Origin of the sequence: Aminobacter aganoensis (assembly GCF_014206975.1) — a bacterium.
Taxonomy (GTDB): Bacteria; Pseudomonadota; Alphaproteobacteria; order Rhizobiales; family Rhizobiaceae; genus Aminobacter; species Aminobacter aganoensis.
Genome location: NZ_JACHOU010000012.1, coordinates 57,672 through 114,025, shown reverse-complemented (window position 1 = coordinate 114,025; position 56,354 = coordinate 57,672). Strand labels below are relative to the sequence as shown.

52 protein-coding genes (2 of these 52 cut by a window edge) are annotated in these 56,354 nt (G+C 63.7%); 15 read left to right on the top strand and 37 right to left on the bottom strand.

Annotated elements, in window-relative coordinates:
* The 3 genes in view from cydB to GGR00_RS20040 are tightly spaced (at most 22 nt apart) and all read left to right on the top strand, a layout consistent with a single transcriptional unit that may run on beyond the window.
* On the top strand, positions 1 to 851 hold the 3' portion of the coding sequence (gene cydB, locus GGR00_RS20050) for a cytochrome d ubiquinol oxidase subunit II (RefSeq protein ID WP_184700587.1). Its footprint begins 157 nt before the window's first position; only the last 851 of its 1,008 coding nucleotides appear in the window; its start codon lies beyond the left edge, outside the window; its stop codon occupies positions 849 to 851.
* Positions 851 to 994: a DUF2474 domain-containing protein gene (locus GGR00_RS20045; RefSeq protein ID WP_184700585.1), complete on the top strand. Its 144-nt coding sequence runs from the start codon at positions 851 to 853 to the stop codon at positions 992 to 994. Before cydB ends, GGR00_RS20045 begins: the two co-directional genes overlap by 1 nt.
* Before the next feature lie 22 nt (positions 995 to 1,016).
* The gene (locus GGR00_RS20040; protein WP_184700583.1) at positions 1,017 to 1,958 is read left to right on the top strand and encodes a hypothetical protein; all 942 of its coding nucleotides are present in this window, start codon (positions 1,017 to 1,019) and stop codon (positions 1,956 to 1,958) included.
* Here GGR00_RS20040 and GGR00_RS20035 read toward each other — a convergent pair.
* Positions 1,925 to 3,313 carry an aminotransferase-like domain-containing protein gene (locus tag GGR00_RS20035; RefSeq protein ID WP_184700581.1) on the bottom strand — a complete coding sequence of 463 codons (1,389 nt, stop codon included), beginning with the start codon at positions 3,311 to 3,313 and terminating at the stop codon, positions 1,925 to 1,927. The genes GGR00_RS20040 and GGR00_RS20035 overlap by 34 nt on opposite strands.
* A gap of 342 nt (positions 3,314 to 3,655) precedes the next feature.
* Here GGR00_RS20035 and GGR00_RS20030 point away from each other — a divergent pair, with 342 nt between their 5' ends.
* From GGR00_RS20030 to GGR00_RS20010, 5 genes are all read left to right on the top strand, one after another.
* A complete protein-coding gene (locus GGR00_RS20030; protein WP_184700579.1) occupies positions 3,656 to 4,345 on the top strand; it encodes an alpha/beta hydrolase in 690 nt (229 codons plus the stop codon).
* 158 nt (positions 4,346 to 4,503) lie between these two features.
* Complete coding sequence (ftsZ, locus tag GGR00_RS20025; RefSeq protein WP_184700577.1) at positions 4,504 to 5,538, top strand: cell division protein FtsZ; 1,035 nt, start codon at positions 4,504 to 4,506, stop codon at positions 5,536 to 5,538.
* A 294-nt stretch (positions 5,539 to 5,832) separates the two neighbouring features.
* Entirely contained in the window at positions 5,833 to 6,744 is a 912-nt protein-coding gene (locus GGR00_RS20020) for a LysR substrate-binding domain-containing protein (protein WP_184700575.1), read from the top strand.
* 99 nt (positions 6,745 to 6,843) lie between these two features.
* Positions 6,844 to 7,401 (top strand): L-2-amino-thiazoline-4-carboxylic acid hydrolase, encoded by a 558-nt coding sequence (locus tag GGR00_RS20015; protein WP_184700573.1) that lies wholly within the window; start codon positions 6,844 to 6,846, stop codon positions 7,399 to 7,401.
* A gap of 104 nt (positions 7,402 to 7,505) precedes the next feature.
* Positions 7,506 to 8,750, top strand: a complete 1,245-nt coding sequence (locus GGR00_RS20010) for a Zn-dependent hydrolase (protein ID WP_343065599.1) — start codon at positions 7,506 to 7,508, stop codon at positions 8,748 to 8,750.
* Positions 8,751 to 8,816: 66 nt separating this feature from the next.
* Here the strand turns inward: GGR00_RS20010 and GGR00_RS20005 are convergent, their stop codons facing one another.
* The 5 genes from GGR00_RS20005 to GGR00_RS19985 all read right to left on the bottom strand — a co-directional run bounded on the left by GGR00_RS20005 (position 8,817) and on the right by GGR00_RS19985 (position 14,693).
* Positions 8,817 to 9,635: an ABC transporter permease gene (locus tag GGR00_RS20005; RefSeq protein ID WP_184700571.1), complete on the bottom strand. Its 819-nt coding sequence runs from the start codon at positions 9,633 to 9,635 to the stop codon at positions 8,817 to 8,819.
* Between the two features lie 4 nt (positions 9,636 to 9,639).
* Positions 9,640 to 10,440 carry an ABC transporter ATP-binding protein gene (locus tag GGR00_RS20000; RefSeq protein ID WP_184700570.1) on the bottom strand — a complete coding sequence of 267 codons (801 nt, stop codon included), beginning with the start codon at positions 10,438 to 10,440 and terminating at the stop codon, positions 9,640 to 9,642.
* A gap of 79 nt (positions 10,441 to 10,519) precedes the next feature.
* A complete protein-coding gene (locus GGR00_RS19995) occupies positions 10,520 to 11,578 on the bottom strand; it encodes an ABC transporter substrate-binding protein (RefSeq protein WP_184700569.1) in 1,059 nt (352 codons plus the stop codon).
* Between the two features lie 167 nt (positions 11,579 to 11,745).
* On the bottom strand, positions 11,746 to 13,251 hold the full coding sequence (locus GGR00_RS19990) for an amidohydrolase family protein (RefSeq protein WP_184700568.1): 1,506 nt from the start codon (positions 13,249 to 13,251) through the stop codon (positions 11,746 to 11,748).
* 68 nt (positions 13,252 to 13,319) lie between these two features.
* Entirely contained in the window at positions 13,320 to 14,693 is a 1,374-nt protein-coding gene (locus tag GGR00_RS19985; protein ID WP_184700567.1) for an amidohydrolase family protein, read from the bottom strand.
* Between the two features lie 341 nt (positions 14,694 to 15,034).
* Between GGR00_RS19985 and GGR00_RS19980 the strand changes: the two genes are divergently transcribed.
* Complete coding sequence (locus GGR00_RS19980) at positions 15,035 to 15,763, top strand: AraC family transcriptional regulator (protein ID WP_184700566.1); 729 nt, start codon at positions 15,035 to 15,037, stop codon at positions 15,761 to 15,763.
* Positions 15,764 to 15,844: 81 nt separating this feature from the next.
* Here the strand turns inward: GGR00_RS19980 and GGR00_RS19975 are convergent, their stop codons facing one another.
* From GGR00_RS19975 to uxuA, 7 genes are all read right to left on the bottom strand, one after another.
* Positions 15,845 to 16,588: an amino acid ABC transporter ATP-binding protein gene (locus GGR00_RS19975; protein ID WP_184700565.1), complete on the bottom strand. Its 744-nt coding sequence runs from the start codon at positions 16,586 to 16,588 to the stop codon at positions 15,845 to 15,847.
* On the bottom strand, positions 16,585 to 17,700 hold the full coding sequence (locus GGR00_RS19970; RefSeq protein ID WP_184700564.1) for an amino acid ABC transporter permease: 1,116 nt from the start codon (positions 17,698 to 17,700) through the stop codon (positions 16,585 to 16,587). Before GGR00_RS19970 ends, GGR00_RS19975 begins: the two co-directional genes overlap by 4 nt.
* Before the next feature lie 3 nt (positions 17,701 to 17,703).
* Positions 17,704 to 18,927, bottom strand: coding sequence for an amino acid ABC transporter permease (locus GGR00_RS19965; RefSeq protein ID WP_210315085.1), 1,224 nt, complete (start codon positions 18,925 to 18,927; stop codon positions 17,704 to 17,706).
* A gap of 8 nt (positions 18,928 to 18,935) precedes the next feature.
* Entirely contained in the window at positions 18,936 to 19,961 is a 1,026-nt protein-coding gene (locus tag GGR00_RS19960) for an amino acid ABC transporter substrate-binding protein (RefSeq protein WP_184700563.1), read from the bottom strand.
* A gap of 69 nt (positions 19,962 to 20,030) precedes the next feature.
* Entirely contained in the window at positions 20,031 to 21,212 is a 1,182-nt protein-coding gene (gene metC / locus GGR00_RS19955) for a cystathionine beta-lyase (RefSeq protein WP_184700562.1), read from the bottom strand.
* 132 nt (positions 21,213 to 21,344) lie between these two features.
* Entirely contained in the window at positions 21,345 to 21,593 is a 249-nt protein-coding gene (locus GGR00_RS19950) for a heavy-metal-associated domain-containing protein (RefSeq protein WP_184700561.1), read from the bottom strand.
* A 134-nt stretch (positions 21,594 to 21,727) separates the two neighbouring features.
* Positions 21,728 to 22,891 carry a mannonate dehydratase gene (gene uxuA / locus GGR00_RS19945; protein WP_184700560.1) on the bottom strand — a complete coding sequence of 388 codons (1,164 nt, stop codon included), beginning with the start codon at positions 22,889 to 22,891 and terminating at the stop codon, positions 21,728 to 21,730.
* Positions 22,892 to 22,917: 26 nt separating this feature from the next.
* Here uxuA and GGR00_RS19940 point away from each other — a divergent pair, with 26 nt between their 5' ends.
* Positions 22,918 to 24,627: a PucR family transcriptional regulator gene (locus GGR00_RS19940; RefSeq protein WP_184700559.1), complete on the top strand. Its 1,710-nt coding sequence runs from the start codon at positions 22,918 to 22,920 to the stop codon at positions 24,625 to 24,627.
* A gap of 35 nt (positions 24,628 to 24,662) precedes the next feature.
* Here GGR00_RS19940 and GGR00_RS19935 read toward each other — a convergent pair whose 3' ends face one another.
* The 20 genes from GGR00_RS19935 to GGR00_RS19840 all read right to left on the bottom strand — a co-directional run bounded on the left by GGR00_RS19935 (position 24,663) and on the right by GGR00_RS19840 (position 45,334).
* Positions 24,663 to 25,415: a fumarylacetoacetate hydrolase family protein gene (locus tag GGR00_RS19935; protein ID WP_184700558.1), complete on the bottom strand. Its 753-nt coding sequence runs from the start codon at positions 25,413 to 25,415 to the stop codon at positions 24,663 to 24,665.
* A gap of 17 nt (positions 25,416 to 25,432) precedes the next feature.
* Positions 25,433 to 26,245, bottom strand: a complete 813-nt coding sequence (locus GGR00_RS19930; protein ID WP_184700557.1) for a sugar phosphate isomerase/epimerase family protein — start codon at positions 26,243 to 26,245, stop codon at positions 25,433 to 25,435.
* Positions 26,242 to 27,450, bottom strand: a complete 1,209-nt coding sequence (locus GGR00_RS19925) for a UxaA family hydrolase (protein WP_184700556.1) — start codon at positions 27,448 to 27,450, stop codon at positions 26,242 to 26,244. Before GGR00_RS19925 ends, GGR00_RS19930 begins: the two co-directional genes overlap by 4 nt.
* A gap of 19 nt (positions 27,451 to 27,469) precedes the next feature.
* On the bottom strand, positions 27,470 to 27,757 hold the full coding sequence (locus tag GGR00_RS19920; RefSeq protein ID WP_184700555.1) for a UxaA family hydrolase: 288 nt from the start codon (positions 27,755 to 27,757) through the stop codon (positions 27,470 to 27,472).
* Between the two features lies 1 nt (position 27,758).
* The gene (locus tag GGR00_RS19915) at positions 27,759 to 29,387 is read right to left on the bottom strand and encodes a dipeptide ABC transporter ATP-binding protein (RefSeq protein WP_184700554.1); all 1,629 of its coding nucleotides are present in this window, start codon (positions 29,385 to 29,387) and stop codon (positions 27,759 to 27,761) included.
* 5 nt (positions 29,388 to 29,392) lie between these two features.
* Positions 29,393 to 30,205: an ABC transporter permease gene (locus tag GGR00_RS19910; protein WP_184700654.1), complete on the bottom strand. Its 813-nt coding sequence runs from the start codon at positions 30,203 to 30,205 to the stop codon at positions 29,393 to 29,395.
* Between the two features lie 23 nt (positions 30,206 to 30,228).
* Positions 30,229 to 31,179 carry an ABC transporter permease gene (locus tag GGR00_RS19905; RefSeq protein ID WP_246441499.1) on the bottom strand — a complete coding sequence of 317 codons (951 nt, stop codon included), beginning with the start codon at positions 31,177 to 31,179 and terminating at the stop codon, positions 30,229 to 30,231.
* 97 nt (positions 31,180 to 31,276) lie between these two features.
* Complete coding sequence (locus GGR00_RS19900; RefSeq protein ID WP_184700552.1) at positions 31,277 to 32,848, bottom strand: ABC transporter substrate-binding protein; 1,572 nt, start codon at positions 32,846 to 32,848, stop codon at positions 31,277 to 31,279.
* A 98-nt stretch (positions 32,849 to 32,946) separates the two neighbouring features.
* Positions 32,947 to 34,161 carry a M20/M25/M40 family metallo-hydrolase gene (locus GGR00_RS19895; RefSeq protein ID WP_184700551.1) on the bottom strand — a complete coding sequence of 405 codons (1,215 nt, stop codon included), beginning with the start codon at positions 34,159 to 34,161 and terminating at the stop codon, positions 32,947 to 32,949.
* A 399-nt stretch (positions 34,162 to 34,560) separates the two neighbouring features.
* A complete protein-coding gene (locus GGR00_RS19890) occupies positions 34,561 to 35,406 on the bottom strand; it encodes an aspartate dehydrogenase (RefSeq protein ID WP_343065598.1) in 846 nt (281 codons plus the stop codon).
* Positions 35,407 to 35,464: 58 nt separating this feature from the next.
* A complete protein-coding gene (locus GGR00_RS19885) occupies positions 35,465 to 36,166 on the bottom strand; it encodes an ATP-binding cassette domain-containing protein (protein WP_184700549.1) in 702 nt (233 codons plus the stop codon).
* Entirely contained in the window at positions 36,160 to 36,918 is a 759-nt protein-coding gene (locus GGR00_RS19880) for an ABC transporter ATP-binding protein (RefSeq protein WP_184700548.1), read from the bottom strand. Before GGR00_RS19880 ends, GGR00_RS19885 begins: the two co-directional genes overlap by 7 nt.
* On the bottom strand, positions 36,915 to 37,898 hold the full coding sequence (locus tag GGR00_RS19875) for a branched-chain amino acid ABC transporter permease (protein ID WP_184700547.1): 984 nt from the start codon (positions 37,896 to 37,898) through the stop codon (positions 36,915 to 36,917). The genes GGR00_RS19880 and GGR00_RS19875 overlap by 4 nt, the downstream gene beginning before the upstream one ends.
* A 19-nt stretch (positions 37,899 to 37,917) precedes the next feature.
* A complete protein-coding gene (locus GGR00_RS19870) occupies positions 37,918 to 38,832 on the bottom strand; it encodes a branched-chain amino acid ABC transporter permease (protein ID WP_184700546.1) in 915 nt (304 codons plus the stop codon).
* A 74-nt stretch (positions 38,833 to 38,906) separates the two neighbouring features.
* Positions 38,907 to 40,076: an ABC transporter substrate-binding protein gene (locus tag GGR00_RS19865; RefSeq protein WP_184700545.1), complete on the bottom strand. Its 1,170-nt coding sequence runs from the start codon at positions 40,074 to 40,076 to the stop codon at positions 38,907 to 38,909.
* Positions 40,077 to 40,078: 2 nt separating this feature from the next.
* Complete coding sequence (locus GGR00_RS19860; RefSeq protein ID WP_184700544.1) at positions 40,079 to 41,065, bottom strand: MBL fold metallo-hydrolase; 987 nt, start codon at positions 41,063 to 41,065, stop codon at positions 40,079 to 40,081.
* Positions 41,066 to 41,078: 13 nt separating this feature from the next.
* On the bottom strand, positions 41,079 to 42,248 hold the full coding sequence (locus GGR00_RS19855) for an ABC transporter substrate-binding protein (RefSeq protein ID WP_184700543.1): 1,170 nt from the start codon (positions 42,246 to 42,248) through the stop codon (positions 41,079 to 41,081).
* A 63-nt stretch (positions 42,249 to 42,311) separates the two neighbouring features.
* Positions 42,312 to 42,857, bottom strand: a complete 546-nt coding sequence (locus GGR00_RS19850; RefSeq protein ID WP_184700542.1) for a 3-hydroxyanthranilate 3,4-dioxygenase — start codon at positions 42,855 to 42,857, stop codon at positions 42,312 to 42,314.
* 46 nt (positions 42,858 to 42,903) lie between these two features.
* Positions 42,904 to 43,863 carry a dihydrodipicolinate synthase family protein gene (locus GGR00_RS19845; protein ID WP_184700541.1) on the bottom strand — a complete coding sequence of 320 codons (960 nt, stop codon included), beginning with the start codon at positions 43,861 to 43,863 and terminating at the stop codon, positions 42,904 to 42,906.
* Positions 43,864 to 43,900: 37 nt separating this feature from the next.
* Positions 43,901 to 45,334, bottom strand: coding sequence for an NAD-dependent succinate-semialdehyde dehydrogenase (locus GGR00_RS19840; RefSeq protein WP_184700540.1), 1,434 nt, complete (start codon positions 45,332 to 45,334; stop codon positions 43,901 to 43,903).
* A 207-nt stretch (positions 45,335 to 45,541) separates the two neighbouring features.
* Between GGR00_RS19840 and GGR00_RS19835 the strand changes: the two genes are divergently transcribed.
* Positions 45,542 to 46,453, top strand: coding sequence for a LysR substrate-binding domain-containing protein (locus GGR00_RS19835; protein ID WP_184700539.1), 912 nt, complete (start codon positions 45,542 to 45,544; stop codon positions 46,451 to 46,453).
* A 3-nt stretch (positions 46,454 to 46,456) separates the two neighbouring features.
* Here the strand turns inward: GGR00_RS19835 and GGR00_RS19830 are convergent, their stop codons facing one another.
* The 3 genes from GGR00_RS19830 to GGR00_RS19820 are packed head-to-tail and all read right to left on the bottom strand — an operon-like array spanning position 46,457 to position 49,333.
* The gene (locus GGR00_RS19830) at positions 46,457 to 47,326 is read right to left on the bottom strand and encodes an alpha/beta hydrolase (RefSeq protein WP_184700538.1); all 870 of its coding nucleotides are present in this window, start codon (positions 47,324 to 47,326) and stop codon (positions 46,457 to 46,459) included.
* A gap of 14 nt (positions 47,327 to 47,340) precedes the next feature.
* The gene (locus GGR00_RS19825; protein WP_184700537.1) at positions 47,341 to 48,129 is read right to left on the bottom strand and encodes an alpha/beta fold hydrolase; all 789 of its coding nucleotides are present in this window, start codon (positions 48,127 to 48,129) and stop codon (positions 47,341 to 47,343) included.
* 46 nt (positions 48,130 to 48,175) lie between these two features.
* Positions 48,176 to 49,333 carry an FAD-dependent oxidoreductase gene (locus GGR00_RS19820; protein WP_184700536.1) on the bottom strand — a complete coding sequence of 386 codons (1,158 nt, stop codon included), beginning with the start codon at positions 49,331 to 49,333 and terminating at the stop codon, positions 48,176 to 48,178.
* Between the two features lie 214 nt (positions 49,334 to 49,547).
* Here GGR00_RS19820 and GGR00_RS19815 point away from each other — a divergent pair, with 214 nt between their 5' ends.
* A complete protein-coding gene (locus GGR00_RS19815) occupies positions 49,548 to 50,474 on the top strand; it encodes a LysR family transcriptional regulator (RefSeq protein ID WP_184700535.1) in 927 nt (308 codons plus the stop codon).
* A 315-nt stretch (positions 50,475 to 50,789) separates the two neighbouring features.
* Positions 50,790 to 51,962, top strand: a complete 1,173-nt coding sequence (locus GGR00_RS19810; RefSeq protein ID WP_184700534.1) for an ABC transporter substrate-binding protein — start codon at positions 50,790 to 50,792, stop codon at positions 51,960 to 51,962.
* A gap of 315 nt (positions 51,963 to 52,277) precedes the next feature.
* On the opposite strand, the gene GGR00_RS19805 is transcribed toward GGR00_RS19810, so the two are convergent.
* On the bottom strand, positions 52,278 to 53,627 hold the full coding sequence (locus GGR00_RS19805) for an ammonium transporter family protein (protein WP_184700533.1): 1,350 nt from the start codon (positions 53,625 to 53,627) through the stop codon (positions 52,278 to 52,280).
* A 792-nt stretch (positions 53,628 to 54,419) separates the two neighbouring features.
* Here GGR00_RS19805 and GGR00_RS19800 point away from each other — a divergent pair.
* The gene (locus tag GGR00_RS19800; RefSeq protein WP_184700532.1) at positions 54,420 to 55,472 is read left to right on the top strand and encodes a helix-turn-helix transcriptional regulator; all 1,053 of its coding nucleotides are present in this window, start codon (positions 54,420 to 54,422) and stop codon (positions 55,470 to 55,472) included.
* A 218-nt stretch (positions 55,473 to 55,690) separates the two neighbouring features.
* Positions 55,691 to 56,354: the 5' portion of an aromatic ring-hydroxylating oxygenase subunit alpha gene (locus GGR00_RS19795; protein ID WP_184700531.1), read on the top strand. It continues 479 nt past the right edge of the window; only the first 664 of its 1,143 coding nucleotides appear in the window; it begins with the start codon at positions 55,691 to 55,693; its stop codon lies off the right edge, out of view.

Genomic DNA, 56,354 nt, shown 5'->3' with positions numbered 1-56,354 from the left:
TGTGGGACGGCAACGAGACCTGGCTGGTGCTCGGCGGTGCGGCGATGATGGCGGTGTTCCCGCTCGCCTATGCCGTCATCCTCAGCGCGCTCTATTTGCCGCTGGTGCTGATGCTGCTGGGGCTGATCTGGCGCGGCGTCGCGTTCGAGTTCCGCTTCAAGGCCGACGAGCATCACAAGCCGTTCTGGGACCGGGCCTTCGCCGGCGGCTCCTATGTCGCCACCTTCTTCCAGGGCGTTTCGCTGGGCGCGTTCCTCAATGGGTTCCCGATCGAGAACGGCTCCTATGTCGGCGGCGCGCTCGACTGGATCACGCCGTTCAGCCTGTTCACCGGGCTCGGGCTGATCGTCGCCTATGCGTTGCTCGGCAGTACCTGGCTGATCATCAAGACGGAAGGCGCTCTTTATGACCGCATGGTGGCCCTGGCGCGGCCGATCACGCTGACGCTGCTGGCCGTCATCGGCATCGTCAGCCTGTGGACGCCGTTTGCCCATCCCGACATCACCGAGCGCTGGTTCAGCTTCCCCAACATCGTCTTCTTTTCGCCGGTGCCGGTCCTCGTGCTGGTCAGCAGCTGGCTGATCCTGCGCAGCCTGAACGGTGCCCCGCATGTTGCGCCGTTCCTGCTGGCGCTGTTTGTCCTGTTCCTTGGCTATAGCGGCCTTGGCATCAGTCTGTGGCCGAACATCATCCCGCCAGACATCACCATCCGCGAGGCGGCGGCACCGCCGCAGAGCATGGGCTTCACGCTGGTCGGGGCGCTGTTCATCATTCCCTTCATCCTCGCCTACACCGCGTGGTCCTATTATGTGTTCCGAGGCAAGGTGAAGGCCGGAGAGGGTTATCACTGATGGCCGCGCCGACCGAAGCGCCGGTTTCCTGGCCGAAGCGGATCGGCTGGCTGGTGCTGATCTGGGTGGCCAGCGTGCTGGGCCTCGGCATCGTGGCCTATCTGTTCCGCTTCGTGATGGGCCTCGCCGGCCTGACCGTCTGACTTCGATAACGGATCCAAGATCATGTACACCGACGTCGCCCAGGCGCTCGACCAGCGCGATCTCCACGACCGGATCTATGCCGGCGACGTGCTGCGTTTCGGCCATCTCAAGCCGATGCGCCAGCTTGTCGACTTCACGCGCGCGCTGCTCGAGGATGCGTTCGCGCCCTTCAATCCGGTCGAGATTCACAAGCATCTGACGCATCAGCAGCAGACGGAAAGCTTTGCCCAACGCCAGCGCGACTTTTCCCGCGCACCAGAGGTCAAGCGCCTGTGGCGCGACCTGTTCGAGGCAGCCGGCCTCGATGCCGGCGGGCTTGCGCGCGACAGCCTGTATCTGCGCTTCCAGCCGCACCAGGACCCTGGCACCGTCGTGCCCCGCGCCCGCACCACGGCGACCATCGCCTTCCACCGCGATACCTGGGGCTCCAACCTCTATGCGCAGGCCAATTGGTGGGCGCCGATCTACGACATCGACGCCGGGCGCACCTTCGCCATCTACCCTTCGCTGTGGCAGCGCGCGGTGGCCAACACCAGTGCCGAGTTCGATCTCGCGGCCTTGCTGGACCGCTCAAAGGCCGGCGGCCGCAACGCCAACGACGCCGACGCGGCGATCCCGCATTTGACCGAACAGCTGGAAGTCACCGACGCGACGCCGGTCGTCCTGGCGCCGGGTGAGGTCATTGCCTTCTCCAGCGCGCACGCCCATGCCGGCGTGCCCAATTCGACGGGCGTGACGCGCATCTCGCTCGAGACCCGCACGCTCTGGATCGACGACGTCCGCAGCGGGCGCGGCGCGCCGAATGTCGACGGCCATGCGCGCTGGATGTCCCCAGGCATGTTCCGGCGGGTGAGCGACGAGGTCCCGCTCAACGAGATTCTCGGCATGGGCCGGGTCGAGCCGTTCACCGGCCCCTTCCCCGCCCGCGGTCACACCACCATGGACGACATGGCCGACTGCTGAGCCAGAAGGGCGGCGACGATATCGAGGCTGGCAGCAAGCGCGGCATGGCTGGGTGCCGCGCCCAGTCCCAGCCGCACCGCTTCGGGCGCGGGCTCCGTGGTCGCAAAGGCATCGCTGGTGACCACGCCGATGCCGGCCGAACGCAGGCGCGCGGCAAAGTCGCCGCGGTTCCAGTGGCCGGGAAGCTTCAGCCAGACGTGGAAACCTTCGGGGTCGGCCTGGACCAGTTTCGCCGGGAGTATCTTCGAAACGATGGCCTGGCGCTGGTGTGCTTCGCTACGGATTGCCGCGAGCACAGAGTGGGCTATGCCGTTTTCGACCCAGCGCGTGGCGACGGCCGACGTCAGCGGCGATGCCATGCCGGCTGTCGCGCGGACGGCGCTGGCGAGGTGGGCGACCGTCCGCCCTTGCGGGACGACCACGTAGGCCACGCGCAGAGCCGGCGCCACGCATTTGGCCAGGCCGGCAACATGATAGGTGATGTCGGGCGCGAGTGCCGCGAAGGCGGCCACCGGCCGAGCCGGCAAGGCGCCATAGGCGTCGTCTTCGACAATCAGGACATTGTGCTGGCGAGCGATCGAAACGATGCGTTCGCGCCTGGCCAGCGACAGCGTCGCCGTCGTCGGGTTGTGCAGCGTCGGCGTGCAGTACAGAAGTTTGGGCGCGTGTTCGCGGCAGGCCTCTTCGAACGCCTCAGGGATGAGGCCCTGGGCGTCCATCGCGATGCCGGCGACGCGGATGCGCAAGTGCTGGGCCACGGCAAGCAGGCCCGGATAGGTCAGCGCCTCGGCGCAGACGGTCTCTCCCGGCGCGGCCAGCGCGCCGAGGAGCGCAAGCAAAGCCCCTTGCGCGCCCGGGGTGACCAGCAGCCGGCCGGCGTCGATCTCGCCGAGCCGTGGGGCCAGCCACGCGGCTCCCGCCGCGCGGTCGCGCGATGTGCCGCCAGCTTCCTGGTAGCGCATCAGCAGGTCCAGTCCGTGGCTCGACTGCAGTTGTGCAATGCCTTCCCACATTGCTGTCGCAAGTTCCGGGTCGTCGAAGCGCGGCGGCAGGTTCATGCTCATGTCGATGAGCCCCGTCACCCCCGATCCCGAGGCGACGGGGCGCCGTACCGTGACATAGGTGCCCTGCCCGACACGGCCTTCGACCAGTCCGCGCTTGCGGGCCTCGGCATAGGCGCGGCTGACGGTGGTGAAGTCGATGCCCAACTGGTCGGCAAGCGTTCGCTGCGGCGGCAGCCTGAAACCGTCCGGCAGCCTGCCCGACGCAATGTCCACCGAGAGCGCATCGGCGATCGCCAGGTAGAGTGGGCCCGCAGCCTTGGAGATGGAGGGGGACCAGTTGGTTGTCGTCATGACTCTGCAGGCTCCAACAGCGTTTTCCATATATATGCACAATGTATGGGGATAGCCACCCATCATTGCCAGCCGGCGTGTCGCCGACCTCTGCGCTAAGGCCTCTGCGTGACCCGCATCACATTTGCTTGCGGTGGCCGACAATGAATCGACGCCGGGAGCGCTCAGGACTAGGCTCGCCCGCGCATAGACGTCACCGGGCAACGCCGATTGCCTGCTGCTACTGATCCTGAAGGCGAAGCTGCCGGCCCTTGCGGTGTCGGTGCGGCCGTCCAGATTTCAAAAGGCGACCTGCCACCGGACGCAAGACGGCTCGAATTCAATCAACGAAGGAGACTGGTTATGCCATCGGTCAAGAATATCGTTCTGGTCCACGGCGCATGGGGCGATGCCTCGCACTGGCGCCATGTCATTCCGCCGCTCCATGCCAAGGGCTACAAGCTGGCGGCGGTGCAGAACCCGCTGACTTCGCTCGCAGACGATATCGAACGCACAACCAAGCTCGCCGCCGCGCAGGACGGGCCGACACTTCTGGTCGGCCATTCCTATGGCGGTGCGGTGATCACCGGTGCCGGTCACGCGCCAAACGTCGTCGGGCTGGTCTACATCGCTGCCTTCGCGCCCGAAGAAGGCGACAGTCTCGGCAGCATTTTCGCCCGGCGTGAGCCGCCCTCGGGTGCGGCCAGCATCCGTCCCGACAAGGATGGCTTCCTCTGGCTCGCCCAGGACACGTTCCGCCAGAGTTTTGGCCAGGACCTCGGCGAGCCCGAGGCGCTGGTCATGGCGGTGGCGCAGAAGCCGATTGCGGCGCGTTGCTTCGAGGACAAGTCGGGGCCGGCGGCATGGCACACCAAGCCGAGCTGGTACCAGGTGTCGAGCCGCGACAACATGATCCCGCCCGAAACCGAGCAATGGATGGCCGAGCGCATCAAGCCGCGCAAGACCATCACGCTTGACGCCAGCCACGCCTCGCTGGCCTCGCATCCGCTCGAAATCGTCACGTTGATCGACGAAGCCGCCAAGTCATTCTGATGCCGGGTCCGCGCGGCGGCACATTGCCGCCGTGCGGACTTGCTCTGCTTCGGTCGGCTAAAAGCCGCAATCCACAAGCTATCCTTGCAGCCTATGAATCTATCTGATTCCCTAAGGCTGTCCGATTCGGGCAGGGGCGCTGCGCAGGAAACGGCATCATGAGCACTTCCAAGAAATCTGAAATCTCAGAGATGAGGCCGAAGCTGACTGTCATCGGAGTCGGTGGCGGCGGCGGCAATGCCGTCAACAACATGATCGCCGAGGGCCTCGAGGGCACCGAGTTCATCGTTGCCAACACCGATGCCCAGGCGCTCACGATGTCGAAGGCGCCGCGGTTAGTCCAGCTTGGAGCTCTGGTGACCGAAGGGCTCGGCGCCGGATCCTTGCCCGAGGTCGGGCAGGCTGCGGCCGAGGAATCGATCGACGAGATCATGGATCAGCTTTCCGGCACGCATATGTGCTTCGTCACCGCCGGAATGGGCGGCGGCACGGGAACGGGTGCGGCTCCTGTGATCGCCAAAGCCGCGCGCGATGCCGGCATCCTGACGGTGGCGATCGTCACCAAGCCCTTCACCTTCGAGGGCAAGCGCCGCATGCAGATGGCCGACCGCGGCATCGAGCTTTTGCGCCAGGCCGCCGACACCGTCATCGTCATTCCGAACCAGAACCTGTTCCGCATCGCGACCGAAAAGACGACCTTCGAGGATGCCTTCGGCATGGCCGACAAGGTGCTCTATTCCGGCGTCAGCTGCATAACTAACCTCATCGTCAAGGAAGGCCTGATCAATCTCGACTTCGCCGACGTGAAGACGGTGATGCGCGACATGGGCCGGGCGATGATGGGTACCGGCGTCGGCACCGGCGAGAACCGTGCCAGCAAGGCGGCGGAAGCCTCGATCGCCAACCCGCTGATCGACGAGAATTCGATCAAGGGCGCGCGCGGCGTGCTGATCTCGATTTCGGGCGGCATGGACATGACGCTGTTCGAGGTCGACGAGGCCGCGACCCGCATCCGCGAGGAAGTCGGCGACGAAGCCGACATCATCGTCGGCGCCATCTTCGACAATTCGCTCGAAGGGCAGTTCAAGGTGTCGGTCGTCGCCACCGGCCTCGAGGCCGCCGCCAACCAGGGCGAGCCGGTCGTCAACATGCGCGGACAGCCTGCACCAGGATCGATGCAGCCGCTCCACTAAGCGGGTCGCGCCCGCGGCTTTTGGCTTGGCTGGGTGCGAGCGGGAGGTCGCGTCAGGCTTGCCCCCTTGGGGAGCCTGCTCGCAAAGCCTGCGCGACGACAGTGCCCGCGCAGTCGGCAGTTCGACTCATCGTATCTTCGGCGTGGGTGCGTCCACTTGCCGATGTTGCTTCGGCAAGTGGGAGCCTGTCTCCCCTATCAGACCTTCTGAAAGCCGGATTTCGATCCAGAGACGAGTTGCACTGCTCTTTCGTATGTCAGAAATTGGCGACGATGTGCCTCGTGGCGGAAATCGATGAAGCTGGCTCATGAATCGGATCTGTTGCCGCTGAACGCCGCCAAGGCGTTCGAAGCCTTTGCCCGCCGGGGCAGCGTGACGGCGGCGGCCGACGAACTTGGCTTGACAGCTTCGGCCGTCAGCCATCGCCTGGCGCAGTTGGAAGAATTCGTCGGCACCAAACTGACCGAACGACACGGACGCGGGCTGGCGCTGACGGCCGACGGCCGGGAGTATCTGGAATCGATCCTGCCGGCTTTCTTCCTGTTGCGCACGGCCACCAGCCAACTGCGCTTCAGGGCCAGTGCACACGAGATCTCGATCAGCGCCATTCCGCTGTTTGCCGTAAGCTGGCTGATCCCCCGTCTTCCCGGCTTCAGCCGCCAGAACCGCGATGTCGACGTCCGCGTGACCTATGCCCAGAACCGCAACTATTCGAGCGATGCTGCCGACATCTCGGTGCGTTTCGGCGCAGGCGCCTGGCTGGGCTACAAAAGCGAGCTCTTTCTCAGTGGCGCCGTGGTGCCGGTAGCGAGCCCTGCTCTGCTGCAGGACCGCAAGCGATTGCCGGACGAGGAAGCGCTAGCCGTATTGCCGTTGGTCCATGACGAAAGCCGCGACCATTGGCTGAACTGGTTTCGCGCTGCCGGCATGCGGGCGGGTGACCGCCATCTGTCCGGCCCGCTGTTCGAGGACGGGATGCTGGCCCGCGCCGCTGCCGTTGCTGGCCTAGGTGCTGCCCTGTGCCGCCTGCCGCTCATCGAAGACGACATCGCGAACGGCAGGCTGGTGGTGCTTTCCGAGCGCTCTCTGGACGACGGCCGGAACTATTATCTCTGCACCCGGACTGACCGGGAGCTGCCGCAGGTCTCCCGCCGCTTCGTCGCCTGGATGCGGACCGAGCGCGACCGAGGCCAGACACAACTGTGAAATGAGCTCAGCAGTTGAAGGATCTGTGATGGTCGTAGGCTGGCGCTATCTCTAGGCTCGTTCTGAGACGCTCATATGGGCGCAAGCGAAGAGGCTCGCATGACCGACAAGCAATCCACAACGCCCGAACGGGATCCGCTCGATCCCCAGTCGAACGTGCAGGCAGCCATCGATGGCCTGGGCATCCTGGCCCGCCGCTGCATCGAGGCAGAGATCATCAAGCCGATCTATGAGGAGATGGTGGCGCGCTTCGGTCGCGAGGCGGCGCGCGAAACGCTGCGCACGGCAATCACCAATGCGGCGATCGAAGCCGGCAAGAAGTTTGCCGCAGCCGAGAAAGGGCCGGTCGATCTCAAGTCGTTCGCAGCGCTGCAGCCGAAATGGCGCCAGGACGATGCGCTGCATTTCGAAGTGCTGACAGAAACGACCGACCAGTTCGACTACAATGTCACCCGCTGCCGCTATGCCGAGATGTATCACTCGATGGGCCTGGGCGAGATCGGCACGCTTTTGTCGTGCCAGCGCGACGGCACCTTCTGCCAGGGCTACGATCCACGCATTTCGATGACGCGCACCCGCACCATCATGGAAGGCGGTGGCAGCTGTGACTTCCGCTATCGGATGAACGGCAGCGACGATGCGGCTAAGCGCAGCTAGGCCGCCCTTTCTCTAGCTTGAGTTTCGAAGGGTCGATGCGGCGCGCCCGCCACGGCAAGGCTGTTGCGCGTGACAAACGAGGAGTTGGAAAGTTGGAAAAGCCGGTGATCCGCACGAACGCCAGGATCGACCAGGACAGGCTCTGGTATTCTCTGATCGAAATGGCCAAGGTCGGACCCGGCATTGCCGGCGGCAACAACAGGCAGGCGCTGACCGACGAAGATGCCGCGGGCCGCGGCCTGTTCAAGACATGGTGCGACAAGGCCGGCCTCGATATGGGTGTCGACGATATGGGCTCGATGTTTGCCCGCCGCGAGGGCACCGACCCCGACGTGCTGCCCGTCTACATCGGCAGTCACCTTGATACCCAGCCGACTGGTGGCAAGTTCGACGGTGTGCTGGGAGTGCTCGGCGGCCTGGAGGTCGTGCGCACGATGAATGATTTGGGGATCCAGACCAGGCACCCCATCGTCGTTACCAACTGGACGAACGAGGAAGGCTGCCGCTTTGCCCCTGCCATGGTCGCTTCGGGCGTCTTCGCCGGGACTGTCGACAAGGACTGGGCCTATGCCCGCGAGGATGCCAAGGGCAAGCGCTTCGGCGACGAACTCGAGCGCATTGGCTGGAAGGGCAAGGAGAAGGCCGGCGCTCGCAAGATGAAGGCGTATTTCGAACTGCACATCGAGCAGGGGCCGATCCTTGAGGACGAAGGCATCGACATCGGCGTGGTCACCCACGGCCAGGGCCTGAAGTGGCTGCAGGTGACGCTGACCGGCAAAGAAGCGCATTCGGGCGGCACGCCGATGCACAAGCGCCGCAATGCCGCCCTCGGCATGGCCCGGGTGATCGAGTTGGTCCAGGACGTGGCGATGGACTACCAGCCCGATGCGGTGGGCAATGTCGGCCATATCGACGTTCATCCCAATTCGCGCAGCACCGTTCCCGGTCGTACGGTTTTGACAATCGACATCCGCTCGCCGGAAAAGGACGTGCTCGATGCAATGGACCAGCGCATTCGCGACGGCATCGCCCTGATCGCGGAGGCGCTCGACATTGCGCACGAGGTCGAGCAGGTCGGCCACTTCGACCCTGTCGCCTTCGACAGCGCTTGCGTAGGGATGGTGCGCAACGCGGCCGAGGGGCTCGGCTACAGCCATCGTGACATCGTCTCGGGTGCCGGGCACGACGCCTGCTGGATCAACCGCGTGGCGCCGACTGCGATGATCTTCTGCCCCTGCGTCGATGGCTTGTCGCATCACGAGGCAGAGGAGATCGATCCGCAGTGGGCAGCCGCCGGCTGCGACGTGCTTTTGCACGCCGTGCTTGAGGCGGCTGTCGTTATTGCCTGACTTCTCCCGGTCAGGACGCGCTCAAATGGCGCGGAACCGAACTTCTCTCCTAAAGCGACCGCTCTCCTATGTCCGCCAGCGACCAATCATCCGGTCGATGCGCTCCTGCCCCTTGGTCAGCAGGCCGCCGAGGACGGCGAGCAGCAAGAGGATGGCGAACACCTGCCCGGTTTCGAGGATCTGGCCGGACAGTTGCAGCCGGGCGCCGAGGCCATATTTGGCGGTCAGCATCTCGGCGGCTACGACCATGATGATGGCGATGCCGAGCGCGAGCTTGAGACCGCTGAAGATGCTCGGAACCGCCGCCGGGAAGACCACCTTCCATTTGATCTGACGCTCGCTGGCGCCAAGGTCGCGGGCCGCGAGGATGAGCCCCTGATCGCATTGGCGGACACCCAGGATGGTGTTGATGACCACCGGGAAGAAGCAGCCGAGTGCCGCCAGTACGATCTGGAACAGGTCGCCCGACCCGAACCAGATGATCAGCAGCGGGACCAGCGAGATCTTCGGGATCGGATACAACACGGCGATGAAGATGTCGCAGATGGCGTAGAGCTTGCGTGACGTGCCCATCAGGATGCCGAGCACGATGCCGACGAACGCCGCCAGGAAGAAGCCGCCGAAGATCCGGTACAGGGTGACGCCGAGGTCCTGGAGGATGCCGCCCTCGGTGAAGAGCAAATAGAGGTTCTGCGCGATCACCGTCGGGCGCGGCAGGTAGAGTTCGGGAATCTCGGCGATCCTGAGCCCGACCTCCCAGACGACCAGGAAGACGATCATGGCGATTGGTCCGTAGAAAGGCACATAGTCGCGCTTGGGCGTGCGCCTGATCATCGCCGGTGCTATTCCGCCGACGGGTTGCGCGGTGGTTTCGTTCGTCGACATTGGCCTACCCCATCATTGACTTGACGACTTCGTCGCGCAGCACGTCGTAGATCTCCGTGAACAGCGCGCTGAAGCGTGGATCGTTCTGCACCTCGATGGCGCGCGGTCGCGGCAGCGGGATGTCGCGCGTGGCGGCCACCCTGCCCGGCCGCGCCGTCATGACGATCACATGGTCCGAAAGGAACACCGCCTCCTCGATCGAATGGGTGACCAGGATGACGGTCTTGCCAGCCGTTTCGACGAGTCCGGCAAGCTGCTCCTGCATGTAGACGCGTGTCTGGGCGTCCAGCGCGCCAAAGGGCTCGTCGAGCAACAGGATGTCGGGAGACATCACCAGTCCGCGCGCCAGGCCGACGCGCTGGCGCATGCCGCCGGAAAGCTGGCTGGGGAAGTGTCCCTCGAAACCACCCAGTTCAACGGCCTTGATCGCCTCATGCGCCTTGGCGTAGCGCTCTTCCTTCGAAACGCTCGCCAGCTCCAGGCCGAAGGCGACATTGTCGAGAACTGTGCGCCAGGGCAGCAGGTTGAAGGACTGCCAGACGGTGGCCATCCTGGCCGGCGCGCCGTCCACAATGGCGCCGCTGCCGTTGGTGTAGCGAAAGCGGATCGCCCCTTGCGTGGACTCGATCAGGCCGCGCAGGATGAGCAGCAAGGTCGACTTGCCGCAACCACTGGGACCGACGATGGCGGTGACTTTTCCCGCCGGAAACGCGCAGCTCACATTGTCGATGGCGAGCGTCGGAGGTCGATTCTTGCTTGTCCATTGATGGCTGATCTGATCGGCCAGGACTTCGTACAACTGCATGCGGGTATTGCCTTTTGCATGGAAGCAATGCCGGGCCGGATGACCGGCCACGGCAGAGCGAAACGTTTCGGCGACGAGCCTAGATGAACGGGTTGGCGTCGCTCAGGCGCTGCGCGGCCTCCTTCACGATGTCGGTGTTGATGATCTCGCTCGCATCGAGCATGCGCGTCACCATCCCCGCATCGGTCCAGAACTTGGCCTGCTCCATGACCGATGCCTCGTTCGGCAGGCCGTCGAGCGCATAGCCGGTCCAGCGCGGTCGCGCGGTCTCGATCACTTCCGCCGGCAGGCGGGTGGCCTCGGCGATGATCTTCACGATTTCAGGATTGCCATTGGTCGCAGCGTCGACGAAGTCGCGCACCGACTGGAGATGCACCATGGCATAACGCACCGCGACGGAGCGCTGTTCGGTCAGGAAAGTCTCCTTCGCCGCCCAGCCCGCCAGTTGGACATCGGGCATGATGTCGTCGCTCCAGGTCGCGATCTTGCCGGCGCCCTTGGCCTCCACCGCATGGCTGAGCGGGATCGGGATGTTGGCCAGGCCGATCTGGTTTGCCGCCAAGAGCGTCGGCGCCGACTTGGTATCGACGCCCCATTGCCACTCGCAGTCCTCGGGCGTCAGCCCGGCGCGCTGCAGCGCCTTGGTGTGGAGCAACTGCGAAATCGAGCCGCGCACGCTGATGCCGATCTTCTTGCCCTTCATCAGCTTGTAGCCGGACACGTCGGTGAATCCCTGCTCGTAGAGCTCCTTGTTCACCATCATGGCCTGGGAGCCCATGCCCACGCTCTCGCGGCCGCGGTCGGTGAACAGGCGGAACTGGGCGCCCTTGGCGATCGTGTTGAACAGGCCGGCGTTGCAGGTCGAAACGATGACGTCGAGCGCGCCGCCGACAAGCGAGGGAATGGCCAATCCTCCGTCCTGGAAGATCTCGGATTCGACTTCGAGATTGAGCTTCTTGAAGTAGCCCTTTGCCTGGGCGACCATGAAGGGTCCCGACGAGATGTAGGGAACTATGCCGACCTTGAGCTTTGCCGGCGCGTCGAACGCGCCCTGAGCGCTGACCCAGGGCATCGGCAGGGCAAGGGTTGTTGCTGCAGCCGCCATGCCGACGAAGCTGCGTCTTGAGATATTCTTCATCCTATCCTCCCATTTTATCTGTTTGTGAGATTTTGTATCTCATTCAAATCTTGCTGAAAGGCTGTTTTCGGTAATCGTCCACTTCATCCACCGTTCCTGCGCGGGCTCTAGGCCGATCGCCACTCGACCATCCACCGCACTTGCGGTGGATGGTCGAGTGGTCCCGATCAGGTGAGGGTGATGGTGTCGGCCTGCTTGTCGATGCGCTGCTGGGCTTCGGTCACCTTCTTCTTCAGGCTCGCCCAGTCGATACCGATCATTTGTCCGTTGCGCTTTCTGGCAGTGCCGCGCACCCAGACGCTGTCGATATCGGGCAGGCTCGCGAAGTTCACCACGCGGTCGGCCAACGTGCCGGCGCTGGCGAAGCCCATCCGGTCGGTCCTCAGCAGCACGAGATCGGCGAACTTGCCCACGGTGATGCTGCCGCTGGCGTCGCCCATGCGCAGCGCCTTGGCACCCCACCGCGTGGCGAAATCCAGCACGTCGGCGGACTCGTAGTCATTGGCGAGCTTGGCATACTCGTCCGACCGATAGAGGCTCCAGAAGCCGGCCCGGACATGCTCGAAATAGTCCTGCGTCAGGCCGGTGCCGATATCGAGACCGATGCCGGCGGGGACGCCCATCTGGCGCGCCTTGCCGTGGATCGACGCGGTGACGTAGGGGAACTCGCCCATGGTCGTCGCGCACATCATGCCGCCGGTATCACGGAGCATGACCAGTTCCTCGTCCGTCATCTCGACGCCATGCGCGACGTGGAAATCCGGACCGAGCAGTCCGGCTGCATGAAGGTCGGCGACAGTGCGGAACACGCCGGCCGGAGGCATCGGGTTCGGCTTGTGGATATGGCAGCCGACGATGAACGGATCGAAGGTGCGCGCGCGCTCGAACTCGGTCTTCATGTCCTCCATCTTACGGCGGCCCGTGCCCTCGCTGATGGTGATGCCGAATTGTGCCGGCGCGTCGGCGCCGGTGGCAAACATCTGGCGCAGCAGCCCTGCGGTGACATAATTCGATTCCTGCGGCGCGCCCTGGCGCTGCGCGGTCGCCTCTGCCTCCGGCAGCGTGTCACCCGGCCCGTAGGTCGTGTTGTGCGAGGCCTGGTAGCAGAACACGCCGCCGACGCCGGAATCGAGGAAGCCCTGGGCCCCGGCGATCGCCTTTTCCTGGGTGTGATGGGCATGCGCGTAATCGAGCAGATTGGTAACGCCGGAATCGATGGCCTGGAGGCCGCCGACATATCCCGAGAGGTGAAAATCTTCGGGCGTCATGCACACCATGGTGCGCATCTTCCAGGGCTGGTAGCGGGAGTATTTCTTGGCATCGGTCTTTACCAGCCTGCCGGCATGCAGGCCGAGCCAGAGATGTCGGTGCCCGTCATTCATGCCCGGCATCAGGATCATGCCGGCGGCTTCGATCACCTCGGCATCGCCTGCCGCCAGCCCCTTGCCGATCTCGGCGATCTTGCCGTTGACGACGAGGACGTCGGCGCCCTTCACTTCGCCGAGCTTCTCGTCCATCGACAGGATGTCCGCGCCGCGGATCAAGGTCGCGCGCTGCGCGCCCTTGGCTGTGGCGGCAACCGCCGCCTGTGCGTTGGCCCGCGAACTGACCAATGCGGCCGCGGCTCCCGCAACGCCCAACCGGAGAAAATCCTTACGGGTGATTTCCGTCATTTGATGCTCCTTGCACTTTCAGAAAGGTCGCGCGGGATGCGCCCGCGCGTTGATTGGCGTTGGCGCGGCTAGTACAGCGGCAACTGGACACCGGCATCGCGCATGACGCGTTCGACCGAGCCCGCAAGTGCCGCCTTGCGCTGCCGCAGCACGTCTGCGCCGAAGAGAAGCTTGCCGTGGCGCTTTGCCGGTTGGCCGTCGATGAACACCGAGTCGACATTGGCGCCGCTGGCGTAGCCCACCACGGTGACCGCAGGGTCGTAGACGGGATAGAGATCGAGGTCGTCCGTCCCGACGAACACCAGGTCGGCTTTCTTGCCTGGGGTCAGCGAGCCGATCCTGTCGTCCATCCGCAACGCCTTGGCTCCGCCCATCGTCGCCCATTCGAGTACCTCGCGCGCCTTGACGGGGACCACCGATACCGGCGGCTGTCCGGCCTGCTTGGCCGCGATCAGCGCGAAGTTCCGGGCATGCATCCAGGCCGCGCGCATCTCGTTGAACATGTCGCCGGAACACAACGGCTCGGTGTCGATACCCAGCGACGGCAATGCGCCACGGCTGCGAATGCGCACCGTCAGCGGTGGCTCGGCCTTTGCCTGCAACTCCAGCATCACCGTCGGGGTCACCGTCACGCCGCGGTCGAGGATGAAGTTCAGGTCGTCGTCCGACAGCGCGTTGCCGTGGCAGATGTTGTGGTCGGGACCGAGCAGGCCCTTCGCCGCCAATGCCGGCCAGCCATTTTCCTGGACGCGCTGGCCACTCGGATAGGACACGTGGCATGTCGACAGCAGCCCGAATTCGCGGGCCAGCGCGTAATCCGCCAGGCAGACCTTGGCAGTCGATATTTCCGGTCCCAGGATGGCGAGCGCCAGGGTTACCCGGCGGTCGTCGGCGCTGAACCGTCCCCGGCGCAGCGCTTCGACCCTATCCCTGGGATGGGCGATCTCGGAATGATGCGCCTCGCCCGGCCTTGCCGGCGGCTTGGCGGTACCATGTCCGAACACGGCACGAATGCCGCTCTCCTCCAGTGCATCGACGGCGCGCTCGGCCATCTCGAGATCGCGCAGGATGTGGCACCAGTCGAAGATGGTGGTGACGCCGTTGTCGATCTGGTTGATCGCGCCGACGAGATTTCCGAGGTAGGTGTCTTCGGCGTTGTAGAAGGTCGCCATGTTGCCGTGGACATGCTTGTGATAGGCGCCGGACGGCCACTCCGCGCCGATACCGCGCATGCCCGTCTGCCAGGTGTGGATATGGGCGTTGACCAGGCCCGGCATGACGATCATGTCGCGCGCGTCGATCACTTCGTCTGCTTCGACATCGAGCGATAGGCCGACGGCGGCGATCTTGTCACCGATCATCAGGAGTTCGCCGTTGCGGATGTCCTGGATGGCGTCATCCATCGTGACCAGCCAACCGCTTTTGATAAGGGTCCGTTTCATCATGCTTTCCATGTTGTGAACTGGGAATCGGCGCGTCGATCGGCGGCCTCCGGCCGGGCCGCCGCGGCCCGCGCCATGCTTGTGCCCGTCCTGGCCGGAGAACCCGAACCGTCTGGTGCGGACAGGTATGTCTTCGCTGGGATGCGACAGGCGCGAGAATTCGCAGGACCGCCTCCACCGGCCTACAAGACTCTTCACCGTATCGGTCAATATTTGTGCAATCGATTGCCGTGATTTGAGACTGTAAGCATTGCCCGGTGAAGGTCGAGCACTTAGGGTGTCGCCTGGAGGACAATCAGTTTTGAGTTTCGGACAATGCGATGAGGGAGGAGATCACTCGCATGGCACTTGGGTTTTCGTTTTCGCCCGTTGTCTACAGCTATCGGCGGGGCCACGTCATCGGCCCCCACAGCCACCCTTTTCCGCAGCTTCTCTACGCTTCGTCGGGGGTCATCTCGGCCGAGACGCCGCACGGAACCTGGATCGTTCCGCCGCAACGCGCCGTCTGGCTGCCGACCGAGTGCCCGCATAGCGTGCGCATGCTCACCGACGTCGAGATCACCTCGATGTATCTGAGCCAGGTCAAGGAACTGGCCGATTTCGAATGCGGCATACTGGAAGTCTGTCCGCTGCTGCGCGAACTCCTGCTGGCGGCACTCAGGTTCGAGCCCGACGCGCCTCTGGCCAGCAGGGAAAACTTGGTTCTGCAGCTTTTCCAGGAGGAGCTTCGGCTGGCGCCGCGAATCCTTTCGCCGATCCCGATGCCGCAGGACCCGCGGCTGGCGGAACTCTGCGCCAAGATACTGCAGGACCCGTCACTGGACTACTCCCTGGCGCAACTCGCCGTGGAGGCCGGCGCCAGCGCGCGAACGATCGCCAGGTTGTTCGACAGCGAACTTGGCATGTCCTATCGGCGCTGGCGCGAGCAAGTGCAGGTCGCCTACGCAACGGCCCAACTCGCCGACGGCAAGCCGGCCAAGGTCGTTGCCTCGAACCTGGGATACACAGCGAGTGCGTTTTCTGTGATGATGCGCCGCATGTCGACCAAGACGCCCTCGACCCGGCACTGATCAAGCTGGCGTGCGGCCTTTGACCTGCTGCGTCATGTCGAGGACGTGCCTGCCAACCGACGGATCGATGTTCCAGAGCATTTAATTTCTGGCGATGTTGCCCAGGAACGCCTTGGCCCGGTCGGTGCAAGGGCAATCGAAGAATTCGTCCGGCTCGCCCGTCTCGACGATGCTTCCCTTGTCCATGAAGACGACGCGTCCGGCGACGCGGCGGGCGAAGCCCATTTCGTGGGTGACCACCGCCATCGTGGTGCCGGAGCGCGCAAGGTCGATCATGACGTCGAGCACCTCCTTCACCGATTCCGGGTCGAGCGCCGAGGTCGGCTCGTCGAATAGTAATATGCTTGGCCGCATCGCCAGCGCTCGGGCAATGGCGACGCGTTGCTGCTGGCCACCTGACAAGGCCGAAGGAAGCTTGGCGGCGTGCTGGCCGACGCCGACGCGCTCCAGCAGTTGCATGGCGTGCTGTTCCGATTCCCGTCGACCGCGGCGGCGCACGATACGTGGCGCGAGCGTCACGTTGTCCAGCACCGACAAATGCGGGAACAGGTTGAAGCTCTGGAACACCATGCCGACGTCGCGGCGCAGCCTGCGCAGTTCGCCCGCCCTGTAGCCTACGGGGACGCCGCCGATCACGACGTCACCCTCCTGCCACTCCTCGAGGCCGTTCAGGCATCGGAGCAGCGTCGACTTGCCCGAGCCGGAAGGGCCGCAGAGAACGGTACAGGTGCCACCTTCGATGTCCATCGACACGTCGCGTAGCGCCCGCCAGGAACCATACCATTTGGACAGCGAGCGGACGCTGATGGACGCATTGGCGGTCATGGCGCTTTCCTTTCGCCGCTCGGCGTGCGCGACTGGTTCCGCTCGGCATCGCGCTCCATGCGGGCGCTCACCTGCGACAGGCCGAAACAGAGGCTCCAGAACACCAGGCCGACAAAGACATAACCTTCGGTGGCAAGACCCAGCCAGGCGGGGTCCGAAAGGGCCGCGTTGACGATGTTGAGCAGGTCGAACAGGCCTACCACCATGACGTAGGTGGTGTCCTTGAGCAGCGAGATCGCCGAGTTGACGATGCCGGGCAGCACCGCGCGCAGGGCCTGCGGCATCACGATGTAGCCCTGCATCGCCCAGAAGCCGAAACCGAGCGCATTGGCGGCCTCGCTCTGGCCGCGGCTGACGCTTTGCAGGCCGCCACGGGCAACCTCGGCCAGAAAGGCTGCGGAATAGAGCGTGATGCCGATCATGGCCAGGGTCAGCCGGGGGAACTCCACGCCGGGCGGCAGGAACAGCGGTAGCATGATCACCGACATGAACAGGATGGCGATCAGCGGCATGCCGCGCCAGAACTCGATGAAGCCGGTGGCGAGCAGCCGGATGGCCGGCAGCTTCGACGCGCGCCCGATGGCCAGCAGGATCGCGATGGGGAAGGAAAAGACAAAAGCGCCGAGACCGACCACCATCGTCAGCAGCAGGCCGCCCCACTTCTCCGAGGGAACCGGCGCCAGGCCAAGCACGCCGCCGGCGAGCATGACGAAGGCCGCTATCGGGTAGAGGCAGAAGCCGACGACCAGGATCCTGCGCCGGCCGGGGAAGTCCGGCGCCATCGCCAGGAGCAGCAACAACGGCGGCGCGAGCAGGACGATCCAGGCGCGCCAGCGTTCGGCTTCAGGGTAGAACCCGAAGGCGAATTGCGGCAGGCGGTTGACGATGAAGGCCCAGCAGGCGCCGTCGGGATTGCAGCCGGCCCTGTCCGACGCCACCCAAGTGGCATTGACAAACGCCCAGTCGACAATGGGAAGCCCGAGCGTCCAGGCGAGGTAGGCGAGGCCCAGGACGACGAGGGTGCCGAAGGGATTGGCGACAGCGGTGGCCAGCAATCTGCCGGCGGCGGTGGCCGGCGCGCGCGAATTGCCGGAGACGGAAGTCGTGGCCATGGCTTAGCGCTCCACCAGTTTGACGCGACGTCCATAGGCGCTGGTCGCGAGAGCCACCGACGTGCTGAGTGCCAGGTAGACGCATGCCGTGATGACCGCGATTTCGACCGCCCTGCCGGTCTGGTTGAGCGACGTTCCGAGGAAGACGTTCACCAGGTCGGGGAAACCGACGACAGTAGCCAGAGCCGATGCCTTGATGAGATGGGTATATTGGTTCGCCAGCGGCGGGATGATCACCCGCATCGCCTGGGGTACGATGACCAGCCGCAGGATCAGCTTCGGCGGCAGCCCGAGGGCGAGCGCCGCCTCGCGCTGCCCGCGGGCGACCGACTGGACGCCGGCGCGGACGATCTCGGCGACGAAGGCCGAGTTGTAGATGGTGAGCGCGGCGACCAGCGAAACGAATTCCGGCATGAGCTTGAGCCCGCCGCGGAAATCGAAGCCGGCGAGCACGGGCACCTGCCAGTCAAGCAATGCGATCGCAGCGGCATTGCTGACAAGTCCGCCGGCGGCGAGCACCAGTCCCAACCGCGGTGGAGCCTCGCCGCGCGCCTGGGCACGGCTGCGGATAGACCATCCCGCCACGATCGCGGCGATGCCGGTTGCAACCGCCACGGCGACGACCATCGCCTTGGCGTCGCCGGCGACCGGCGCCGGAAGGTAGAGGCCACGGTTGCTGAGAAAGGCAAAGCCGCCGAGGCCGATAGCCTCTCGCACGACGGGCAGCGAGCGCAGCACCACCGCTTGCCAAAGCAGCAGGTGCAGGAGAAGCGGCAGGTTGCGCACGAGCTCGACATAACCTCTGGCCACGTACCTTACCGGGGCGCTGGGCGACACCCGCGCCAGCCCGACCGCGAACCCCAGCATCGTGGCGGCAACAATTGCCAGGGCCGCCACGAGCAGGGAGTTCAACAGGCCGGCCAGAAAAATCCTGCCGTAGGTAGAGGTCGGGTCGATGGCGATCAGGCTGAAGGCCATCTTGAAGCCAGCTTCCTGCCGGAGGAAGTCGAAGCCAGATGCGAGCCCGCGCGCCTGCAGGTTGACGACGGTGTTGCGTATGACGAACACCGCCACTGCCGCAACCAGCAACAGGACCGCTGCCTGCTGCAGGATCGCCTTGCGTCGCGCCCACCTTTGCCTCGGACCGAGATGCGGCCGGGCGTCAGCCTCGTCGCCTTCTGCGGCGTTCCAGATGCCGGTGGCCATGTCCTGGTCCGAGACAGCCATGGTCGATCTCAGCGGACAGGCGGAGCGTAGAGCAGGCCGCCCTTGGACCAGAGCTCGTTCTGGCCGCGCGCCAGTTTCACCGGGCTGCCGGCGCCGAGGTTGCGGTCGAAAATCTCGCCGTAATTGCCGACCGAGGAAATTACCTTGACCACCCAGTCGTTGGCGAGGCCGAGCTTGACGCCGAAGTCGCCGGTCTTGCCCAGCATGCGCTGGATCTCGGGGTTTTCAGATCCAGTGGCCATCTCCGCCACATTGGCCGACGTGATGCCCTTCTCCTCGGCGTTGATCAACGTGAACAGGGTCCAGGCCGCGATGTCGCGGAAGGCCGGGTCGTCCTGCTGCACGATCGGGCCGAGCGGTTCCTTCGCGATGATCTCGTCGAGGATCACATACTCGTCAGGCGCCGACAGTCCGAGCCGGCTCGCGGCCAGCCCGCCGCGCTCGTTGGTGTAGGCGTCGCAGCGTCCGGCTTCGAGATTGGCGAGGTTCTGCTCGCGGCTGTTGGTGACGATCGGGGTATATTCGAGGCTGTTGGTGCGGAAATAGTCGGACAGGTTGAGCTCGGTCGTGGTGCCGGCGGACACGCAGATCGAGGCGCCATTCAGGTCGGCGAGCTTGCTGACGCCGAGGCTCTTTTTCACCAGAAAGCCCTGGCCGTCATACATGTAGACGCCAGCGTAGTCGAACTTCATCTCGGTGTCGCGCGTATAGGTCCATGCGGCGGCGCGGGCCAGCATGTCGACGCTGCCCGACTGCAGGGCGGCAAAGGCGTTCTTGAATTCGAGCGGTGCAAACTTGACCTTGTCAGGATCGCCAAACATGGCGGCCGCCACCGCTCGGCAGTAGTCGATTTCCAGGCCGGCCCACTTGCCCGAGGCATCGAGCGTGCTCAGGCCGATGGTGGTGCCGGTGCTCGTGCCGCAGACCAGCTCGCCGCGGTCCTTGATCGCCTTGACCCTGTCGCCTTCGCCGGCGAGTGCCGAAGTGGCCATCACGCTCAATCCGACGATCCCCCAAAGCATTGTTTTCTTCATGACAATTCTCCTCCTGCCGTTTTGGCTTTTTTGATTTGTTGTCCGCTCGCCGGGCATCCCGGCGAGCGGTTATTCAGCCGCCACCTCCCGATCGAAGCCGTAGCGGTCAAGCCCCAGTTCGATGTCCTCCAGAAGGTCGTCGGGATGCTCCATGCCGATGCTGAAGCGCACCAGCGGTCCCCTATCGCGCCACGGCGATACGGTACGCGTGCCCTCGATCTGCACGGGGGCGACGAGGCTGTGCAGGCCGCCCCAGCTTGCGCCGATGTGGAACAGCCTGAGACCGTCGACGCAAGCCGCCAGCCTGTTTTCTGCCCGCGGCTGAAGCACCACCGAAAAGACGCCGCAGCCGCCCTGAAAATCGCGCCGCCAGAGCGCATGGCCGGCGTCGCCGGGCAGCGGCGGGTAGATTACGCGGGCGACGCCGGGGTGTTCCGCCAGGCGGGCCGCGATCTTCAGAGCCGAGGCGGTCTGGCGTTCGAGCCGGGCAGCGAGCGTGCCGAGACCGCGCAGGGCGAGGAAACAGTCTTCGGGCGATACGCCGAGCCCGAGGAAGCGGCTGGCGTCCTTGATGCGCCGGAACAGTTCCTCCGAGGCGACGGTGACGCTGCCGAGCAGCAGGTCCGAATGGCCGCCGACATGTTTCGACAGCGCCTGCATGGCGATGTCGGCGCCATGGCTGAGCGCCTTGAAACCGAGCGGCGAGGCCCAGGTGCCATCGACTGCGACCAGCGCCCCATGGGCATGAGCCGCCTGCGCTATCGCTGGCAGATCCTGGACCTCCATGGTGAACGAGGCTGGCGACTCCACCCAGACCAGCCGGGTGTTGGGGCGCATCAGCGCGGCAATGCCGACGCCGCAGAGCGGATCGTAAAATGAGGCCTCGACACCAAGCCCGGACATGAACTGCTTGGCCGATGACCGCGACGGCCCGTAGACTGGGTCCGGCAAAAGCACGTGGTCGCCGGCGCGCAGCAGGGCGAGGTTGGTGACCATGATCGCCGCCATACCGGACGGCACGATAAGGCTGCGGACGCCGCCTTCGAGGGCGGCGATCTGGGCTGCCAGATTGCGCGAGGCAGGATGGCCGTAGAGGCCGTAGGAATAGCCGTCGTAGAACCGGGTGTGACGGGAGAGGAAACTCTCCACTGTCGGAAACACGATCGTCGAAGCCCGGTGGACCGTCGGCGTCAGCGCGTTGAAGGGCAGGTCGTCTACGGCGGTGTGAAGGAGGCGGGTTTCGTCACGCATGTCGGCCTCTCGATGAGATTCGGTCCGTGGCTTGCGGCTGCAATCGCCTAACCGAAGGCATGCGCCGCGCGGCTTGCGCGCGGACGTGCCCCCGTTCGAGCAATCTTGCAGCCGGCGTGCCGGCGGATCAGGTCAGCGGGCGAGACGCACCGGCTCGTAGCCGGCAGTCCGGATCGCCTTTTCGGCAATCGCGGCGTCGCCGGCGACAATCACTTGCCTGTGGTCGAGGTCGACCGAGAGGGCCGCGCCGGGCAGCGTGTGCTCGATCGCCTTCCTGATCATGCCGGCGCAGTGGCCGCAGGTCATGTCCTGGACCTCGAAGGTCACGCCTTCGACCTTGGCGTCCGCGACGACGTCGTTGTGCTGATGACTGGAACACATGCGATCTTCCCCCGAGCTTTGCTCTCTATGAGAAGAATTTGCTCCCTTCCAGCACTGGAAGGTCAAGCGCATTTTTCGGAGAAAATTGCGAGCGCCGCTTGTTCCTCGCCCGCGGCAGGTTCAGTGGAAGCTTTTCAGGAACGCTTGCCGATCGCGTGGATCATTCCACGCAGTTCTGCAGTTGCCTTGACGAGTCCGATGGGCGTGTACCCCGGGACGAAATCCGCCCTTTCCTGATCGTAGAGGATCCGGCAGGCGTGGTCCGCACGATAGGGTATCTCCCAGTCGACCACGCCTTGACTGCGCCGTCGCGCTTCCTCCGCCATCAGAAGGTCCAGAACATCGTGGAGGTCGAATGCAGCTGTGCCGCCCAGATGCTCGGCTTCGGTGAAGCTGCCGAATTCGTCCCGGAAGCGTATGCGCCTGGGATGGGCATAAAAGATGCGTGAACCGAAACGGTCGATGAAGTCGGCCAGCACGTTGCCGCGCCTGCTGGCGAGCGAGCCCGAGCAGAAGATCATGCCTGCGCGCGGCGACGACACGCCCTCGAAGATTTTTGCAAAATCGTCCAGCGTGCTTGCAATGCGCGGCAGGCCGCACAGCGGGATTGGCGGATCGTCGGGATGGATGGCGAACACCGCTCCCTCCTCTTCGCAGGTGCGTGCCACCTCGCCGAGAAAATCGATCAGGTTCTGCCGATAGGCTTCGGTGCCCAGTTTTTGGTAGGCGCCGAGCAGTGAATGAAACTCGCCGTTTGCATATTGCCCGGGCCCGCCGGGCAGGCCGCGTGTAAGCATTGTGAGCAACTCCTGCCATCGCTGCGCCGGCGTTTCGGCATGACGGCGGCGGGCCGCTTCGGCCAGCCAGGGATCGAGTTCCTCCTCTGCTCCCGGGCGCTTGACCAGATGGACGTCGAACACGGCGAAATCGACGGTATCGAAGCCCAATGCCTCCGCCCCGCTTTCAAGCCTCGTGCTGAGCCCCGTCCGAACCCAGTCGAGCAGCGGCATCACGGTGAAATTGATGCGGCGCACCCCCGCCTGCGCCAGCCGACGCACCGTCTCCTGGAAATTAGCGGTCAGCCTCGCACTGTCCTTGCGGCCCAGCTTGATGTCGTCGGCAATGGCAATGCCGCCAAGCGTGTCCCATGCGAGCGGCGTCTGCCCGGGGGGAGTGGCCTGCACGAGCTTCTTCAGCGTGTCGATGGCTTCGGCCTCCCACACACATCCCGGTGGCAGTTGGGACAGGCTGGCCTCGACACTGGTCACGCCCGACTGGCGTATCCAGTCGATCGTCATCGGATCCTGTGGACCGAACCATCGCCATGTTGCACGCATCGAATTCTTTCCCTTGTTTGCGATGGACTTATGGAGCTCTTGAAAGGACAACGTTGCACCATGGAACACATGCCCGAAGCCCTCCTTCCCGAGTCCCGATGCTGAGTCTGCTTGAAATCCTGGATTGGGACATCCTGTCCGGTCACACGGTGATCGCTGGCTCCGGCTCCCTGTCCGTCGACATCCGGTCGGTCACCGTCATCGATGCGCCTGACGCAGTGAACTGGGTGAAGCCGCATGAATTCGTCGTCACCAGCACCTATCCTGTACAGCAAAGCCCGGATGCGCTGGTGTCCCTGATCGAGCAACTTGCGGCACGCAATGCGGCGGGTCTCGGCGTCAAGCTGACAAGGTATCTGCGCGAGCTTCCCGACAATGCCTGCAGGCGCGCAGAAGAGCTTGGATTTCCGATCATTTCCTTGCCGGGGCCGCTGGCGTGGAGCGACCTGATCGGCAGGGTCTTTTCCCATGGCGGACAGCAGCAGGGCAAGGAAGCGGCCTATCTCAGCGCCATCTACCGTGCCTTTTCCCAGCATCGGACGGGAATCGGTTCGTTGCGCGAGCTGTTCGAACTGGTGGCCGGCTTCGTCAATCTGCCGGTGGTGCTTGCCCTTGAAACTGAAGCGGGCTTTCAGCTTGAAAGCCGGGGGGTTACGGCGGCGGAGGCCGAAACGCTGGCGGAAGCACTCATCGAAGGTGCGGCGACGGGTGCCCAACCGGACGACATGCCCCTGCGCATGACGGTCGGCGGCACGAAAGTTGCCGTCGCGCGTTCGGGCATGGGGGCGAATGGCGGCGGCATGGTGGCTGTCGTCGAGCGCGAACAGAGCGCGTCCGAGCCCGACCTCGAGTGCTTGCGCCTCTCCGTACACCTCCTGCAAACGCTGGTCGACGCCAACGCCGGCATGCGCGCAAGTCTGGCGAGCAATGCGAAATTGCTCGGTGATCTCCTTGATCCGATGCTTTCGCGCGAAGCCAGGAATGTCCTGATTGCCAAGGCGCTGCCTCCGGCACATGGATGGCATGCGGTGGTCGTCCGCATCTTTGATGCCGATACGCTCGATGGCGCGCTGCTCACGCTGCGCCTGCGCCAATTTTCGCGACGCCACAAGGCCCTGTTGCGTGAGGAGGAGAGTGGCGGCGAGTACGTCATTGCCGTGCCAGCCCCGGGGCTCGATCCCCGTTCCAGCGAAGCCGTGCTGCGCGAATTGCATCAGGTCTTCGAGCGGCAACTCGAACACGCACCCGGCTTTCTCTATGGCCTTGGCCAGTCCGGACCGGCCGCCCTGTCCGACGCGGCCACATTGCGGCACGAAGCCAACCAGGCGATGACCTTCGGAGTCAGGCTGAACGGCTTCAATCGCATCAGCCGGCACGAGGACATGCTGTTGCTGCGGCTGCTTGCGCATCCCGCCGTCATCGAGGAAAGCCGCCCGGGCTTCCTGCGGCTGCTCGAACCGCTGCTGGCCATGGGCGAGCAGGGAACGACACTGATGGAAACGTTGAAGGTATGGCTGCGCGAGGATGAAAGCATGCCCCGAACCGCGGAGCTTCTGGGGCTCCACGTCAACACGGTGCGCCAGCGACTCGAGCGGTGCCGCGCGGTTCTCAACCTGACCGATTTCAGGACCGACACGCGGCTTCGCCTCTACGCGGCCCTGCAACTGCTTCCGCTGCTGACGAACGCAGAGAGCTGACGCGGATACGTGCCAGCCAGCCCTCTGCGCGACGCTCATTGGACCGTATTTTCCAGCTTTCCGATTCCTGCGATTTCGACTTCGATGCGGTCGCCGGACTTCATCGGGCCGACGCCGGACGGCGTGCCGGTGATGATGACGTCACCTGCCTCCAGCGTCATGATCGAGCTGACGAACTCGATGATGAAGGACGTCGGGAAGATCATGTCTGCAGTGGTGGAATCCTGACGGATCACTCCGTTCTGGAGCAGGCGGATGCTCAGGACATCCGGGGTCAGCTCCGTTTCGATCCAGGGTCCCACGGGCTTGTAGGTGTCGAACGACTTGGCCCGCGTGAATTGCTTGTCCTTGAGCTGGAGATCGCGGTTCGAAACGTCGTTGGCGCAGGTGTAGCCCAGGACGACCGAGGCCGCCTCTGCTGCGGGAACGTTGCGTGCGCGCTTCTTGATGACGATGGCAAGTTCGGCCTCGAATTCGACGCGCTGTTCGTGGCTGTTGAGAACGATTGCCTCGCCGGGGCCGATGATGGCCTGCGGCGAGCACATGAACAGCATCGGTTCGTCGGGAAGCGGCAGGCCGGATTCACGGGCGTGCAGGACGTAGTTGAGCCCGACGCAGACAAGCTTGCCCGGCTTCACCGGGGCAAGCAGCTTTACCGCATCTAGCGGCAGGGCATCCGGCGCCGGCGTGATCTCGCCGAAGGGACCGTCGGGCAGCGCTCGCACCTTGTCGTCTTCGACAAGGCCCCAATGCTCGGCGCTGTTATGGGCAAAGCGTACGATTTTCATGACTATGTCCGTGTGGGTCAGTATTTGTCGTAATGTTCATTGAGCCAGCGGATGGACTGCGCCATCGCCGTTCCGGCATCGGGAACCTGGAAATGCTCGGCAGTTATCCAGCCGTCGTAGCCGATCGTGTCGAGATCGTTCAGCGCGGCCGCAATATCCCATTCGCCAAGGCCGACAGCCCGGCGGTCGCTGTCGCAGACATGGTAGTGCCAGAAGAGGTCGCCGGCTTCGGCTAGGCTCTCGCGGTGGACCTCGCCTTCAATGGTGATGTGGGCCAGATCGAGCATCAGCCCGATGTTCGCCCGCTCAAGGCCTCGTACGAAGCGCACCGCTTCGGCCGTGCCCATCAAAAAGTTTGCATACTGATGGTTGACGGGCTCGAGCACGATGCGGGTATCTGGGCGCGCGTCAGCGGCGGCGTGCATGCCCTCGACGATCCAAGCCTCGGTCTGGCTGCGTGCAATCCCATCGAGATAGCGGCCGCGCATGCGCCCGACATTGACCATGGCGCCGAAGCGTGCCGCGAGGTCCATGGCGGCGATCATTCGCTCGAGCGTCTCGGCCCGGCGTGCCGGATCGGGGTCGGCAAGGGAGAGCTTGTCCTCGCCGTAGACTTCACCGGTGCAGATGGCCGGCATGGCGAGACCTGCCTCGGCGAGCTGTCGCTCGATCAATCCATGGTCGATGGCGCGCGGATCGCGGACGAGAAGCTCGACGCCTTCATAGCCCAGTTCCCTGATCCTGGCGAAAGTGGCGGAGGCGTCGCCCTGGATTGCGGTGACATGTGCAGGCGCCACTTCCGGCGTGGCATACATGTAGGCCAGCTTCATTGCATGAAGCCCAGGTCGTTGCGCTTGATCATCTCGGCATGGATGACTTCCTTGCGCAGCACGCTGACATTCGGGATGGCGAACTCCTGGATCTGGAAGTATTCGGCTTTGCCCTTCTCGCCGTGCGCGGTGCGCATCACCAGGTCGACAAGTTCCTCCCCGACCTGGCGCAGCGATTTCGTGCCTTCCAGTATGTCGCCGGCGCTGATGTCGATGTCGTCCGGCATTTCGCGGAAGACACGGTTGTTGGAGCTGACCTTCAGCACCGGTGCGATGGCCGAGCCGGAGGGCGTGCCCTTGCCGGTGGTGAACAGCACCATGTGCGCGCCGCCGATGATCTTGCCGGTGACCGACGATATGTCGTAGCCGGGCGTGTCCATGATGATCACGCCCTTCTCGCGGGGCGCCTGGCCATAATCGACAACCTCGGTGATCGGACGCGTGCCGGCCTTGTAGATGCAGCCGAGCGACTTTTCCTCGATCGTGGTCAGGCCACCCTCGATGTTCCCGGGCGAAATGAACACGCCGCTGTCGTCCTCGGTGGTCATCGACAGTTCGATTTCGTAGGCCTTGATGCGGCGGAGCAGCTCGTCACGCACTTCAGGCGTTTTGCCCCGGCGATAGAGAACGCTTTCGGCCCCGACCATTTCGGTGAGTTCCGACAGGATCACGGTTCCCCCGGCGTCGACGATGATGTCGGCTGCTTCGCCAACGGCAGGGTTGGCGGTGAGCCCCGAAAAGGCGTCGGACGAGCCGCATTCGAGAGCGATGATGAGCTCGGAAAGATCGCCCTCTTCCGTCGGTTGCGACGCCAGCTCGCCCTTCATGCGTTCAACGATCTCGACGCCCGTTTCGGACGTTGTGCGCGAGCCGCCGGACTTCTGGACGACGAGCCGCTCGACCGGGCGCCCCGAGGCCTTGATCGCATCGAACACTTTCGATCCGGATGCCGTTTCGCAGCCGAGGCTCACCACCAGCACGGCGCCCACGTTCGGATGCAGCCCGTGGCCGATGAAGGCCTCCTCGGTGGTCCGGTTCTCCTCGGCATCGAACGTACAGCCATAGGGATGCATGAATGTCGCGGCGCCGGTGCGGTTGGAAATGTCCATCGCCACGCGATTGACGCAAGCCACCGTAGGGATCACCAGAACGTGGTTTCGTATGCCGATCCGGCCGTCAGGCCGGCGATAACCCTGGAACTTCATAGCCGAACTCCTTCCAACCTCACGAACGACGCCGGGCCTTCACGCCCCAGCAATTGTGGATATGAACATGCTCGCCCTCGGCAATGTCTTGGGTGGCCTCGCCAATGACTTCGCCATATTTCAGAATCTGGTCGTATTGCCGGACAGGCCGAACGGCCAGCTTGTGGCCGGCGGGCATGTCGCCGAGCGCGGCAATCTCGCGCGTTTCGCCCTGGCCGGTGATCAGCACGATGTTGCCGGCCGCGACGGATCCGGTGAGCGTTGCGACATGGTCCTGTGCGCGGATGAGAATGGCCGTAACCGGCATGTCAGGGTGCCTCCGTTGACGCTTCGTTGAACAGCATGGGAATCGCCGCCAGTAGCTGCTTCGTGTAATCGTGACGCGGTGCGGACAGCACCTCGGCCCCAGTTCCGGTCTCGACGATCTCGCCGTTTTGCATCACTGCGATCCGGTCGCACATCCGTGCAGCGACCCGCAGGTCGTGGGTGATGAAGAGCATGGCGAAATCGAGCTTCTTCTGCAGGTCCTCGAACAGGTTGAGCACCTGAGCCTGAACGGAGACGTCGAGGGCCGACACCGGTTCGTCGGCGACGATCAGGACCGGGTCCATGGCAAGTGCTCGCGCGATGCCGACACGTTGGCGTTGCCCGCCGGAAAATTCATGCGGGTAGCGAACGGCGGCGTCGGGCTTGATGCCCACCAGTTCCAGCAGCTGCTGGGCCCTTCGCCACGCGGCGTCGCGCGGCGCGCCCTGGGTCATCGGCCCGACTGCGATCGACTGTCCGATGCTCATCTTTGGATTGAGGGAGGAGAAAGGGTCCTGGAAGATCATTTGCACGCGTCCGCCGCGATGCCCGGAAAGCGCGCGCTGGGTGCCACGCTCTGCATCGGCAAGGACCAGCTCTCCGCCGTCGGGCGTTTCGAGCCCGACCACGCATCTGCCTAGGGTCGATTTCCCCGAGCCGGATTCGCCGACGATGCCGAGCGTCGAACCGCGCTCCAGCTTGAAGCTGACCCCTTTCAGCGCCTCGAGCTTCTTGGGCGCTCTGAACAGTCCCGAAGACAGGTGGTAGGTGCGCTTGAGGTCCTTCACCTCCAGCAATGGCGTGGTGGCTGCCGTCGCGCGCGGCACGGCCGTCCCGGTCGGAATGGAGTCGATGAGCTGGCGCGTATAAGCCGATGATGGGTTGCTCAGCACATCTTTTGCTGGTCCCTGTTCCTCGATGCAGCCATTGCGCATGACGATGACGTCGTCGGCGATCTCCGACACGACACCGAAATCGTGGGTGATGAAAAGCACGCCGGTGCCGCGGCGCTCGCGAAGCGAGGCGATCAGCTTGAGGATCTGCGCTTGCGTGGTTACGTCGAGCGCCGTCGTCGGCTCATCGCAGATGAGCAGGCGGGGCTCCAGCATCATCGCGCAGGCGATCACGACGCGCTGGCGCTGGCCGCCGGAGAGCCGGAAAGGGTAGCTCTCATAGAGTTCCTCCACCCGCGGCAGCCCGACATCGCCGAGCGCCGCCAGGGCGCGTTGCCGGCGCTCGGCGGCTGGCATGCTGAGGTGGATTTCCAGCACTTCCTCAAGCTGCGCGCCGATCTTCATCAAAGGGTTGAGCGCAGCCATCGGTTCCTGGAACACCATGCCGATGTCGCGCCCGCGCAGGCTGCGCATTCCCGCGTTGTCGAGCTTGAGAAGATCGTGCCCGCCAAACAGGATCGATCCGGCGTTCGCTTCCAGATGCGGGCGCGGCAGCAGGCCCATGATGGCATCGGCGATGGTGGATTTGCCCGAGCCGGATTCACCCACGATGCAGACCGTGCGGCCGGCCATCAGGCTGAAGGAGGCATTCGAAACCGCGAACGGACGATCCGCGCCCGGGGGCAGCGAGATGCCGAGACCCTTGACCTCGAGCAATGGAGTGGCGTCGGTCGACATGGCATTCACCTGTTGCGGGAATGGATGTTGAGCGCGTCATTGAGCGCTTCGCCCAATACGTTCAGCGCCAGCACGGTTATGGCGATGGCCAGCCCTGGGAAGGTCGCCATCCACCATGCCTGGCGCAGGACAGTGCGCGAGGCCCCGATCATGAAACCCCAGCTCATCTGGTTGGGGTCGCCAAGGCCGAGGAAGCTGAGGCTGGATTCCAGCAGGATGGCCGTCGCCACCATCAGCGAACCCATGACGATGATCGGAGAGGCGACATTGGGCAGTATCTGCCGGAACATGATCGCCCACGCGCTCTGGCCCTGGAGCCGTGCCGCCAGCACGAAATCGCGGCTGCGCAGCGACAGGAATTCGGCCCGCACGAGGCGTGCCACGGGCGGCCAAGACACGACGCCGATCGCCATCACGATGGACCCTACCGAGGGCTGCAGCACGGCCACCAGCACCAGTGCCAGTGCGAAGCTGGGCACCACCTGGAATATCTCGGTAAAGCGCATCAGCGCGCTGTCGACGTGGCCGCCGCCATAGCCTGCGATTGCGCCTATGACGACACCGATGACGACCGAAACAACCGTCGAAACCAGCCCGATCAGCAGCGAAACCCGGCCGCCCCACACCAGGCCCGCGAGAATGTCGCGGCCGGTCGTATCGGTTCCGAGGGGAAAGCGCATGTCGGTCATCGGTGGCAGGAAGGGGCGTCCGCCCATTGCCCAGGGTCCGCGCGGAAACAGCCACGGCGCCAGCAACGATATGGCGACGATGCCGAAGATGATGATCAGGCCGATCCACACTTCCGTGCGGGTGAACATGCGGCGAAGGACGGAATTCCCGATCACAGTGCAATCCTCGGATCGATCACGGTGTAGATGAGGTCCGTGATGATGTTGAAGACGATGGCCAGCGCCGCAGCGACGAGGAAGGCGCCCAGCAGCAGGTTGTAGTCGCGCTGCAGCAGCGCATCGAACATCAGCCGGCCTATGCCCGGCCAGGCGAAGACGGTTTCGGTCATGATCGCGCCGCCGACCATGTTGCCGGCCTGCAATCCGGCAAGTGTCACCACCGGCAGAAGGGCGTTGCGCAACACGTGGCGAAAGTGGACGCGGGATTCGGCTGCGCCCTTGGCGCGGGCCGTCTTGACGAAGGCCATCTGGGCCATGGCCATCATGTTGGCCCGGGTCATGCGCGTGTAGACGGCGATGTAGAAGAAGGAGAGTGCCAGCGTCGGCAGGATCAGGTGCTTCGCGACGTCCAGCACCGCTGCCATGCCGGTAAGATTGGCTCCAACGGAACTGTAACCGAAAGCGGGCAGCCAGCCGAGCTGGATGGAAAAAACCAGAACGGCCATCAACGCCAGCCAGTACATCGGCGCGGCATAAAAGATCAGGGCGACGAAGCCGATCACCCTGTCCATCCAGCCGCCAGGACGCCGGCTGGCTAGGACGCCGAGCCCGATCCCCACCACGAGCGAAAAGATGAAGGCGCACAACGTCAGCAGCAGCGTCGCGGGCAGCCGGTCGGCGATGAGTTGAGCGACCGTCTGCTGCTGGCGGTAGGAAAAGCCGAGGTCAAGGGTGGCGATGCGCGAGATGTAGGTCCACCACTGCATGAACAGCGGCTGGTCGAGCCCGTACTGGATGCGCAGCGCCTCGAGGAAGCGCTTGTCGACCGCGCCTGCCTCGCCCGCCATCACCGCGACGGGATCGCCGGGCGCCGCGCGGATCAGCAGGAAGTTCAAGGTGGCTATGACAAAGAGCGCGACCACGCCCTGGGCCAAGCGGCCCAACAGAAATCTCAGACGATTCACACTCTTCGCCTCTGGTTGGCTTTATGCTCGAGCAGCCCGGACGTCCGGGCTGCTCGCTGGTTTATCCGCACGCGTCCTATTCGACCCGGGCGCGTCCCAGGCTGTCGTTGAGGCCGACCGCCGACGAGATCAGGTTCTTGATGTTCGAACGGTGGATGGTCGGCCAGATCATCTCGAACATCCAGGCAAGCGGAACTTCCTCGGCAATAAGGGCCTGGGCTTGCTGATAGATCTTGGCTCGCTTCTCAGGGTCGATCTCGCCCGCGCCCGCATCGAACAGCGCATCGAGCTCCGCATTGGAGAATGCGGAGACGTTGTTCCACGGCGAGCCCTCGATGATGTTGGACGTCGTGTAGAGGCGGGCGACGCCGAGTGCCGGGTCGCCATATTGCGACATGTAGGAGAAGGCGATGTCGTAGTCCTTCTCGCCGAGGCGCTGGTTCCAGCCGGCAACGTCGGTGGCGGTGAGTTCCACCTTGATGCCTGCCTCGATGAGGTTCTCGCGTGCGATTTCGGCGAGACGCTGCCAGGTTTCACCATAGGGAAGAGGCAGCAGGCGAATTGGGCTTCCATCGTATCCGGCCTCGGCAAGCAGCGCCTTGGCCTTTTCGACATCGCGCGGGTACTGCTTGATGTCCTCCGAATAGAACCGGGTGGAGCTGTTCCACGGGCTCGGTGCCACCTTGGCATAGCCGAAGAAGGCAATGTCGCGCATGTTCTCGCGATCGAGCGCGTACATGATAGCCTGCCGGATCCGCTTGTCGCCGATCCATTTGGCACCGTTGTTGAGCCACAGGAAGCACTGCGATCCCTGGAATTCCCAGCCCTTGGTGGTGATCTCGGAATTGGGCAGCTCGGCAAGACGCTGGACGTCGAAATATTCGACCGCGCCACCCGGCAGCACGTCGACCTTGCCGGTCTCGTAGGCGGTCGCGCGGCTGGCGCCATCGGGGATGACGTGGAAATAGACGGCGTCGATGGAGGGGACGCCCTCCTCGTGGTAACTCTCGTTGGCGACCAGCTTCAGATAGGAACCGCGCTGCCATTCGTCGAACTTCAGCGGGCCGGTTCCGATCGGGGCATTGTTCACCGGGTTGGTGTTGTAGTCGGTGCCCTCGTAGAGATGCTTGGGCAGCATCGGCATGGAACCGACCTCGAAAGACTGGATGAAGGGCGCGAAGGGACGCTTCATCTTGAAGTCGACCTTGTAGGGTCCGTCAGCGGTGATGCTCTCCACGGCGGTCAGGAAGTTGCGGACGCGGGGATGGGTCTCGCGCAGCATCTTGTCGATGCTGAAGACCACGTCGTCCGACGTGAACGGCTTGCCGTCATGCCACAGCACCTTTTCCTTCAGCTTGAAGGAATAGGACATGCCGTCGGTGGCCTCTTCCCAGCTCTCGGCGAGCAGCGGATGCGGCTTCAGGTCGGCGTCGAAACGCAGCAGGCCTTCGAAGATGTTGCCGCCGACCATCTGCGAGGGCACGTTCTGGTAGATGCCGATCATGATGCCGGGCGGCTCCGGCTGTACCACCACGTTCAGCACACCGCCCTTGGCCTGCGCCTGGGCCATGAGAGGAATGCCGCTGAGCACGCCAGCGCTGACGGTGGCGGCGGAAATCTGCAGGAATTGACGACGGTCGAGTGACATTGAAACTCCTCCTGGAAGTTGGTTGATCCCTCTTGGTGGGGATTTGGATATGAGGCGCCGGTCCGGGCTTTCGGTGCCGGCGTGGATGTCTTCCCGCGTTACTCGGGAGAGCTGAGGAAACGGCGGGCGATGCCCGTGTAGATTTGGCGCGCGGCCAGGAAATCGGAGAGGTCGAGGCTTTCATCGGTCTGGTGCGCCTCGCCGGGATCGCCGGGGCCCAGTATCAGGATGTCGGCGCCGAGGGACTGCAGAACCGAGCCGTCGGTGAAATAGCTGGCGCCACCTGCTTCTGCGGCAGGCATGCGCAGGTCCTGCCTGACATCCAGCGCCGCTCGAACGATCGCGCTGCCGGCTGGAGTGGCGAGCGCCGGCAGGGATTTGATCGTTTCGACGACGATCTTTCCGCCCTCATATTCGGCCTCGATCTCGTGCGCGATGGCTCGGATCGCCTCGAGGATATCGTCGTGGCACTGGCCCGGCAGGGTGCGCATGTCGAATTCGGCGATGGCCCGGTCGGGGATGACATTGACCTGCGTGCCACCCTGCAGGCGGGTGAGACAGATGGTCGGCCGGCCCAGAAGCGGGTCGGATGCGGCAAGGGCATCAAGCTCGAGCAGCCTTTGCCGGAAGCGGACGACCATTTCCAGCGCGTTGAGCCCCATCTGCGGCATGGAGCCGTGGCCCGTGCGCCCGGTTGCGGTAAACAGCAGCCACAGCGCGCCCTTGTGGCTGCGCACAGCCAGGTTGGAGGTCGGTTCGGCGATGATCATGGCGTCGAACGGACCGAGGCTGCCGTCGGCGGCCATCAGCCTGGCGCCTTCCGAGCCGGTTTCCTCGCCATAGGTCACCGCCAGCGAAAGCCGCCCGGACCAATTCTCATTGGCCTGCATGTCGAGCAAGCTGGCAACGAGGGCGGCAAGCCCGCCCTTCATGTCCGAACTGCCGCGGCCGTGGATTCGCCCGCCCTTGATCGTCCCCCCGAATGGCGCGCTTTTCCATTCGCGGTCGCCGAGTGGCACCGTGTCGCAATGCCCGCAAAAGACCAGATGCGGGCCCGGGCGTCCGCTGTCGAGGTTGGCAATCAGATTGGCGCGCCCCTCGTCTCCTGTGACTTTCCTGGAAGCAATGCCTCGTCCGGCCAGATAGCGGGAGAGTTCGTCAACGAACCCTGCCTCCCTCGCCTGCTGCGCCGTCGTATCGTGCCGCAGCATCCATTGCAGCAAGGCCGTGCAATCGTCATCGGACAGGCTGCCCGGTCGGATGATCGAAAGCGAACCGTCTGGTTTTGCAGGTTCTGGACGCGGTTGAAGCACGATGGTTACCTCGCTGATAACATTAGCGTAGTCACTCTCGCTGTCGCCTGTCCATTGTGGGATTGCATACTGAAGATGATGAAAAGTGTAGAATTTTACATCGAAAGAGGAGAAGGAATCGGGTCGATGGTTTGATTAGCCGAAGCTGCACTCAACTTCCGCTCTACAGAACCCGGCGGAAGTTCAGCCGAAAAAGTCTTTGGCCTGGTCCGCATGGAGCGCTAGGCCCAGCACCTGACCCAGGAGGGGCTCGAAATATGCTTCGTTGAAGATGCCTCACGCGAATTATGAAGCATGGATTGCCGCCCTCAGGCGGCTTGTCGGCAAAGGCAGGTGCTGGAGCTGGAGATGGACCATCTGCGAAGCTGCGCAGTATCCAATGCATGCCCCAACATGCACTCAGCGTATCAATGTAGCGACGCTGTTCTCCACCAGGCGAACAAGGCTCAGCGCGGTCATCTCCGATGATTTAGGGTTGGTCTTCAGCTGCTCGTTTTCGAACCTGAGATCGAGCTTGCCGAAGGCTCCGAAGGCGCTGATTTCGTGGACGTTGCGGCTGATGCCGGGGTCCGCGACCAGCACCACGCGGGTGCGGTCGAGGCCGATGCCTGAGAGTGCCGTGATGACGGCAACGTTGGCATTTTGCGGGAAGCTTGCCGCTGCCTCGCGCGCCGAACCCGAGAAGAACTCTGTCCGTTGCGTGAGCTTGTCGAGGTCGACCAGATCGGCCGCCTTGGTGCCCGACCAGGCACGCGGTGGCTTGACGATCGCGTGACTGACCTCGTCAAGCGGCAACACCGAGGCCGCGGCCAGCGCGCCGAGGTCGCCGAGCGCGCCCGAAGGCACGAGGATGCGGCTTCCTGTTTCGTCAGCCACAGCGAGTAGCAGGCCGAGTAGGGCCTCGTCGGTGAAGGCGCTGGTCGACGACACCACGAAGCTGCCTGCATGGCGCAACGCCGCCTCGCCCCAAATGGCAACTGCGGGACGGCCAGCGGCTTCGATGACCATATCCAGATCGAGGCCGGCAAATTCTTCCGGGCTGGAGATCAGGCGGATGCCCTCGGGCAGGCCGGCGCGTTCGCGGTCGGCATCACGCACGGCGACAGCGACGATTTCGACCGTCTCGGGCTGGCGGTCGGCCAGCAGTTCGCCGACGCGGCTGGCGATGGCGCCCCAGCCAACGAAACACAGGCGCAGGGGCCGTTTAGTCCTCGAGCTTTTCCGGGCACCGGCCTGGGAGAGCACGTTGCCTCGCTGGTCTGATGCAGACCCGGACGAAGCACCGCTTGGTGCGTCTGGCAACCTAGAGCCCGACATAACGCTGTACCAGTTCGGCGTTTTCGGTCAGGTCGGCGCCGGTGCCGGACCAGACGGTGCGGCCCTTTTCGAGGATGTAGTGGCGGTCGGCCAGGCGCTTCAGCACGTTGAGGTTCTTGTCGATCAACAGGATCGACTGGCCTTCCGCCTTCAACGCTTCGATGCAGCCCCATATCTCGGCGCGGATGACGGGTGCCAACCCTTCCGTCGCCTCGTCGAGGATGAGCAGTTTCGGATTGGTCATCAGCGCGCGGCTGACGACCAGCATCTGCTGCTCACCGCCCGACAGGGTTCCGGCCGCCTGCCCTGCCCGCTCCTTGAGCCTCGGAAACAATGCGTAGACGCGCTCCAGTGTCCACGGCTCCTTGCGGCCGAGACGATTGGCGGCGGTGGCGACGAGGTTCTCGCGCACTGAGAGCGTGGCAAAGGTCTGCCGTCCTTCCGGCACCAGGCCGACACCGAGGCGGGCCACCGTCTCCGGCGCCGCGCCGCGAACGTCACGGCCGGCGAAGCGCACCTCGCCCGACATCGGCCGGACGAGCCCCATGATCGACTTGACCGTGGTCGTCTTGCCCATGCCGTTGCGGCCGAGCAGCGTCACGACTTCGCCATCTCCGATCTCCAGCTCGACGTCGAAGAGCACCTGGCTGCGGCCATAGCCCGATTGCAGTTTGGCGACGCTCAGCACAGCTCGTCTCCTTCGCCCAGATAGGCGGTGCGTACTTCCGGATTGTCCCTGATCTCGTCGACCGAGCCCGTGGCGATGACGCGTCCGTAGACCAGCACCGAGACGCGGTCGGCGAGCGCGAAGACCGCCTCCATGTCGTGTTCGACCAGGAGCATGGCGACCTGGCTTTTCAGCTCGCGCAGGATCTCGATCATCTGCTGGCTCTCGACATGGCCGAGACCTGCCATCGGCTCGTCGAGCAGCAGGAGGCGCGGCTTGGTCGCCAGCGCTACTGCGAGTTCCAGCTGCTTCTGCTCGCCGTGGGAGAGGTTCGCGACCAGATCGTCGGCACGACCTTCGAGCCCGACGGTGGCAAGGAAATGCGTCGCCTCTTCGGCGAGTGCCTTCTCGCGGCGGACAGCGCTCCAGAAGCGGAAGCTGTGGCCCTGGCGGATCTGCACGGCGATGGCGACGTTGTCGCGTACTGTATAGTCGGGCAGCAGGCAGGTGATCTGGAAGGTGCGCGCTAAACCGAGACCGACGCGTTTTGCCGTCGGCAGGCCGTCGACGCTGCGGCCGTCGATCTCGACGGTGCCCTCGTTTGGCTTCAGCTCGCCCATCAGCTGCGAGATCAGCGTCGTCTTGCCGGCGCCGTTGGGGCCGATCAGCGCGTGGATCTCGCCCGGATTGACGGTGATGTCGACATGGTCGGTGGCAAGCAGGCCGCCGAAGCGCTTGACCAGGCCACGGACGTTGAGGATGGGCTGGCTCATGCGCGCCTCCCGAACAGCCGCGCGCCAAGCGCCTGCACACCACCTTGCGTATAGAGCACGACGAAAAGCAGGATGAGGCCGAGGCCGAGCTGCCAGTTCTCCGTCCATGAGGCGAGCAGCGTTTCGAGTACGATGAACACGGCCGCACCGATGAGCGGGCCGAACAGCGTGCCGACGCCGCCGAGGATGACCATCACCATCAGCTCGCCCGACTTGGTCCAGTGCAACATGTCGGGGCTGGCGAAGCGCAGGAAGTTGGCCATCAGCGCACCGGCAAGGCCGCAGCCCATGCCCGAGATGACGAAGGCCATCAGCTTGTAGCGATAGGCTGGCAGGCCGATCGCCGCTATGCGTCGCTCGCTCTGGCGCAGGCCGACGATGACGTTGCCGAAGCGGGAATTGACCAGGCGCCAGAGCATGAAGAAAAACAGCACCGCAACGGCGAGGCAGACATAATAGACCGTCTGTTTGTCGCGCATGTTGAGGCCGGGCAGTTCGTTGGCGCGGCGGATGATCAGGCCGTCGTCGCCGCCATAGGTCTTGAGCGACACGAACAGGAAAAACAGCATCTGGGCGAAGGCGAGCGTAATCATGATGAACTGCACGCCGCCGGTGCGCAGCGACAGCGCGCCGATGAGTGCCGCCATCAGGCCGCTGATGACGATTGCCGCAGGCAAGGTGATCAGCATCTGGTTGGTACCCGGTATGAACCCGAGCAACGGCTCGCCCAGTGTATAGTGCTGATAGAGGATGCCGACGACATAGCCTCCGATGCCGAAGAACGCCGCGTGGCCGAAGCTGACCATGCCGCCATAGCCAAGCACGAAGTTAAGGCTGGCCGCGGCGATGCCGTAGATCAGCACGCGCGTCGCCAGCGACGTCAGCGCGGTGTAGCCCGTGGCGTCCGCCACCAGCGGCAGGGCGATGAGTGCGATCACCACGCTGGCAAGCAGTACGGGTCGCTTGAGTGAAGTTTCCATTGGCGAAGCGGTGCCCAACTCAGGAATTGCGGATGAAGAGGCCTTTCGGCCGGATGAGAAGCACGATCGCCATCAGAAGATAGATGCCCATCGACGAGATGCCGGCGCCCAGCGCGTCGGCCTCGGAGCCGACCATCACCTGGCGCAACAGGCCGGGGAGATAGGCACGCAGGCCGGTGTCGACGATGCCGAGCACCAGGCTGGCGAAGAACGCGCCGCGGATCGAGCCGACGCCGCCGATGACGACGACGACGAAGGTGGTGATCAGGATCTGCTCGCCCATGCCCACCTGCACCGCCAGGATCGGTCCGGCCATGAAGCCGGCGAGGCCCGCGAGCAGCGCGCCGAGGCCGAACACCAGCGTGTAGAGCAGGCGGATGTCGACGCCGAGCGCCCGCACCATCTCGCGATTGGTCGAGCCCGCGCGCACCAGCATGCCAATGCGTGTCTTGTTGATCAGCAGGTACAGCCCCACGGCGACCAGCAGGCCGACGACGATGATGGCGAGGCGGTAGATCGGATAGAACAGGCCCGGCAGCAGCTCGACCGACCCGTCCAGCAACGCCGGCATCGATACAAACAGCGGCTGGCGCCCGAACAGGATGGTGACCGTCTGGTTGAAGATCAGGATCAGACCGAAGGTCGCGAGCACCTGGTCGAGGTGATCACGCTGATAGAGCCGGCGCACCACAAGGAACTCGATGGCGACGCCGGCAACGGCAGCAGCCGTAAGCGCTGCCGGAATGCCGAGCCAGAACGAGCCGGTCTCCGTGGCGACCCAGGTCCCGGCATAGGCGCCGATCATGTAGATCGAGCCATGCGCCAGGTTGATGACGCCCATGATGCCGAAGATCAGCGTCAGTCCGGCGGCCAGCAGGAACAGCATCACGCCGAACTGCACGCCGTTGAGCAATTGTTCGAGGAAGAGCGTCATTTCGGGATCACTTCACGCGGGGAAATTCTCGGGGAGACGGTATGAGCCGGCTCCCCCGACTGGCATCGCCGGAATTACATCTTGCATTCGGCCGAATAGGCGTCGCCGTGGTCCTGGAACACCTCGCCGACTGTCTTGAGCATCGGCTTGCCGTCCTCGCCCTTCTCGACCTTAAGGGCATACCAGTTCTGGACAGGATGCTGATTGGGACCGAAAGCGAACTTGCCGCGCACGGATTCGAAGTCGGCCTTGCGCAGTGCGTCGCGGAACGCGTCGGCGTCGTCCAGGTTGCCGCCGGTGGCCTTCAGCGCCGAGGCGTAGGCGAGTGCGGCGTCATAGCCCTGGCTGGCATAGTAGGTGACCGGGCGGTTGTAGGCCTTGTTCCAAGCCTCCATGAACGTCTTGTTGGCGGCATTGTCAAAGTCGGAGTTCCAGTGGCTCGTCACGTTGAGGCCGAGAGCGGCGTCGCCGACGGCGGCGAGCGTCACGCCGTCCATCGACGGCTCGGCCACGACCATGGGGATTTCCTTCATCAGTCCAGCCTGCTCGTACTGGCGCAGGAAGGTAATGCCGAGGCCGCCAGGATGGAACTGGAACACCACGTCGGGCTTGGCCGCGCGGACCTGCGCGAGTTCGGCGGCAAAGTCGGTCTGGTCGAGGCGGGTGTAGATCTCGCCAGCGATCTCGCCCTTGAAGTAGCGCTTGAAGCCGGCGATGGCATCCTTGCCGGCCTGGTAGTTCGGGGCCAGGACGAAGGCCTTCTTGTAGCCGAGATTGGTGGCGTTCTGGCCGGCACTCTCATGCAGGCTGTCGTTCTGCCAGGAGACGACGAAATAGTTCTGGTTGCACTCCTTGCCGGCCATGTTCGAGGGCGCGGCATTGGGGCTGACATAGAAGGCGTCATTGTCGACGATGTCGGGAATGGTGGCGCCGGCGACGTTGGAGAAGACGATGCCGGTAAACAGCTTGATGCCTTCCTCGCCGAGGAAACGTTCGGCGATCTGCTTGCCTTGGCCCGGCTTCAGGCCGTCGTCCTCGACCAGCAACTCGACCGGTACGCCACCGAGCTTGCCGCCTTCGAGATCCATCGCCAGCTTGAAGCCGTCGCGGATGTCCTGGCCGAGATAGCCTGCCGGACCCGACAGGGTGGTGATCATGCCGATCTTGACCGGATCTGCGGCAGCCGCCGGAAACGCCGCGAGTGCTGCGATCGAAGCGGCAAGAAATGCTTTCCTCAAATTCATCGTCAGTTCCCCTCTGGTCGGCGCATTTCAGCGCGCATGTTTGGTGCCGGCTGGCCGGGCATCTCGATGTCGAGAGGCACGAACCGGAACGAAGCCGCCTCTGCCGTCAGCCGGCCGAAGACAGGAGCGGGAAAATGATAGGGCGCGAGTACAGTGCCGGCCGCGGCCGCCTTGCCGAGCAGGTCAAGCCGCGTCGCACGCGCCTGGACCGGGTCTTCGCAGAAATTGCAGACGATGCCATCGTCGCCGAGTTGCAGCGGATGGTGGACGGCATCGGCCAGGAACAGCACCTCGCCCTCGTTCGTGTCGAGCGCAACGACAACCATGCCCGGCGAATGCCCAGGCGACGACCGCAAGCTGAGGCCGGCAACGACCTCGGCATCCGAAGCAACGGCCTCGAAGCCGACCGACTGGATGATGGGCAACACGCTATCCGCAAAGGCGCCATGCAGCGTATTGCCATCGGCCGAAGCTTCGTGGACGTTCGTCCAGTGGGCCAGTTCGGCTTCAGCGACGACATAGCGCGCATTGGGGAAGGTCGGCCGCCAGGTCTCGCCTTCGCGCCTTGTATTCCAGCCGACATGGTCGGCGTGCAGATGCGTGTTGATGACGATGTCGACGCGCTCGGGCGAAATTCCGATCGCCTGGAGCGTATCGAGGAACCGGGTCTCGCGGCGATGCCAGGCTGGTCGGTGCGGTCTCTCCTTGCCGTCGCCGATGCCGCCATCGATCAGCGCGACATAATGGGGTGTCTCGATGACATAACAGTTGAAGCTGAGCGCGACGGTATCCCCGGCCGAATCCACCGTGCCCGCAGGCGACCGTTGGGCAGCAGCTTCCAGGTCCTCTCGGGAAAGGCCGGCGAAGATAGCCTTTGCCGGCCATGCGACATTGGCCATGTCGGGGATGCACGTCACCACTGCCTGACCAGCGCGAAGCTGCTCCAGGTCGATGCCGAGTTCACCTATGCGTCGACGCGTGACCTTCATTCCTTGAGCCGCCTCAGAGGTCGCATTCGCCGGCGAACGGATCGCCATGCGCGCTCAGCAATTTCTTGCGGGTCTTGAGCGTCATCTCGCCGGCGTCATCCTTGACCACCTGCATGGCGTACCAGTCCTGCACTGGATGCTGGTTCTTGCCGAAGCTGATGCTGCCCCGCGTGGTCTTGAACTCGGTCTTGAGCAGCGCGGCACGGAAGGCTTCGATGTCCTCGACGTCGCCTTCGGTCTGCTCGAGCGCGGAGGCGATGGCGAGCGCCGTATCGTAGCCCTGCGCCGCATACATGGTAGGCGTGCGCTTGTAGGTGTCTGCGAACTTGGCGACGAACGCGCGGTTGGTCTCGTTGTCGAGGTCGGTGTTCCATGAACCCGACACGTTCAATCCCTCGGCCGCCTCGCCCACTGCCTTGAGGATGGCGTGATCCATCGACGGTTCGGAAATGACCATCGGTACTGCGCCGAGCAGGCCCGACTGCTGGTACTGGCGAAGGAAGGCGATGCCCAGGCCGCCGGGCTGGAACTGGAACACGACGTCCGGATTGGCCGCCTTGATCAGCGCCATCTCGGCGGCGAAGTCGGTCTGGTCGAGACGGGTATAGATCTCGCCGGAAATCTCGCCCTTGAAGTAGCGCTTGAAGCCCGTGATCGCGTCCTTGCCCGCCTGGTAGTTCGGCGCCAGCACGAAGGCCTTCTTGTAACCGAGATCGGTGGCATTCTGACCGGCGCTGCCCTGCATCGTATCGGTCAGCCACGAGAGAACGAAGTAGTTGGGGTGGCATCCCTTTCCGGCGAATTCGGACGGGCCCGCATTCGGGCTGACGAAGATCGCGTCGGCGTCGACGATCTCGGGAACCGTAGCGCCCGCGACGTTTGAGAAGACGATGCCGGTGAAGAGCTTCACGCCTTCGTCGTTCAGGAATTTGTCGGCGATCTGCCGGCCATTGCCCGGCTTGAGGCCATCATCTTCCACCAGCACCTTGACGGGCACGCCTCCAAGTTTGCCGCCTTCCATGTCGATCGCGAGCTGAAAGCCGTCGCGCACGTCCTGGCCGAGATAGCCTGCAGGTCCGGAAAGCGTCGTGATCATGCCGATCTTGACCGGGTCCTGAGCAAGCGCGCTCGAGGCGAAAAGCGAGGTGGCCGCGAAGGCCGTGAGCGAAGACTTCAGTTTCATGCCTGGAAAATCCTGAGCTGGAGCAATCCGCCGTAGGCGGACCGCTACGACAATGCGATCGGACTAGAGCTTCACCCAGCCTTCCGGCGGGGTCTTGCCCGGATGGAGCGCGCCGCAATGCGGGCAGGTGCGCGCCTTCTCGTCGGCGTAGAACGCCTGGTAGATCGGCGGCAGGTCGCGGACGATGCTCTTCAGCGTGACCTCGACGCGCTTGACCAGCCCGTTGCACTCGAAGCAGTACCATTCGAAGGCGTCGAGCAAGCCGTCATTGCGCTTGGGCTCGACGACGAGGCCGATGGAGCCTTCCTGCGGGCGCTGCGGCGAGTGGCGCACATGCGGCGGCAGAAGGAAGATCTCGCCCTCGCGGATCGGCACGTCGTAGAAATTGCCGTTATCCACCACCTTCAGCATCATGTCGCCCTTGAGCTGGTAGAAGAACTCCTCGACCGGATCGTCGTGATAGTCGGTTCGCTTGTTGGGGCCGCCGACAACAGTCACCATCAGGTCGGCGTCTTCCCAGATCTGCTGGTTGCCGACAGGCGGCTTGAGCAGGTGGGCGTGCTCGTCGATCCACTTCGAGAAGCTGAAGGCCGAAAGGCGTCTGGTCATTGTTGTTCCTCCTTTGGGTCGGGGCGCAAGCGTCGGATTTGGTAGGTTAAGCCGAGGTTTTCAGACCGCAGGATTCGAAGGCGGCGCGGGTGGCCCGCTTTTCTGTCTCGGTCAGCTCCAGCAGCGGCGAGCGCACGCGTCCGCCCGCCTGGCCCAGCAATTCCTGCCAGTACTTCTGGTGCGAATGTGGTTTCTCGGCCGGGCGGGTGTGCTTCAGTGCTGCACGCACAGGGTCGAGGCTGTCGCGGATGCGGCGTGCTTCCTCGGCTTTGCCGGCGAAGGCAAGGTCGGTGTACTCGCGCATGCGACGGTCATGCTTGGTCTGGATCAGGTAAGGCGGCGACGAGCACAGATAAAGCTGCCAGTTGAGCTCGAGAATGTTGTCTAGCCATTCCTCTTCCGAAGCCGTGCTGACGAGGATGCGGTCGCCGGCGAGTGCTGTCAGTTCCTTGTACATCGGTCGCGGCACCGAGTACTTGATGGCGACGACGTTCTCGATGTCGGCGAGCTTGTTGCACAGCTCTGGGCTCATCAGGTAGCCGCTGTCCGGGTGGCTCCACAGCGCGATGCCGATGTCCACCTTGTCGGCAATGGTGCGGTAGTAGTTGAGCAGCGTCTCATCCTGCTCCTTGAAGAAATGCAGGATCGGTGCGTGCACGACGATGTAGTCGGCACCGCACTTCTGCGCATGTTTTGCGAGATCGATCACCACATCCATGTTCTGGTCGGAGCAGGACATGATGGTCTGCGCGCGGCCGGCGCAGGCGTCGACGGCGAGGTCGAAACTGCGCTTGCGCTCGTCCAGCGACATCGAGAAGAACTCGCCCTGCTTGCCGGCGATGAAGAAGCCGTCGATGCCGAGATCGTCGATCCAGTGGTCGACGTTGTGGCGGAAGCCATCCTCGTTGATCGAGAGATCGTCCTTGAACGGCATCAGGGCGGCGGCCCAGATGCCCTTCATCGTCGCCCTCGAATGGGCCTTGGCGGACTTCTTGTCGTATTTCATCGAATTGCAAACCTTTGCGGGAACAGCAGGCTTCGGTCTAGATCGCCATGCGGTGCGAGATGTTCTTGATCACCGTGTAGTGCAGGATGCCTTCCGCGCCACCTTCTCGGCCGAAGCCGCTCTCCTTGACACCTCCGAACGGCGTCTCGGCAACCGAAGCCTCAAGCGTGTTGATGGAAACGTTGCCGGCTTCCAGGTCGTCGGTGATCTGATCGACATTGGCGGCCGAGTTGGTGAAGGCGTAGGCTGCGAGGCCGAAAGGCACGCCATTGGCTTTTTCAATTGCCTCTTCCAGTGAGGAGACGGGATTGATCACTGCGAGGGGACCAAATGGCTCCTCGCGCAGCACCCGTGCGTCGTCTGGAAGTTCAGCCATGACCGTCGGTGGGTAGAAGTAGCCGCTGTTGCGCGGCCGCTCTCCGCCGAGCAACAGCTTGGCGCCTTTCGACATCCCGTCCGCGACGAGCATTTCCATCGCTTCGACGCGGCGATGGTTGGCCACAGGGCCCATTTCGGTGCCTTCGTCGAGGCCGTTGCCGACCTTCACGGCGCGGGCGCGTTCGATGAAAGCTTCGGTGAACGGCTTGTAGATTTTCTCATGCACGAAGAAGCGGGTCGGCGAAGTGCAGACCTGGCCGGTATTACGCACCTTGCGGATGGCGGAGGCGATGCCCGCCTTCACCGGATCGGCGTCGTCGCAGACGATGACGGGAGCGTGGCCGCCGAGTTCCATCAGCACCGGCTTCACATGCTGCGCGGCAAGGCCGGTCAGCCGCTTGCCGACCGCGGTGGAGCCAGTGAAGGCAATCAGTCGAACCTGCTCCTGCGGGATAAGGTACTCCGAGATCTGGGCGGGCACGCCGAAGACGAGGTTGAGCACGCCAGCCGGAAGGCCGGCGTCATGGAAGGCGCGGGCAATGTGCATTGCGCCGGCCGGCGTCTCTTCCGCAGCCTTGATGATGATTGAACAGCCGGCGGCCAGCGCGCCGGCGATCTTGCGCGCCGGTTGGCTCATCGGGAAGTTCCATGGCGAGAACGCCGCCACCGTGCCGATCGGCTGATGATGGACGATGTAGCGGATGCCCGGCTCACTTGGGATGACGCGGCCATAGATGCGCTGCGCTTCGCCGGCGTCCCATTCGAAGAACTCTGCGCCGCGGATGACTTCCAGGCGCGCCTGCTGGAACGGTTTGCCGTGCTCGCGGGTGATGTCGGCGGCGATTTCATCCATGCGCTCGCGCAGCAACGACGCTGCCTTGCGCAGCACTTCGGCACGGCGCGCAGGCGAGGTCTTGCGCCAGGTGGCGAAGCCGCGCTCGGCCGATTCCAGCGCCGCGTCGAGATCACCAGCGGAGGCCACAGGCACCGCGCCGATCACGCTTTCATCGGCCGGATTGATGACGGGCAGCGTTTCAGCCGTCTTGCGCCAGGCGCCTCCAATGTAGAGCTGGAGATCGGGGTAATTGGGCATTGGGGCGTCTCGGCTCCGTGGTTTCATGAATCTGCGAAACGCCCGAAAGCCGGAGGCTGCGACGTCCTGGGCACCAAGATCGACGGAAACGTATATATCGACAAGACAGATTTATCTGATAAATTAATACTAATTTCTATATAAATGAACGATGCGTGCCGGAAGTCCCCAATCCGGCTGACCCAGTGGTAGCCGGAGATTTCCAGCGTGAAGATCACCATCAAGCAGATCCAGCAATTCCTGGGTGTGGCCGAACTCGGCAGTTTTTCGCGCGCCTCGAAGCGGCTGGGTACGGCGCAACCGGCCTTGTCGCAGGCGATCCGCGATCTTGAGGCGGAGCTTTCGGTACGCCTGTTCGACCGCACCACGCGCCGCGTCGAGCTGACGGACGCCGGCCGCGAGTTCCAGAACTCGGCGAGCAAGGTGATCGAGGAGCTGGAACACGCCGTCGAAGGCGTGCACATGCTGGCCGAACGCCGGCGCGGCCGCCTGCGCATCGCCGCCCCGCCACTTCTCGCTTCCGTGGTGCTGCCGCAGGCCATCGCCGAGTTTCAAAAGAGCTATCCGGGGATCTCGGTGCAGTTGGCCGACGTCGGTACCGAGCAGATCGTCGAGAGCGTGCGCAGTGGCCAGGCCGATTGCGGCCTCGGCACCTTCTCGCCGGCGGAAGACGGCATCGAGCGGGTGGCCCTGGTGCGCGACAGCCTGATGCTGTTCTGCGACCAGCGCAGCCCGTTCTGCGATGCTGCGTTGGTCAAATGGGCCGATCTGGCGGAGCAGCCCCTGATCACATTGACCCGCGACAGCGGTATCCGGCTGCTGGTCGAAGTTGGGTTCGAGATGGCGCAGATGCCGTTCAAGCCGGCCTTCGAAGTGACGCAGGTGACGACCGCTATCGCCCTGGTCGAAGCCGGGCTGGGCATCGCCGTGCTGCCTACCTATGCGCTGGCGGCGGCACGCTTTCGCGAGGTTTCCGGAAAGCCCCTGGCCGAGCCCACTATCTCGCGCGAAGTGTCCCTGATCCATGCCACCGGCCGCTCGGTGTCGCCGGCGGTCTCGGCCTTTGCGGCAGTCGTGCGCCGCTATGCCCAGCAGCTGACGCCGCGCGAGACGGCCTGAAGCTCAGCCGTTTATGAGTCTGACCAGAGCCTTCGACAGAATCGTATCCTCGGAGGCGAGGTCGAGCAGCACGTCGAAATGGTTGCGGCCGGGGATTTCCATCAGTTCCGAGGCGAAACCGGCGTCGCGCCAAAGCCGGTCGTACTCCGTCGACTGGCGCCGAAAGCCATCAGGCTCGCCATCGGCAAAGGCAACGACAATCGGACAACCGACGCCGGGCAGGTTCGCGGCCGGGCTCAGCCGCGCGATGGCCGCCTCGTCCAGCCTGATCCAGTCCTGCACGAAGGATTTCGAGATCGGCGCGAGATGAAAAAGCCCGCTGATCGGCAGCGCGCCCTTGATGACATCCTCGGGCACGCCCTCGCCCGCATGCCAGCCGCCTGACAGCACCGTCCCAGTCAGATGCCCGCCGGCGGAACTGCCGCCTACGTAAATGCGTTCGGGGTCGATGCCGAACGAGCGGCCATTTTTCCACAGGAAGCCAATCGCCGCGCGGACTTCGCGCACGATCTCGTCGAGTGAGGCTTCGGGCGCCAGCCGGTAGTCGACGACGGCGGTGGCGATACCTTGCTTCGCCAGCATGGCCGCCATGAAGGCGGAATCGTGCTTGGACAGCATGCGCCAGTAGCCGCCATGGATGAACACGAACACCGGGCGCGCTTCGCCGCCGGTGCCATAAATGTCGATCGTCTGGCCGCTCTGCTCGTCATAGACGACATCGAGATGCGTGGCATGATCCCGCATCTCCTTGGAGCGGCTGCGGTAGTCACCCATGGCAGCCTCGAAGACCTCAGCTGTTACAGAGCCACGGGCCCCATAATCGCGGTCGAGGACCTCGCGCGGCCAACTGGTTTCTTCGGCAAGCACGCTCATGCGCAATCTCCAGTTCAGCCGACGAAAGCCCGGATAGTGTCGGCTACCACCTTCGGCTGTTCCAGTGTGGGAAAGTGCGTCTTGCCCGGCAGCTTGTTGGGCTTGTACCAACTGTTCTTCGCCGCGAAATCGAGCTGCGCCTGGGCGTATTCCGGCTCGAAAGGCTGCGAATAGATGTGGGTGATCGGACGCTTGTCCCTCAGCGCTGCCATGCGCTGCATCGGGTTGCCCCACTTGCGGTAGGCCTTGCCGATCTCGCGGCCCGAACGCGCCCACATTTCGAAGCTGTACTTCGCCATCTCGTTGTTGACGTGATTGACGATGTCCTGGTTCTCGGTGTCGCCGATCCAGTAGTTGAAGAAATCGCCGCGGCCGTTCTCCCAGTTGGTGCGATCCTGGATGTGGTCGATCATGCGGAAGAAGTCTTCGTTCGGCGTGGTCTGGATCCAGTCGATCACGACGCTGCGCGGGACGCGCGCAGTACCCAGACGGTCGGTCACCTCGATGTTGGCCCAGCCTCCATGCGAGGTCGAGACCGGCACCAGCTTGTCGATGTTCATCTTATCGAGGAAGGCGACCACGTCGGACGCCTGGTCGCCGACGGTGAAGTCGCCGTCATGCTCGCGATGCTCGCCATGGCCGCGCCAGTCCAGGCGGATGACGCGATGGGTTTTGGCCAACTCCGGTGCCAGCGTCTTGAACAGGCGATGGTCCTGGCACCAGCCTGACAGAAGCAGCAGCACTTCGCCTTCGCCTATCTCGTCGTAAGACAGCGTGTTGGCGCCGATCTGGATGGATTTCATTTGAAGTCTCCGAATTTTGGGGCGCGCGGCGCCCGATGTTCCCTGGTCAGGCGAGCGGCTCGGTGGCGGTAGGCGCATAGCGCGCCGTCTTCATGCGCTCGGCGCCAAGTTCGCGACTCTTGCCGGTGATCTTCATCACCTGGGAGCGCAGACCGTCGGGCCAGAAATTCATGTCGCCGAGGCGTTCGGCCGTATCCTGCGTGTGCTCTGTGATCGGCCGTTCGCGCGCTTCCCAGGCGGCCAGCGCCTGTTCGATGTCGGCGGCGTCGGCCACCGCGGCGGCAAGTCCGATGCCGTTCATCAGCGCGCAGCCGCCGCCCTGGCCGAGATAGGGCGGCATGGCGTGCGCCGCGTCGCCCAGGATCGCTGCCCGGCCTTTGCTCCATTTCTTGAGCTTGACCACCTCGAAAGCATCCCAGCGGCCGGCATCGCCGAAGCGCGAGACGAGATGGGCGAGGTGTGGGAAGGATTCGGTCCACAGGGCCCGGTCGGCCGGAACCTTGAGAGCGGCAACGTCGTCAGCGGCGCAGCACAGGGCGACATAGAGGTCGGTGGCGCTGGCCGGCGTGTAGAGAATGCGGCGCGTGCCGGTGAAATACTCGATGTAGCGGTCGCGGTCCTCTGATGGCACGTCGGCATCGTCGCGAGAAATCAGCATGCGGATCGCGCCGTAGCCGAGGTGCTTGCGGTACATCATCAGGTCGAGCGAGTCCCGGACCTTGGAATTGATGCCATCGGCGCCGACGACGAGGTCGGCCTTGCGTCTGTTGCCGTTGACCAGCAGCAACTCGCCCTCGGCAGTCGCTCCCACCGCTTCCGAACTGGTCAGGATCTCGACGCCGCTGCGGCGGCAAGTGTCGACGAGCGAATTGATCAGCTGCTCGCGCAGGATGGTGATCAGCCTCGCGTCGCCATGGCCGTTGATGGGGATTTCCTCCATCGTCGTGTTGTCGTGGTCGCGGGTATGGAACTGCGGCCCGATATGGGCGCCGACCGCTGCCTGGTCATAGGCACCTATCGCCTTAAGCACGCGCAGACCGTTGCTCCAGATGTAGATGCCGGCGCCGAAGGTGCGCAGGTTCGGTGCCCGCTCGTGCACAGTCACCGACCAGCCGCGTTGCGCCAATGCTGCAGCTGTCGTGAGCCCGCCAATCCCCGCCCCCGCGATTTCCGCGCGGCGTCCGGTTCCACTCGTCTTGGTCATCTCTGGACTGTCCTCCCGTGCGGCAGTCGTGCCGACGTCTGCAAGCGATGCCTGGATAGCACCAGCCAAATCTCCACACGCGGACAGCCTCAAAGGTACCCCGCGCCTCCAGGTGAAAAGTCCCAGTGAACGGACATGCGGACAAGTGAATTCTCTGGAAATATCTATGAGGATTTGGAATATCAATGTTCGAACAGGCATTGGGAATGTTCACATGAAGCTTTTGACGAGCCGGCTCACCATCCGGCACCTGAGGATGGTCGTGGCCATCGTGGAAGAAGGAAACCTCGTTCGGGCCGCCAAGCGGCTGAACATGACCCAGTCGGCCGTCACCAAGGCGCTGCAGGAGATCGAGGCGATTACCAAGGCGCACCTGTTCGACCGCACCAACCGCGGCGTGGTGCCAACGATGTTCGGTGACACATTGGCCGAGCATGCCCGCCTCGTCATCACCCAACTGGCGCATGCCGAGGAGCACCTCGCCGACCTGCGCGACGGCACTGGCGGCCGCGTCGCCATCGGCACGCTGTTGTCGGCTGCTGCCGAGCTGTTGCCGACGGCTATTGCCCGGCTGCGCAAGGAACGACCCAAGCTGGTCGTCAAGATCGTCGAGGGCACCAACGACGTCCTCATCCCAGCGCTGCGAGCCGGCGAACTCGACATGGTCGTCGGCCGCCTTTCCGAACTGCGCGACCGGCTCAACGTCGTTCAGGAGGTGCTGATGGATGACATCGCCTGCGTCGTCGCCCGCCGTGGCCATCCCTTGGCCGAGCGCACGGATCTCAGCCTCGCCGACCTCATCGGCTGGGAATGGATCCTCCCGCCGCAGGAAACCAGTCTGCGGCGCCAGATTGACATTGCCTTTCGCGAAGAAGGGCTGGAGCCACCGCCGCATGCGGTGGATTCCGTGTCGCTCCTGACCAACCGGGCGCTGCTCATCGACGCCGACTATCTCGGGGTCGTCCCGGCCCAGGTCGCTCGCCGCGAAGCTGCGCTTGGCGCTATCGTCATCCTGCCGGTGACGTTGCAGGCTACCGCTATTCCGATCGGCATCACCACCCGCACCAATGCCCGGTTGTCTCCGGCCGCGGAGGTCCTGGTCGAGACGCTTCGACGGACGGCACAGGATTTGGCGCAATGAGGCATCGGTAATCGTCTTTTCCCAGCTATTCCCCTTTGTCATGTCTGGAGGATGAGTTTTCCATTTACCCCATTGCCCGATGCGACAAGTTTGCCGGGTCGGACAACACTGCGGAGGAGCAGCGTGTTGCCTGCGCCTCTCATCCGAACCCGTCCGTCTGAAAAGAAGGCCGGGCGCTTCAGTCGCGGATGCACGGTCGCCTGACGCTGCAACTCCCGTTCGATCAGGCTTGTCCGCAACGGTGCCGCAACCGCGAGGCTCAGATCGCTGCAGCGGTGCCGGAGTGGTGGGGAACTTTTTGGGAGAGCAACGGAAATGAAGTTGAAGGGAATTCTATCAGCTGCCGCCTTGGCGCTATCGGTGAGTGCGGCTTACGCCGAGGATCCGGTCAAGATCGGCATGATCACGACGCTGTCGGGGCCGGCCGGCTATCTTGGCCAGGACATCCGCGATGGTTTCCAACTGGCCATCGACCAGACCAAGGGCAAGCTCGGCGGCAAGGATGTCGAACTGGTCGTCGAGGATGATGGCCTGAAGCCCGGTAACGCCAAGCAGATCGCCGAGAAGATGCTGTCCGACCAGGACATCAAGCTGTTCACCGGCATGGTCTTCGCCAATGTCGCCTACGCGGCAGTGCCCGACATCCTCGACAACGACGCGATCTACGTCAGCGCCAACACCGCGTCGGCCACTTTCGCTGGCAAGGACTGCCACCCCAACTATTTCGTCAGCTCGTGGCAGGACGACAGCCAGGGCGAAAGCGCCGGCGCGCTCGCTCAGTCGCTCGGCTACAAGAAGGCCTTCCTGATCGCGCCGAACTACCAGGCTGGCAAGGAAACCATGGGCGCCTTCAAGCGCTTCTACAAGGGCGAGGTGGTCGGCGAGATCTATACCGGCCTCGACCAGACCGACTTCGCCGCCGAGATGGCGCAGATCCGTGCCGCCAAGCCCGACGTCGTCTACGAATTCGAGCCCGGTGGTCTCGGCATCGCCTTCATGCGTCAGTACCAGCAGGCAGGCCTGCTCAAGGATATTCCGATGGTGGTCCATCCGGCGTCGCTCGACCATGTCATCGTCGGCGCGGTGGGCGATGCAGCTCTCGGCGTCAAGGTCACCAGCCACTGGAACGATGACTTCGACAATCCGGTCAACAAGGGCTTCGTCGCCGCCTGGAAGGCAAAGTTCGGCGACCGTCCGATCACCTACTACGCCGCCCAGGGCTATGATGCAGCACTGCTGATCGGAACCGGTCTCGAGAAGGCTGGAGTCGATGATCTTCCGGCCTTCCGCAAGACGCTGCTGTCTTCCGAAATCCCGACCGTGCGTGGCTCGTTCAAGTTCGGCCCGAACCAGCATCCAACCCAGGACTGGTACGCGCTCAAGGCCGAGAAAGGCCCGGACGGCAAGATGGTGCTGAAGACCGAGAACAAAGTGTTGACCGCACACAGCGACAGCTATGCCGCCGAGTGCAAGATGCCGGCGGAGTGATTGGGCAATACGCATACCCTTGGCCAACAGTTTTTGGATCGGCAATTTCCCGTCGAACAGTAGACGGGGATTAAGGGCACGCTGGGACCCATAGCGCTTGCGCTATGGGTCGGTTCGCAGGGCAGGAAGCCGGCGGGCTGCGAATGCTCCCTTGCCGATCACCGGCTGAAATTGAGGAACTTCATTCCTCAGCCAAGTTGACGTAACTCTGCTGCAGAACAGGCCCATACCTCGGACATGTCCGGGAACAAGGGCTTTCCTCAGCCCCAGTTGTATGCCGGTGCCGCGAGTTGAATTGCGGCACCGGCGCTTTGCTCAGCTCTTGCTTTCGTTGTCGAGGCCCCAGATCAGCTTGTCCAGGCCTTCCGCCTGAGCGTCCTCCGGCACCCGCAGCCCGGTTGTGACCTTGAGCACCACCGACAGGACCAGTCCGGTCAGGATGCCAGCGCCAAGGCAGAGCGCGAAGCCGGCAAGTTGCATCAACACGCTGATTTGACCGTGCTGGAACGCATATGCGCCTTCGGTGATGCCGAAGTAGCCGCCCCTCGGCGTGCCCGACTTGACCAGCCCGACCATGATGAGCGCATAGAAACCCGCGCCGATGAACAGCGGGAAGAGCTTGTGCTCGTCGATCTCACGCTTGGATGTGAAGTTGTAGACGACCCAGGCCGCAATCGGCGCGCCGAGCGAGACAAGGAACATCTGCCAGGGCAGGTAGACGTCGAACCCTGGCGCGCCCGAAACGTACCCGGCAAGCGGGCCGAGCAGCAGATAGATGTAGTTCTTCGTACGGTAGGAGATGATCGCACCGGTGATGGCGCCACCAGCCCAGGAGATGCCGTAGTTGTTGAAGGCGATGCCCACGCTGGTGTCGGCCATTGTCACCGAAACAGCATAGGTCTCGGGATCGAAGAAGAACAGGCAGGACAGGATGACCATCGGCAGACCTGCGAAGATGGTGATCAGGCCGGTTGCAGCAAGCCCGATCGAAGGTGCCTTGTAGGACGCCACCTTCGGATGAGGCGCGAACATGCCCGGGCGCTTGCCCAGTTGCGGAACCAGGACCATCGCGATGCCGGTCGGGAAGATATAGACGAACCCGATACCGAAGAAGTCATGGAAGCCGGCGTTGGTCAGCGGGCCAACCGACCCCCAGACCGCCCAGCTCAGGACCGAGGAGACCACGGTGGCCACGACGCAGGTGACGTAGAAGGCGGAGGCCTTCATGCGCTCCGACACCGCGAAATGGAGCAGGACGTTCACGATGCCTGCAAAGCAGGCAAGGAAGAAGATGAAGATCTGGAACGTATTGAGCCCGGGCCAGACCGCCGGATCGACCTTTTGTGCATGCGCGTTCGACAGCGCGCCGAAGAACCACCAGTCCTTCAGCGAATCCATCATGGTTCCGCCGGACATGATGTAGTACTGCCCCGCCCAGAAGCCGAAGCCGATAATGAAATAGGTTGCGAAACCGATGAAGAAGCCCACCATCTTCTCGATCGTGGAATTGTAGAGATTGGCGCTTCGCGTGGTGCCCGCATCGATCATCAGAAGACCGGCAACCACCGTCAGCGCGCCCACCGTACCTGAGGCATAGACCAGGTTCTGGACAAGTTGGGTGAGCGTCACCTGTCCAGCAAAAAATGCTGTCGTCGTTCCTTCCATATATTTATCCCCTCTGATGCCGGCTGCCCCTGTCCCCGGCTTTTCTTTGTGGCTTTCCTTGCCCCGACTAGGCGGAGGCCTGGACGTTACCCAAGGGCAAATGGGTCGAACTACTTTGTTTTGGGGCGAAGATTAAATCAAGGGAGTGAAACTATTTTCCTGACAGGGAAAATGGCCTGGCGATGAAAAACCCCAGGAATCCAACGGAGAGGTGTGGAAAATCGGATCGCGGACCCGGCCATTTCGCACCGCCAACTCTCAAGCCGACGAACGGCGACTTCGGCGCGTATTTCGATCGTTAGCCCCAGTACATGCGGAAGTCTTTTGGGGCGCGCAGATGACCGCTTCCGCGTCTCGAAGCCGTGCCCGCGGCCTCTGTTTCGGTAGGAAAGATGCATGACCAATGGCACCATTGACCGGCATTACGTTCGCTTGCACTATGGGTGAAATTATTTCTCCGTCAGGAATAATGATCGCATGAAGTTGCGTGTCGCCGGATTGGAGCCGGGCCGTCCGGGTGGCGCTGCTGCAATCCGAGCCGACGCAACGACATGACGGGACGCACCTGGCGGCTTGTCCGCAAGCAGGCCCGGGAGCAAGGAATTGGCTTGACAGCTTGCGGCCAGCTGCAAAGCTCACGAATGAAAGCGCCGGCGATCGGCATGGCTGCTCCGACCTGCACGGCACTGGCTCTCCGGTCGCCCGACCGGCCGGAACGATCCTGCCGGATGCCAGTTTGCAGCAGCGCGCGGTCATGCACCGCGTTCGGTACCTATTGGGAGGCTGTCGCATTTGGACCAGGATGCCCTGACAATCGCCTTGGGTGGCCTTGCGCGCGAGATCGGCGAGCCTTGCTTTCACCATCGGCTGCTCGAGCTCGTGGGCAACCTGCTTCCGCACGAAATGGGCTGGATCGTCCGCTACCGTCCCGGCTGCGATCCTGACGTGCTGCACACCAAGGCGATCGATGCCGCGCTGGTCGAGTACTACCTGCAGACCAAGCCGGCTGCGGGCGACCCATATCTCTGCTCGTGGCGCGGCAACTCGCTGCCACGGGTGGAGACGCTGGATGCGGCCCTGCCCCAGGCGATAGACAGGAACTTCTACGCCTTCGATTTCAAGAAGCGCGCCGAATTCACCGATGAACTGGCGCTTTTCCTGCCGGTCCCCGGAACCGCCTGCATCTCCTTGTTTCTCGAGCGCCGGGAACGCATGTTCGCAAGCGACGAACTCGACCGCCTGCGTCGTGTCTTTCCGGCGATGTTGGACTTCCACCACGCGCATATCAGGTCGCTGTTTGGTAGGCTTTCGATGGCGATCGCTGATTGCCATTCGATCGAGGACTCCGCCGTGGTGGTGCTGGACCGCGCAGGCAGGTCGGTGTTCACGACGCCCGGCTGGAAGAAGCTGGGCGAACGGGACCGCTGGGTGGGCAAGCTGGCCCAGGCCTCGTCCCGCGCCGACATCTCGGAAATGGTCCTGCAGGCGCCGTCGTTCCTGCGCTCTCTTGCGCTGGATGAAGCAAACCCCGTCGCACCGGGCGGGGTCGTGTTGTACGTCGCCGGTGCAAGCGACGAGGCCGACGGAAGCAGCGTTCGCGCGGCGCGCGATGTGGCCGACCAGTTGACCCCGCGGGAGCGCGACATCATGCTGCTCACGCTCGACGGCCTCAGCACCGGTGCAATCGCGCAGCAGCTGAACATCGCCAAGGGATCGATCAAGAACTGCCGGCTGCGCATGTACCGCAAGCTCGGCGTGTCGTCCGAACGGGCGATGATCTCGGCGATGATGCCGTTTACCAGGCAGCTCAGGGCGCGGCTGGAAGACGAGCGCAGCGCCCGCTAACCCGGCTTCGTCCGCTCCTTTCACCTGCTTCAACTCCACGCCCGGCCTCACCCTGATGGCATGGTTTGCGCCGTGTCGGCGATACTTCGACCATCGCCGCGCCTCAGGATGGTGCCAAGCGGCACCATTGCGACTTCCCTCCCGTTGCAGCGAGAATTCATCCCAGCGCAGAGGTGCGTTGCCCGCCTTTGACGGCAATATGAATGTGGAGGAACCCAATGCTTAAGAAGAATGACAATGAGTTTTTTGGATTGGACCGTTTCAAACCGAATGATCCGGCGCGTTCCTATACGCTTCCTTCCGAGCTATACTACGATGCTGATGTCTTCGAGGCCGAAAAGGAATCTGTATTCTACAAGTCCTGGAATTTCGTCTGCCATTCCAGCCAGTTGGAAGCGCCGGGCTCCTACACCACCGTCAAGGTCGGCGACCAGAACATCGCCATCGTCCGCGGCCGCGACGGCGAGATCCGCGCCTTCCACAATGTCTGCTCGCACCGTGCCCACCAGTTGCTCACCGGCGAGGGCAAGACGCGCATGATCGTCTGCCCCTACCATGCCTGGACCTACGGGCTCGATGGCAAGCTTCGGTCGAATTCGATCCTCGATTCCGTCGATGGCTTCGCGTCCGAGGAGTTCTGCCTCAAGCCGGTCAAGGTCGAGATCTTCCTCGGCTTCGTCTGGATCAACCTCGACCTGAACGCGGTCGCGCTCGCCGAGCAGTCCGGTACATTCGGCGACGACGTCCGCAAATATGTCGATACACCGGAAACGCTGAAGTTCGCCGGTCGGCTGACCTTCGAGATCAAGGCCAACTGGAAGAACGTCGTCGAGAATTTCCAGGAATGCTACCATTGCCCGCCGGCCCATCCGGCGCTGGTGG

Excerpts from the sequence above, each read along its gene's own strand:
- GGR00_RS19870 (WP_184700546.1), bottom strand. The coding sequence starts at position 38,832 with ATGACGCTCTTCCTCGAACAATTGCTCAACGGCGTGCAGTTCGGCGTG.
- GGR00_RS19815 (WP_184700535.1), top strand. The coding sequence starts at position 49,548 with ATGAAGCTTTTGACGAGCCGGCTCACCATCCGGCACCTGAGGATGGTC.
- uxuA (WP_184700560.1), bottom strand. The coding sequence starts at position 22,891 with ATGACGATCGACTGGATACGCCAGTCGGGCGTGACCAGTGTCGAGGCC.
- GGR00_RS20035 (WP_184700581.1), bottom strand. The coding sequence starts at position 3,313 with ATGACGACAACCAACTGGTCCCCCTCCATCTCCAAGGCTGCGGGCCCA.
- metC (WP_184700562.1), bottom strand. The coding sequence starts at position 21,212 with ATGCGTGACGAAACCCGCCTCCTTCACACCGCCGTAGACGACCTGCCC.
- GGR00_RS19840 (WP_184700540.1), bottom strand. The coding sequence starts at position 45,334 with ATGCCCAATTACCCCGATCTCCAGCTCTACATTGGAGGCGCCTGGCGC.
- GGR00_RS19810 (WP_184700534.1), top strand. The coding sequence starts at position 50,790 with ATGAAGTTGAAGGGAATTCTATCAGCTGCCGCCTTGGCGCTATCGGTG.
- ftsZ (WP_184700577.1), top strand. The coding sequence starts at position 4,504 with ATGAGCACTTCCAAGAAATCTGAAATCTCAGAGATGAGGCCGAAGCTG.
- GGR00_RS19875 (WP_184700547.1), bottom strand. The coding sequence starts at position 37,898 with ATGGAAACTTCACTCAAGCGACCCGTACTGCTTGCCAGCGTGGTGATC.
- GGR00_RS19985 (WP_184700567.1), bottom strand. The coding sequence starts at position 14,693 with ATGAAACGGACCCTTATCAAAAGCGGTTGGCTGGTCACGATGGATGAC.
- GGR00_RS19865 (WP_184700545.1), bottom strand. The coding sequence starts at position 40,076 with ATGAATTTGAGGAAAGCATTTCTTGCCGCTTCGATCGCAGCACTCGCG.
- GGR00_RS20005 (WP_184700571.1), bottom strand. The coding sequence starts at position 9,635 with ATGTCGACGAACGAAACCACCGCGCAACCCGTCGGCGGAATAGCACCG.
- GGR00_RS19850 (WP_184700542.1), bottom strand. The coding sequence starts at position 42,857 with ATGACCAGACGCCTTTCGGCCTTCAGCTTCTCGAAGTGGATCGACGAG.
- GGR00_RS19935 (WP_184700558.1), bottom strand. The coding sequence starts at position 25,415 with ATGAAAATCGTACGCTTTGCCCATAACAGCGCCGAGCATTGGGGCCTT.
- GGR00_RS19970 (WP_184700564.1), bottom strand. The coding sequence starts at position 17,700 with ATGGCCACGACTTCCGTCTCCGGCAATTCGCGCGCGCCGGCCACCGCC.
- GGR00_RS19825 (WP_184700537.1), bottom strand. The coding sequence starts at position 48,129 with ATGAAATCCATCCAGATCGGCGCCAACACGCTGTCTTACGACGAGATA.
- GGR00_RS19910 (WP_184700654.1), bottom strand. The coding sequence starts at position 30,205 with ATGTTCACCCGCACGGAAGTGTGGATCGGCCTGATCATCATCTTCGGC.
- GGR00_RS19995 (WP_184700569.1), bottom strand. The coding sequence starts at position 11,578 with ATGAAGAATATCTCAAGACGCAGCTTCGTCGGCATGGCGGCTGCAGCA.
- GGR00_RS19980 (WP_184700566.1), top strand. The coding sequence starts at position 15,035 with ATGGCACTTGGGTTTTCGTTTTCGCCCGTTGTCTACAGCTATCGGCGG.
- GGR00_RS20045 (WP_184700585.1), top strand. The coding sequence starts at position 851 with ATGGCCGCGCCGACCGAAGCGCCGGTTTCCTGGCCGAAGCGGATCGGC.
- GGR00_RS20020 (WP_184700575.1), top strand. The coding sequence starts at position 5,833 with ATGAAGCTGGCTCATGAATCGGATCTGTTGCCGCTGAACGCCGCCAAG.
- GGR00_RS19975 (WP_184700565.1), bottom strand. The coding sequence starts at position 16,588 with ATGACCGCCAATGCGTCCATCAGCGTCCGCTCGCTGTCCAAATGGTAT.
- GGR00_RS19915 (WP_184700554.1), bottom strand. The coding sequence starts at position 29,387 with ATGTCGACCGACGCCACTCCATTGCTCGAGGTCAAGGGTCTCGGCATC.
- GGR00_RS19855 (WP_184700543.1), bottom strand. The coding sequence starts at position 42,248 with ATGAAACTGAAGTCTTCGCTCACGGCCTTCGCGGCCACCTCGCTTTTC.
- GGR00_RS19880 (WP_184700548.1), bottom strand. The coding sequence starts at position 36,918 with ATGAGCCAGCCCATCCTCAACGTCCGTGGCCTGGTCAAGCGCTTCGGC.
- GGR00_RS19845 (WP_184700541.1), bottom strand. The coding sequence starts at position 43,863 with ATGAAATACGACAAGAAGTCCGCCAAGGCCCATTCGAGGGCGACGATG.
- GGR00_RS19820 (WP_184700536.1), bottom strand. The coding sequence starts at position 49,333 with ATGACCAAGACGAGTGGAACCGGACGCCGCGCGGAAATCGCGGGGGCG.
- GGR00_RS19925 (WP_184700556.1), bottom strand. The coding sequence starts at position 27,450 with ATGAAGTTCCAGGGTTATCGCCGGCCTGACGGCCGGATCGGCATACGA.
- GGR00_RS20015 (WP_184700573.1), top strand. The coding sequence starts at position 6,844 with ATGACCGACAAGCAATCCACAACGCCCGAACGGGATCCGCTCGATCCC.
- GGR00_RS19960 (WP_184700563.1), bottom strand. The coding sequence starts at position 19,961 with ATGAAGAAAACAATGCTTTGGGGGATCGTCGGATTGAGCGTGATGGCC.
- GGR00_RS19830 (WP_184700538.1), bottom strand. The coding sequence starts at position 47,326 with ATGAGCGTGCTTGCCGAAGAAACCAGTTGGCCGCGCGAGGTCCTCGAC.
- GGR00_RS19965 (WP_210315085.1), bottom strand. The coding sequence starts at position 18,927 with ATGGCTGTCTCGGACCAGGACATGGCCACCGGCATCTGGAACGCCGCA.
- GGR00_RS20030 (WP_184700579.1), top strand. The coding sequence starts at position 3,656 with ATGCCATCGGTCAAGAATATCGTTCTGGTCCACGGCGCATGGGGCGAT.
- GGR00_RS19990 (WP_184700568.1), bottom strand. The coding sequence starts at position 13,251 with ATGACGGAAATCACCCGTAAGGATTTTCTCCGGTTGGGCGTTGCGGGA.
- GGR00_RS19900 (WP_184700552.1), bottom strand. The coding sequence starts at position 32,848 with ATGTCACTCGACCGTCGTCAATTCCTGCAGATTTCCGCCGCCACCGTC.
- GGR00_RS19940 (WP_184700559.1), top strand. The coding sequence starts at position 22,918 with ATGTTGCACGCATCGAATTCTTTCCCTTGTTTGCGATGGACTTATGGA.
- GGR00_RS19920 (WP_184700555.1), bottom strand. The coding sequence starts at position 27,757 with ATGCCGGTTACGGCCATTCTCATCCGCGCACAGGACCATGTCGCAACG.
- GGR00_RS19950 (WP_184700561.1), bottom strand. The coding sequence starts at position 21,593 with ATGTGTTCCAGTCATCAGCACAACGACGTCGTCGCGGACGCCAAGGTC.
- GGR00_RS19930 (WP_184700557.1), bottom strand. The coding sequence starts at position 26,245 with ATGAAGCTGGCCTACATGTATGCCACGCCGGAAGTGGCGCCTGCACAT.
- GGR00_RS20040 (WP_184700583.1), top strand. The coding sequence starts at position 1,017 with ATGTACACCGACGTCGCCCAGGCGCTCGACCAGCGCGATCTCCACGAC.
- GGR00_RS20000 (WP_184700570.1), bottom strand. The coding sequence starts at position 10,440 with ATGCAGTTGTACGAAGTCCTGGCCGATCAGATCAGCCATCAATGGACA.
- GGR00_RS19805 (WP_184700533.1), bottom strand. The coding sequence starts at position 53,627 with ATGGAAGGAACGACGACAGCATTTTTTGCTGGACAGGTGACGCTCACC.
- GGR00_RS19860 (WP_184700544.1), bottom strand. The coding sequence starts at position 41,065 with ATGAAGGTCACGCGTCGACGCATAGGTGAACTCGGCATCGACCTGGAG.